At 66.9% G+C, this 48,355-nt stretch carries 52 protein-coding genes; 6 read left to right on the plus strand and 46 right to left on the minus strand.

Annotation, left to right across the window (positions count from 1 at the left end; translation table 11 throughout):
- Nucleotides 1–1,261: 1,261 nt before the first annotated feature.
- Entirely contained in the window at nucleotides 1,262–3,493 is a 2,232-nt protein-coding gene (locus ABD848_RS21610; RefSeq protein ID WP_344975796.1) for a PrsW family glutamic-type intramembrane protease, read from the minus strand.
- 231 nt (nucleotides 3,494–3,724) lie between these two features.
- A complete protein-coding gene (locus ABD848_RS21615) occupies nucleotides 3,725–4,708 on the minus strand; it encodes an endonuclease/exonuclease/phosphatase family protein (protein WP_344975799.1) in 984 nt (327 codons plus the stop codon).
- 232 nt (nucleotides 4,709–4,940) lie between these two features.
- Between ABD848_RS21615 and ABD848_RS21620 the strand changes: the two genes are divergently transcribed.
- The gene (locus ABD848_RS21620; RefSeq protein WP_344975802.1) at nucleotides 4,941–5,432 is read left to right on the plus strand and encodes an NUDIX hydrolase; all 492 of its coding nucleotides are present in this window, start codon (nucleotides 4,941–4,943) and stop codon (nucleotides 5,430–5,432) included.
- On the opposite strand, the gene ABD848_RS21625 is transcribed toward ABD848_RS21620, so the two are convergent.
- Entirely contained in the window at nucleotides 5,404–6,888 is a 1,485-nt protein-coding gene (locus tag ABD848_RS21625) for an NAD(P)H-hydrate dehydratase (protein WP_344975805.1), read from the minus strand. The genes ABD848_RS21620 and ABD848_RS21625 overlap by 29 nt on opposite strands.
- 840 nt (nucleotides 6,889–7,728) lie before the next feature.
- On the opposite strand from ABD848_RS21625, the gene ABD848_RS21630 reads away from it, so the two are divergent.
- Nucleotides 7,729–8,241, plus strand: a complete 513-nt coding sequence (locus ABD848_RS21630) for a DUF4913 domain-containing protein (protein ID WP_344975808.1) — start codon at nucleotides 7,729–7,731, stop codon at nucleotides 8,239–8,241.
- A gap of 15 nt (nucleotides 8,242–8,256) precedes the next feature.
- On the opposite strand, the gene ABD848_RS21635 is transcribed toward ABD848_RS21630, so the two are convergent.
- The 3 genes from ABD848_RS21635 to coaA all read right to left on the minus strand — a co-directional run bounded on the left by ABD848_RS21635 (nucleotide 8,257) and on the right by coaA (nucleotide 10,840).
- Nucleotides 8,257–9,399 carry a glutathionylspermidine synthase family protein gene (locus tag ABD848_RS21635; protein WP_344975811.1) on the minus strand — a complete coding sequence of 381 codons (1,143 nt, stop codon included), beginning with the start codon at nucleotides 9,397–9,399 and terminating at the stop codon, nucleotides 8,257–8,259.
- 31 nt (nucleotides 9,400–9,430) lie between these two features.
- Nucleotides 9,431–9,802 carry a hypothetical protein gene (locus ABD848_RS21640; RefSeq protein ID WP_344975814.1) on the minus strand — a complete coding sequence of 124 codons (372 nt, stop codon included), beginning with the start codon at nucleotides 9,800–9,802 and terminating at the stop codon, nucleotides 9,431–9,433.
- Between the two features lie 132 nt (nucleotides 9,803–9,934).
- Nucleotides 9,935–10,840, minus strand: a complete 906-nt coding sequence (gene coaA / locus ABD848_RS21645; RefSeq protein ID WP_344975817.1) for a type I pantothenate kinase — start codon at nucleotides 10,838–10,840, stop codon at nucleotides 9,935–9,937.
- Nucleotides 10,841–11,180: 340 nt separating this feature from the next.
- Here coaA and glmS point away from each other — a divergent pair, with 340 nt between their 5' ends.
- The gene (gene glmS, locus ABD848_RS21650; protein ID WP_344975819.1) at nucleotides 11,181–13,034 is read left to right on the plus strand and encodes a glutamine--fructose-6-phosphate transaminase (isomerizing); all 1,854 of its coding nucleotides are present in this window, start codon (nucleotides 11,181–11,183) and stop codon (nucleotides 13,032–13,034) included.
- 79 nt (nucleotides 13,035–13,113) lie between these two features.
- Here glmS and glmM read toward each other — a convergent pair whose 3' ends face one another.
- The 3 genes from glmM to rplM all read right to left on the minus strand — a co-directional run bounded on the left by glmM (nucleotide 13,114) and on the right by rplM (nucleotide 15,739).
- Nucleotides 13,114–14,454 (minus strand): phosphoglucosamine mutase, encoded by a 1,341-nt coding sequence (glmM, locus tag ABD848_RS21655; RefSeq protein ID WP_344975822.1) that lies wholly within the window; start codon nucleotides 14,452–14,454, stop codon nucleotides 13,114–13,116.
- Nucleotides 14,455–14,733: 279 nt separating this feature from the next.
- Nucleotides 14,734–15,252: a 30S ribosomal protein S9 gene (gene rpsI, locus ABD848_RS21660; protein ID WP_344975824.1), complete on the minus strand. Its 519-nt coding sequence runs from the start codon at nucleotides 15,250–15,252 to the stop codon at nucleotides 14,734–14,736.
- A 37-nt stretch (nucleotides 15,253–15,289) separates the two neighbouring features.
- Nucleotides 15,290–15,739 (minus strand): 50S ribosomal protein L13, encoded by a 450-nt coding sequence (rplM, locus tag ABD848_RS21665; protein WP_344975827.1) that lies wholly within the window; start codon nucleotides 15,737–15,739, stop codon nucleotides 15,290–15,292.
- A gap of 2,025 nt (nucleotides 15,740–17,764) precedes the next feature.
- Here rplM and ABD848_RS21670 point away from each other — a divergent pair.
- A complete protein-coding gene (locus ABD848_RS21670; RefSeq protein WP_344975830.1) occupies nucleotides 17,765–18,694 on the plus strand; it encodes a hypothetical protein in 930 nt (309 codons plus the stop codon).
- 403 nt (nucleotides 18,695–19,097) lie between these two features.
- On the opposite strand, the gene truA is transcribed toward ABD848_RS21670, so the two are convergent.
- From truA to ABD848_RS21855, 37 genes are all read right to left on the minus strand, one after another.
- A complete protein-coding gene (gene truA / locus ABD848_RS21675; protein ID WP_344975832.1) occupies nucleotides 19,098–19,952 on the minus strand; it encodes a tRNA pseudouridine(38-40) synthase TruA in 855 nt (284 codons plus the stop codon).
- 123 nt (nucleotides 19,953–20,075) lie between these two features.
- Complete coding sequence (gene rplQ, locus ABD848_RS21680) at nucleotides 20,076–20,558, minus strand: 50S ribosomal protein L17 (RefSeq protein WP_344975835.1); 483 nt, start codon at nucleotides 20,556–20,558, stop codon at nucleotides 20,076–20,078.
- 69 nt (nucleotides 20,559–20,627) lie between these two features.
- Nucleotides 20,628–21,647, minus strand: a complete 1,020-nt coding sequence (locus tag ABD848_RS21685; protein ID WP_344975838.1) for a DNA-directed RNA polymerase subunit alpha — start codon at nucleotides 21,645–21,647, stop codon at nucleotides 20,628–20,630.
- 142 nt (nucleotides 21,648–21,789) lie between these two features.
- Nucleotides 21,790–22,194 carry a 30S ribosomal protein S11 gene (gene rpsK / locus ABD848_RS21690; protein ID WP_344975841.1) on the minus strand — a complete coding sequence of 135 codons (405 nt, stop codon included), beginning with the start codon at nucleotides 22,192–22,194 and terminating at the stop codon, nucleotides 21,790–21,792.
- Between the two features lie 70 nt (nucleotides 22,195–22,264).
- Nucleotides 22,265–22,645 carry a 30S ribosomal protein S13 gene (rpsM, locus tag ABD848_RS21695; protein ID WP_344975844.1) on the minus strand — a complete coding sequence of 127 codons (381 nt, stop codon included), beginning with the start codon at nucleotides 22,643–22,645 and terminating at the stop codon, nucleotides 22,265–22,267.
- 209 nt (nucleotides 22,646–22,854) lie between these two features.
- On the minus strand, nucleotides 22,855–22,968 hold the full coding sequence (rpmJ, locus tag ABD848_RS21700; RefSeq protein ID WP_344975846.1) for a 50S ribosomal protein L36: 114 nt from the start codon (nucleotides 22,966–22,968) through the stop codon (nucleotides 22,855–22,857).
- Nucleotides 22,969–23,031: 63 nt separating this feature from the next.
- On the minus strand, nucleotides 23,032–23,253 hold the full coding sequence (gene infA, locus ABD848_RS21705) for a translation initiation factor IF-1 (protein ID WP_017593374.1): 222 nt from the start codon (nucleotides 23,251–23,253) through the stop codon (nucleotides 23,032–23,034).
- A gap of 291 nt (nucleotides 23,254–23,544) precedes the next feature.
- Nucleotides 23,545–24,009: a DUF1707 domain-containing protein gene (locus tag ABD848_RS21710; RefSeq protein ID WP_344975850.1), complete on the minus strand. Its 465-nt coding sequence runs from the start codon at nucleotides 24,007–24,009 to the stop codon at nucleotides 23,545–23,547.
- A gap of 128 nt (nucleotides 24,010–24,137) precedes the next feature.
- On the minus strand, nucleotides 24,138–24,965 hold the full coding sequence (gene map, locus ABD848_RS21715) for a type I methionyl aminopeptidase (RefSeq protein ID WP_344975853.1): 828 nt from the start codon (nucleotides 24,963–24,965) through the stop codon (nucleotides 24,138–24,140).
- Nucleotides 24,965–25,612 (minus strand): adenylate kinase, encoded by a 648-nt coding sequence (locus ABD848_RS21720; protein ID WP_344975855.1) that lies wholly within the window; start codon nucleotides 25,610–25,612, stop codon nucleotides 24,965–24,967. The genes map and ABD848_RS21720 overlap by 1 nt, the downstream gene beginning before the upstream one ends.
- On the minus strand, nucleotides 25,612–26,931 hold the full coding sequence (gene secY, locus ABD848_RS21725; protein WP_344975858.1) for a preprotein translocase subunit SecY: 1,320 nt from the start codon (nucleotides 26,929–26,931) through the stop codon (nucleotides 25,612–25,614). Before secY ends, ABD848_RS21720 begins: the two co-directional genes overlap by 1 nt.
- A gap of 328 nt (nucleotides 26,932–27,259) precedes the next feature.
- On the minus strand, nucleotides 27,260–27,724 hold the full coding sequence (gene rplO / locus ABD848_RS21730) for a 50S ribosomal protein L15 (protein WP_344975862.1): 465 nt from the start codon (nucleotides 27,722–27,724) through the stop codon (nucleotides 27,260–27,262).
- Nucleotides 27,721–27,906 (minus strand): 50S ribosomal protein L30, encoded by a 186-nt coding sequence (rpmD, locus tag ABD848_RS21735; RefSeq protein ID WP_344975865.1) that lies wholly within the window; start codon nucleotides 27,904–27,906, stop codon nucleotides 27,721–27,723. The genes rplO and rpmD overlap by 4 nt, the downstream gene beginning before the upstream one ends.
- A 3-nt stretch (nucleotides 27,907–27,909) precedes the next feature.
- A complete protein-coding gene (gene rpsE, locus ABD848_RS21740; RefSeq protein WP_344975868.1) occupies nucleotides 27,910–28,512 on the minus strand; it encodes a 30S ribosomal protein S5 in 603 nt (200 codons plus the stop codon).
- 51 nt (nucleotides 28,513–28,563) lie between these two features.
- Nucleotides 28,564–28,950 (minus strand): 50S ribosomal protein L18, encoded by a 387-nt coding sequence (gene rplR / locus ABD848_RS21745; protein ID WP_344975871.1) that lies wholly within the window; start codon nucleotides 28,948–28,950, stop codon nucleotides 28,564–28,566.
- A 2-nt stretch (nucleotides 28,951–28,952) separates the two neighbouring features.
- The gene (rplF, locus tag ABD848_RS21750; RefSeq protein ID WP_344975874.1) at nucleotides 28,953–29,489 is read right to left on the minus strand and encodes a 50S ribosomal protein L6; all 537 of its coding nucleotides are present in this window, start codon (nucleotides 29,487–29,489) and stop codon (nucleotides 28,953–28,955) included.
- Nucleotides 29,490–29,504: 15 nt separating this feature from the next.
- Nucleotides 29,505–29,903 (minus strand): 30S ribosomal protein S8, encoded by a 399-nt coding sequence (rpsH, locus tag ABD848_RS21755; protein ID WP_344975877.1) that lies wholly within the window; start codon nucleotides 29,901–29,903, stop codon nucleotides 29,505–29,507.
- Between the two features lie 263 nt (nucleotides 29,904–30,166).
- Entirely contained in the window at nucleotides 30,167–30,352 is a 186-nt protein-coding gene (locus ABD848_RS21760; protein ID WP_344975880.1) for a type Z 30S ribosomal protein S14, read from the minus strand.
- 49 nt (nucleotides 30,353–30,401) lie between these two features.
- On the minus strand, nucleotides 30,402–30,977 hold the full coding sequence (rplE, locus tag ABD848_RS21765) for a 50S ribosomal protein L5 (protein WP_344975883.1): 576 nt from the start codon (nucleotides 30,975–30,977) through the stop codon (nucleotides 30,402–30,404).
- Nucleotides 30,977–31,282 carry a 50S ribosomal protein L24 gene (gene rplX, locus ABD848_RS21770; protein WP_344975885.1) on the minus strand — a complete coding sequence of 102 codons (306 nt, stop codon included), beginning with the start codon at nucleotides 31,280–31,282 and terminating at the stop codon, nucleotides 30,977–30,979. The genes rplE and rplX overlap by 1 nt, the downstream gene beginning before the upstream one ends.
- Before the next feature lie 3 nt (nucleotides 31,283–31,285).
- On the minus strand, nucleotides 31,286–31,654 hold the full coding sequence (gene rplN, locus ABD848_RS21775; RefSeq protein ID WP_344975888.1) for a 50S ribosomal protein L14: 369 nt from the start codon (nucleotides 31,652–31,654) through the stop codon (nucleotides 31,286–31,288).
- A 158-nt stretch (nucleotides 31,655–31,812) separates the two neighbouring features.
- Complete coding sequence (rpsQ, locus tag ABD848_RS21780) at nucleotides 31,813–32,091, minus strand: 30S ribosomal protein S17 (protein ID WP_344975891.1); 279 nt, start codon at nucleotides 32,089–32,091, stop codon at nucleotides 31,813–31,815.
- On the minus strand, nucleotides 32,088–32,342 hold the full coding sequence (rpmC, locus tag ABD848_RS21785; RefSeq protein WP_344975894.1) for a 50S ribosomal protein L29: 255 nt from the start codon (nucleotides 32,340–32,342) through the stop codon (nucleotides 32,088–32,090). Before rpmC ends, rpsQ begins: the two co-directional genes overlap by 4 nt.
- Nucleotides 32,342–32,758: a 50S ribosomal protein L16 gene (gene rplP / locus ABD848_RS21790; protein WP_344975897.1), complete on the minus strand. Its 417-nt coding sequence runs from the start codon at nucleotides 32,756–32,758 to the stop codon at nucleotides 32,342–32,344. Before rplP ends, rpmC begins: the two co-directional genes overlap by 1 nt.
- 3 nt (nucleotides 32,759–32,761) lie before the next feature.
- Nucleotides 32,762–33,616 (minus strand): 30S ribosomal protein S3, encoded by an 855-nt coding sequence (gene rpsC, locus ABD848_RS21795; protein ID WP_344975900.1) that lies wholly within the window; start codon nucleotides 33,614–33,616, stop codon nucleotides 32,762–32,764.
- Nucleotides 33,616–33,999 (minus strand): 50S ribosomal protein L22, encoded by a 384-nt coding sequence (gene rplV, locus ABD848_RS21800; RefSeq protein ID WP_344975903.1) that lies wholly within the window; start codon nucleotides 33,997–33,999, stop codon nucleotides 33,616–33,618. Before rplV ends, rpsC begins: the two co-directional genes overlap by 1 nt.
- Before the next feature lie 70 nt (nucleotides 34,000–34,069).
- Nucleotides 34,070–34,348 carry a 30S ribosomal protein S19 gene (gene rpsS, locus ABD848_RS21805; protein WP_344975906.1) on the minus strand — a complete coding sequence of 93 codons (279 nt, stop codon included), beginning with the start codon at nucleotides 34,346–34,348 and terminating at the stop codon, nucleotides 34,070–34,072.
- Nucleotides 34,349–34,360: 12 nt separating this feature from the next.
- Entirely contained in the window at nucleotides 34,361–35,194 is an 834-nt protein-coding gene (gene rplB / locus ABD848_RS21810) for a 50S ribosomal protein L2 (RefSeq protein WP_344975908.1), read from the minus strand.
- A 53-nt stretch (nucleotides 35,195–35,247) separates the two neighbouring features.
- A complete protein-coding gene (rplW, locus tag ABD848_RS21815) occupies nucleotides 35,248–35,538 on the minus strand; it encodes a 50S ribosomal protein L23 (protein ID WP_344975911.1) in 291 nt (96 codons plus the stop codon).
- Nucleotides 35,535–36,197 (minus strand): 50S ribosomal protein L4, encoded by a 663-nt coding sequence (rplD, locus tag ABD848_RS21820; protein ID WP_344975913.1) that lies wholly within the window; start codon nucleotides 36,195–36,197, stop codon nucleotides 35,535–35,537. The genes rplW and rplD overlap by 4 nt, the downstream gene beginning before the upstream one ends.
- A 3-nt stretch (nucleotides 36,198–36,200) precedes the next feature.
- Complete coding sequence (gene rplC / locus ABD848_RS21825; RefSeq protein ID WP_344975916.1) at nucleotides 36,201–36,851, minus strand: 50S ribosomal protein L3; 651 nt, start codon at nucleotides 36,849–36,851, stop codon at nucleotides 36,201–36,203.
- A gap of 12 nt (nucleotides 36,852–36,863) precedes the next feature.
- The gene (gene rpsJ / locus ABD848_RS21830; RefSeq protein WP_344975919.1) at nucleotides 36,864–37,172 is read right to left on the minus strand and encodes a 30S ribosomal protein S10; all 309 of its coding nucleotides are present in this window, start codon (nucleotides 37,170–37,172) and stop codon (nucleotides 36,864–36,866) included.
- Between the two features lie 218 nt (nucleotides 37,173–37,390).
- The gene (gene tuf / locus ABD848_RS21835; RefSeq protein WP_344975922.1) at nucleotides 37,391–38,584 is read right to left on the minus strand and encodes an elongation factor Tu; all 1,194 of its coding nucleotides are present in this window, start codon (nucleotides 38,582–38,584) and stop codon (nucleotides 37,391–37,393) included.
- A 67-nt stretch (nucleotides 38,585–38,651) separates the two neighbouring features.
- Nucleotides 38,652–40,766, minus strand: coding sequence for an elongation factor G (gene fusA, locus ABD848_RS21840; RefSeq protein ID WP_344975925.1), 2,115 nt, complete (start codon nucleotides 40,764–40,766; stop codon nucleotides 38,652–38,654).
- Between the two features lie 47 nt (nucleotides 40,767–40,813).
- Nucleotides 40,814–41,284, minus strand: coding sequence for a 30S ribosomal protein S7 (gene rpsG, locus ABD848_RS21845; protein WP_344975928.1), 471 nt, complete (start codon nucleotides 41,282–41,284; stop codon nucleotides 40,814–40,816).
- 2 nt (nucleotides 41,285–41,286) lie between these two features.
- Entirely contained in the window at nucleotides 41,287–41,658 is a 372-nt protein-coding gene (gene rpsL / locus ABD848_RS21850; protein WP_344975931.1) for a 30S ribosomal protein S12, read from the minus strand.
- Between the two features lie 450 nt (nucleotides 41,659–42,108).
- Nucleotides 42,109–43,386, minus strand: coding sequence for an ROK family transcriptional regulator (locus ABD848_RS21855; RefSeq protein ID WP_344975934.1), 1,278 nt, complete (start codon nucleotides 43,384–43,386; stop codon nucleotides 42,109–42,111).
- A gap of 328 nt (nucleotides 43,387–43,714) precedes the next feature.
- Here ABD848_RS21855 and ABD848_RS21860 point away from each other — a divergent pair, with 328 nt between their 5' ends.
- Together ABD848_RS21860 and ABD848_RS21865 are read left to right on the plus strand one after the other, a co-directional pair.
- A complete protein-coding gene (locus tag ABD848_RS21860) occupies nucleotides 43,715–46,186 on the plus strand; it encodes a glycoside hydrolase family 2 protein (RefSeq protein WP_344975937.1) in 2,472 nt (823 codons plus the stop codon).
- Nucleotides 46,183–47,064, plus strand: coding sequence for a LacI family DNA-binding transcriptional regulator (locus ABD848_RS21865; RefSeq protein ID WP_344975940.1), 882 nt, complete (start codon nucleotides 46,183–46,185; stop codon nucleotides 47,062–47,064). The genes ABD848_RS21860 and ABD848_RS21865 overlap by 4 nt, the downstream gene beginning before the upstream one ends.
- The last annotated feature ends 1,291 nt before the right edge of the window (nucleotides 47,065–48,355 follow it).

Below are 48,355 nucleotides of genomic sequence, written 5' to 3' on the forward strand. Positions count from 1 at the left end.
GGACATGGTCGTCCAGATGGACATAGAGTGCGGTCAGAAGGGCGTCCAGGTTTTTGGTCACACATCGATCATGGGCGCCCTTCGCCATGTCCGCGACCGGCCACAAGATTCCCATCAACGATCTAGGCGTGGGCAACACCCTGACGCGGACCAGCCAAATCGCGATAGCCCGTATCTCGGGGCGGGGTGCCCTAGCGCCGCGCCCCACGGGAGTTCACCCCACTACTGAGGGCGGACTGTACTTGAGGCGGGCGCCCTAGGCGTGGGCAACACCCTGACGCGGACCAGCCAAATCGCGATAGCCCGTATCTCGGGGCGGGGTGCCCTAGCGCCGCGCCCCACGGGAGTTCACCCCACTACTGAGGGCGGACTGTACTTGAGGCGGGCGCCCTAGGCGTGGGCAACACCCTGACGCGGACCAGCCAAATCGCGATAGCCCGTATCCGGGGGCGGGGTGCCCTAGCCTGGCGCCGTGCTGCGAGAGGGCGCCCCTTTGCCACGGGGCGCTGCTACGTCGAGGCCGGTACCCATGTGGAGCACGGCGGCTGCCCCCTGCCGCGGCGTGGCGGGGCCTGTCGCGAGCCCCGAGGCGGGGGTGGCTCAGGAGCACGGCTTTCAACGCGGCGCAGCGGGCACGCCTGCCGCTAGACCCGAGGCGGGGGTGGCTCAGGAGCGCGGCTTTCAACGCGGCGCAGCGGGCACGCCTGCCGCTAGACCCGAGGTGGGGGATGTCACCCGCTGTTGCGTTTCGAGCTACAGCAGCGTTCCTTCACGCTGAGGGCTACTCGTAGCGCTTCACACACCCCGGAGCCACCGTGCCCCCACACTCTTCCCACCTCACCCCCGCCACCGCGCCCCCTTCAGGCTGCCGAGATCGCGCAGCGATCGAGGCACGAACGAACAGCACCCTCTCCACCCCCGGACAAGCAACAGCCCCCAACCCACCCGCCAAGACCGCCGGGACCACGCAACGATCAACGCACGAGCCAACGCCACCCACCCCGATTGATGCCCCCTAGAGACCCACACCGCCGGCCCTCGCTGCCCTCGTCACCCACCCCGCCCCAGCGGGGCAGTACCGATTCGGCACGCACCACCCACCCACCGCCCTCGCGGCCGGTCGACACCGGATAGCCCTGACCGGCCGCCCCCGACAAAGACCACCCCTTTCCCCACCGTCTCGGCCTCTACTGCCCCTCACAGCCCCCGTCATGAGCTACAGCCCTGCCGATGGTGCCGACTGGGCTGCGCAGGGTCCGAACTACGGGCCGGTGGGGGCGAAGGGAGCCCGGCGTTCCTCGGGCTTGAGCAGGCGGGTCGTGCTTGCCGGCAGCGCCATGCCGGCCACACCGACGATGGCGTAGGGCAACTGACCGGGCGCCAGCGCTCCCAAGAAGCCACTGATGTTGGCGCGCGGCTCGCGTAGGAAGTGGCGCATGCTGGGGTGGGCGTGCGGCACGTTCCACCCCACGGCCAGCAGTCCGACCAGTGCTGCCGTCCCTAGCCACAGCCACGTCCGCGTCCCCTCGCTAAGGCCGGTGAACCAACTCTCGGCCATGCGTAGGGACGCGAGCGCGTAAGCACCACCGTCCTCGGGAGGCGCCGTGACCGCCGTAGCCGTCACCGCGGCCCACGGCACCAGTACCACCGCCAGGGACGCCGCCGTCGTGACCGCGACGGCTCCCGTGGCCGCCCCCAACCGTGCCGACAACCACTCCTCGACGGCGCCCAACTCGGCGACGGGAGGCATCCTGCGCCATGGCCGGCCGTTGGCTCGGGCGGCTCCCATCGCGTACTCGCGGCGCTGGCGCAGGAAACGCCAGGTGCGGCAGAGCGTGGCCGGCCCTCGAGAGGCCGCGACGATCATGAGAGTGAACTCGTGCAGCATCGCTGACGCAGCCTCGGCGAGCGTCACTGGGAAACGCGCCCAGGCGAGACCGTAGCGGCGGAACAAGGGGACGATGTCGCCGGGAATCCGCACCCTGACTCGCACGGCCCGCGTGTGGGCGCGCCGCACCAGCCCTGCCAGCGGCGGGCGTCCAGGCAGGGGCGGAGTGACGTCGGCGGCGGTACGAGTCAGCCGGTAGTCCATGACCACCGCCACCACGAGCAGCACCAGCAGCAGCCCCACGGTGGCGGCGCCACGACCGTAGAGGCCGAAGACGACGGCGGTGAGAGTGGTGGGCTGCAAGCCTGCCAGCATCGCGTTGAAGGCCAGGTGCTCCAGTGCGGCGGCGCCCAGCGCCAGCGGGGGGAGGAGCCACAGCCACGCCCCGTAGACGCGGCTTCCCACAACGGCCAGCCCCAGCGCCGCGCCGACGAGTCCTGTGATGACGGCGTGCCCGGAAAAGTGAACCCCCGCTCCGGGCACGTCGATCCCGCCGGGCAAGAACGTGAACATCCCCTGGGCGGGGGTGAAGGCGAGCCCTTGGGCGCCGGCGGGCAGGATTTGCAGCGCCTGTTCGGCGAGTTGGAAGCCGGCACCTGAGGCGGCAGCCAGCAGGAGGAAGTCAACGGCGGCGAAACGCTGGAACCGGCGGCGCGCCACCAGCCACAGCAGCACCATGGGGGCGAGCTTGCCGATCTCTTCGACGGGAACGGCGATGTAGGCGTAAGCGAGGGGGGAATCGGCGGACAGGCCGACGGCGGCGGCGAGGGCGAGTTCGGCCGCGACGATGGGGACGGTGACGAGGGCTCCGGCGAGCAGGGCCCGCATTAGGGCCGCGAAGCCGACGGTGCGGGAGCGTGACAGCCATGCGAGCTGCACGAGTAGCCACAGCATGGTCACGGTTAGCGCTAGGACGGCCGGGGCTGCGGGGACGAGGACGGCAGCGGGGATGAGGAGGGCCACGGTGATCCACCCCCACATGCCGCGGGCTGTGCGCAGCGCCGACACTGTGCGTGGAGCGTTGCGCCGCAGCGAATCGATGCTGGTGGTGAACCGTTCGGCGAGGTCAGGACCGGGGCCGCGCTCCTTGCGGGAGTGGCGCCCTCCCAGTTCAAGACAGTCGTAGCGGTGGGCGGCGCGGATGAGGTCGCTGTCGTGTTCTTCGCGCGCCTCGCGGGCGAAGTCGGCCCGAGCCGCAGCGATGTCGCGTCCGACGAGTTCGCGCACGAAGACCTCCGGGCCGGCCGCCACGGTCAGGGTGGTGGCGGTGACCAGTACGGCGGCGGAGGTGTCTTCGACGGCGATGAGAAAATCGGTGGGCGTGTCCCCCCAGCCGCGGATGACATCGACCAGCGCGTCGGTGTCAGCGGCTACGTCGGTCACCGGCTCGTAGGCGTACTGGCCGCTGGTGCGGCACATGAGCAGCCGCTGAACGCCCAAGGCACGGCCGGCGGCGACGATGGCATCGACCAGGTCGGTGTCGCGTGGCGCTGTAAAGGGGACGACGATCTTGCGTTCGCTGCGAATCCACTGCTGGTCGAATTCGGTGGCGGTGGCGCAGAGGCGCAACACGAGATCGCGCGTGAGCATGGCCTGCTCGTCCATAGCCCTCGTTAACTCTCTTGGCTGCTGTCGGGGGAGGAGGGACATCGCCCGTTAGCCGCGCTGCCAACGGGACCGGGGGATGCCTACGCTATCGCGATCGGGGCTGGAGCAGCGGCTCAGTGACGTACTGTCGTCTGTTGGCGGTCGGTGCGCCGGCGGAGGCCACGGGGGCGAGTAGCGGGGCGTGGGCGGGCGCCGGGCGGGCCTTGCCAGGGACGCTGTTTCCGGCGCTCAGGTGCCCGGCAGGGTCAACTCGGCGTGTACGGCGCGGTGATCGGTGCCGGGAAGGGGATACACCCTGGTTTCGTCGACCTTTACCCGGGAGTCGACGAGAATGTGGTCGATGGTCACGCCGGGCAGACCGCCGTCTTGGGGCCAGGTGGGGCTCCAGCCGCGCCCGGCGGCGCCGGCTGCGTCGACGTAGCCGGAGGCGATCAGGTCACGCAGGTGGCCGTGGTCGAGTGTGGCATTGAAGTCGCCTGCGAGAATCCGCGCTGTGGCCTCGGGGGTGGCCTCGGGAAGCGCCGCCAGCGACTCTTCCCATTCGTCGACCGTGACCGGGCCGGTGGGCGGGACCGGATGGGCCGATACGACTTCCAGGGGAGCGGCTCCGGGCACCCGGAGGGCCGCGCGGGGCATGGCGAAGTGCTGCGCGGTGGAACCACCGACGCTCGTGAGGGGGTAGCGGGAGTAGATGCCGCCGCCGGCGGCGCCGGAACGCTCCTCAAGAAGCGCGTAGCCGAGCGTCTCGCCGAGTCCGGCCTGGTCAAGGTCGGCCACAGCCTCGGGAGTGAGTTCCTGCACGCTGAGGACATCGATGTGGGTCTGACGCACCAGCTCCACGACCGTGCCGGGGTCGGCTTCGCCGAAGTAGAGGTTGATCGTCATCACCCGTAGCTGGGGGCCAGTGGGGGCAGGGTCGGGCTGCGGAGCGGCGACGGCACGGGGCAGCACGGCGACGACGAGAGAGGCGGCCACCGCCACAGCTACGGCTGCGGCACCCCAGCGGCGGAGGAGCAGGGCGACCGCCACCGGCACGATAGCGGTGGCCGCCACGTAGGGGGTGAAGGCCAGGGCGGGCACGAGCGGGTAGCCCGTCTCCAAACCGAACCAGCGGATCACGGCCCACACCGCCCACGGGAGAACCACAACCGCGGCCAGCACGGATCGTCGGCGGCGGATGAGCCCCCCACCGCTAGGGCTGCTCTGACTCACGTACGCTCCTCTAGTTCTGACCTCTCGCCCCCAGATGCGCGCCACGATTCGGATACGCACTCTAGCCACGCTGATCGTTCCCACTCGTTCCCCCGCACCGGTGACCGGGTGGCGGGGGAACGAGTGGGAACGATCAGCTCGACAGGCTCGGCTGGGGCCGCGCCAGAGCCCAGGCAGCCACCGGTAGGGTCAAACCGCGGGTATGGGCCGAGGAGGAGAGTGAAGGGCACGGGTGCAGACTGACGTTCGCATCGCTTCGGGGATTGTCCTCCCCGAGGTCGACCATCGCCGGTGGGTTGTCGGCGCGGTGATCCTCGACGGCCACGGACGCGCGTTCGCGCAGCGACGCGCGCCGCACCGGCGGATCTTCCCTGACTCGTGGGACATCGTGGGCGGTCATGTCGAACCCGGCGAGACGATCGTCGCCGCGCTGCGGCGCGAGATCGCAGAGGAGACCGGCTGGCAGCTTACCGAGATCGTCGCCGATCTGGGCAGCCTCGACTGGACCCCCGACGACGGCGTGGTGCGCCACGAGGTCGACTATCTCGTGCGCGTGGCCGGTGACCTCGACGCGCCCGCCTTGGAGTGGGACAAGCACACCGAATTCGCTTGGGTCGAGGAGAGTGACCTGGGTCTGCTCGCCGACCCCAACGACCCCGACCACACCTTCGTAGCCGACATCGTGGCGTTGGGGCTCAGTCGCGCTCGCGAGCTATCCGGGTGACTTCGTCGATAGCCAGCGGGAGGGCAGCGTACAGCGCCGAAGCTGACACCGGGGCGCCGTCGTAGGCGATCCGAGCGGCCAGACCGTGGACGAACGCGCCGCACATCGCCGCCTCACGCACGCTGAGCCCGCCGGCGAGCAACGCTCCGATGCTGCCGGAGAGGACATCACCGGTGCCGGCTGTGGCCAGCAGCGGGGTTCCGGTGGGGTTGACCACCGCTGGAGCGTGCGGCTGCGCGATAACGGTCGTGGACCCCTTGAGTAGCACCGTGCAGTCGTACTCGGCCGCCGCCTGGGTCGCGTATTCCAGGCGGTGCTGCTCGATCTTGGCGCGTTCGGCGCCGGGAAGCAGCCGGGCAAGCTCGCCGGCGTGCGGCGTGAGCAGCGTGGGGGCGGTTCGTTCGCTCACCATGCCGGGATATGTGGCCAGCAGGTTGAGACCGTCGGCGTCGACGACCACCGGCAGGTCCGTGGCGAGGATGGTCTCCAGCTCGACGGTGGCCGCCGGGTGGAGTCCTCGCCCTGGCCCCACGACCCATGCTGCGACGCGCTGGGGAAGGCCGGCTACGGGATCGGTGGGCTCCAGCAGTGAGACGACACTTTCGGGCCAATGGCCCACGACCTCGGCGGCGACCCGTTCCTGGCCGACATAGCGCACCATCCCCACCCCGGTGCGCAGCGCTCCCCCCACGGTCAGCACCGCGGCGCCGCGGTAGCGGTCCCCGCCCGCGGCGACCGCCAGCAGGCCCCGACTGTACTTATTGGACTCGGCGCCCGGCCGCGGCAGCAACGCGGCGACGTCGGCGGCGTGCGGGCTCACCGCGCGCGGCTGCCCCAGATAGGGAGCGAGCCCGATGTCGACGAACTCCACTACCCCGGCGTGCTCGGCGCCGGGGTCGATGAACAGGCCGGGCTTGTGGGCGCCGAAGGTGACGGTGACGTCGGCGCGCACCGCTGTTCCGGTGACCGTGCCGGTGTCGGCGTCGATACCGCTGGGCAGGTCCACGGCGACAACAGGCGCGTCGGCCTCGGCGGCGCGGGCGGCCAGCGTGGCGTGCGGCTCGCGCAGACCCCCACGGCCCCCGATCCCGAGCAGACCGTCGACGACCAGATCAGCGGCGGCGAACTCGGCGGGGGCGGCGTCGGCGGCCACGGCCCGTCCACCGGCTGCGCGCAGGGCGGCCAGTCCGGCCTGGTGGGTGTGCGTGCCGACGAGGACCGCGCGCACGCCGGCTCCCCGGCGCGCGAGCCGAGCGCCGGCGAAGAGCGCGTCGCCGCCGTTATCGCCACTTCCCACGAGCAGCACCACGCGCGAGCCGTACACGCGCGGGAGTAGCCGCGCGCAGACGGCGGCCAGCCCCGCTGCCGCTCTGCCCATCAGCGTGCCCTCGGGCAGTTGCGCCATGAGCGTGTGCTCAGCCGAACGGACGCTCTCCACTTCGTGTGCGTACCGCACGCGGCACCTCCCGGTTGATGTGAGCTAGCCTGCCGAGGCTTAAGGGGCATCCTCGTGAGCATGCCCTAACCGATGGGCGAAGGCCACCCGAAAGCACCGGCGTGGCGGCGCTGCACAAGCATCGGCGTGGCCCGCCACCCCGGTCGTGGGACTGTACCGCAGCGGGCTGGGGGCGGCGCTCGGTGACGCGGGCGGCTGCTCCGAATGGCGGCTCATGGACAGGCGCCCTGCCCTCGCCCAGCCCCAGACTCCTTCGCCACGCCCCAGCCCGGGCACGCCCCGCCGCCTCGTAGCAGTCCTCTGCCGCCCTTGGTGTCGGGAGGAAGGCGGCGAGCCGCACCAGCCGCGCGGCCCCAGTTCGGCCGCGAGCGCTGGCGGGAGCGCGCCAGCTCCGGAATGGGCGACGACCACGGGAGCGACCGGGGGCTGGCCGGACTGGCGCGTGACTTGCTCCCCGGCGATGCGGGTGTGGGAGCGCGCGGTCAGGTCCGGCTGGTCGGTGGGCAGGTCGGGGACCGCGACCCGGTGGCCCTGTTCCCGCAACTGGCTAGCGAGCCGTTCCCAGCCCGATCGTGCCTGTGTGGTCCCATGCGTCAACACCACGCCCATATCGCCCCCTAACGGTGTTTATACGGCACAGCTCCGCCGGCCCACAGTGGATTATGGACACAACGGCAACCGGACACGGTCGTGAACGGAACTCGCGTACGGTCGAGAGAACACTTTTTCATCCGCAGTCGAACCGCGCGTGTCCTTCGCCCCGATTGCCGTGTCCCGCACGGAAACCCACGATTCCAGGTAGTAGATCCTCGAAAAACGACAGCAGCACAGGATTCCGCCATGACTTCCACCGACGACCGCATCGCCCCCACCGAGGCCGGTCTCACCGACCGTGTCACGCTCCTGCAAAACGCCATGCACCGACTCGGCGCGGACGTCATCAGGCTACAGACGCAACTGACCGAACTGGCGGGAGACAACCACCCCCAAGCCACCGAGTCCCAGGGGGCGCCCCCGTTCATCTTCAACATGACGCCCGATGCCTACCGGGCCGAACTCTCCGCACTCATCACCTGGGTCAATGAGTTTCTGCTGCCCGTCTACCTCGGAGCGTCGGCGGTGTGGTGCCCGGTGTGGTGGCAGCACCACGAGGCGGTGGGACGGCTGCACGCGCTGCGGCTGTCCTATACCGAGCTCACCGACACCGCTACCGCGGGACCTTCCGGTCCGGGAGTATGGCACCGCGACCACCTCGACCCGACGTTGGCGCGCCTGACCTCGCCCGACGGTCCCTTCGCCGAGTGCCATGCGCGCTCGGGCCATGTCGAGCGCAGCCGGGCGGCGCGCGGGTGAACGGCGACGGTCGGCTCAACCGGCGATGAGATGAGGGACGAACGACGAGGTCTCGTCGGTGATCGGCCCGGAGGTCTCCCGAATGCTCAAACCGGCGGCCTCGTCGCCGACCAGCCACACCCCCAGCACGGGATGCTGCCCCTCGAACTCGGGCAGCGGCTGGAATTGCTGGAAGACACAGCTTTCTGTGCCGTGCTCGCCCGGCGCCGAAGCGGATCGCCCAGGGGAAGTCACGATGGTGGCGCCCTCACCTTCCTTGCCGAGCAGCGGTTTGACGACATAGGACGTCAGCGAGCCGGGGCCGGTCAGGTAGGCGGGCAGCAAGTTGGGGTGATCCGGATACATCTCCCACAGGATCGCCAACAGGGCTTTGTTGGAGAGCAGCATCTTCCAGATCGGCTCCACCCACACCATGGTCGACAGGCTCCGGGTGACGAGCGGGCCGAAACGGTCGTGGACCAGCCATTCCCAGGGGTAGAGCTTGAAGATCGCGGTAATCGTCCGTTCCTCGAGGTCGACGAATTCGCGGGCCGTGTGATCCCAGCCCAGATCCTCAATAGCGACCTCGTGGGTCACCAGCCCCGCCTGACGCGCTGTCTCTTGCAGGTAGGCGGTGTTGAGCGCTTCCTCCCCGCTGTGGTCTTCGTTGCTCCAGGCGAAGTGCACCGGCCCCTCGGGAAGCCGGGGACGCAGTCGCGACCAGCGTGCGATGAGCCGTTCATGGAGGCTGTTCCACTGGTCCGCCGTTGGGAAACGGTCGCGCATCCAGTGCCATTGGATGATGGCCGACTCCACCAGTGAGGTGGGGGTGTCGGCGTTGTACTCCAACAGCTTGGGCGGGTGCACCCCGTCATAGCACAGGTCGAACCGGCCGTAGACGTGGGGATCACCGCGCCGCCAGGAGTCGCGGACGACCGGTGCCACCCACTCGGGGATGCCGAAGTCGGCGTAACGGTCGTGGGTGAGCACGTAGTCGACGGCCTCCAGGCACATCGTGTGCAGGTTGCCGACATCGATCTCCAGCCGCCGGATTTCGTCGGCGCCAAAGGTGTAGTGGACGGACTCGTCCCAGTAAGGGCGAGGCAGGTGGGCCGACTGGACGGCGCGGTGAAACCCGAGCCCCTGTTGCTCCACCAGTTCCGCCCAGTTCGGGCGCACCGGACTGTTGCTGCTGCGGAGCACGGTACCGCTAACCGCCGATACCGCCGCCCCGGCCTCCCGCGCCGCCGCGCGAGATGACCGTGCCGCGCTGGGTGACGATCTTGATGCCGTCAGGACGCGCCGTAGAGCCGCCCTTCACCCGCGAACCGTTGAGGTTGCCGCCGTAGTAGAAGAAGTAGGCGCCCCCGCCGGTGCCGGAGACGCGGTCGTCGTCGCAACGGTCCTCATCGACAGTGCGGTAGGAACCGTCGGGATCGAGGCTGTCACTGTCGACACAGTAGGCGGTGACCGTCTCGTTGGAGCAACCGGCGATGGCTAACGACAAGGCGCTCACCGCGCCGATAACGACAGCCGGGGAACTGCGACGGCGCTCGGGGGGAGTCGTGTCTGGCGACAGCATGACGGTGCCCGGCCTCCTCATCTGATCGGATCGCGCAAGGCGAGCTCTTGGGGGCATTCCTACTGTGACGGATATCGCCGGTTCGGGGTTCCGCTCGCCCCGTGCCTCTGCCTCTAGCGCGACCGCATCCGGTCAGGTCTTGCGCAACCGGACCCTCCGCACCTGGTGGTCGCCCCCCTTGTGGAGGACAAGGGTGGCACGACCGCGGGTGGGAGCGATGTTTTCCACCAGATTGACCTCATTGATGGTCTGCCAGGTGCGCAGCGCGAACCCGCGTGCATCGGCCTCGTCAACGGTGGTGGCCATGTGGTGGAAGTAGGAGCGCGGGTCGGAGAACGCGGTGCGGCGCAACTCCAGGAACCGGTCAAGGTACCAGGATCGGATGTGCTCGACCTTAGCGTCGACATAGATGGAGAAGTCGAAGAAGTCGGCGACGGCAAGGCGTCCCGCCGAAGGCGGCTGGAGCACATTGATGCCCTCGACCACCAGGATGTCGGGCCGGCACACCACCTGGCGCTCATTGGGGAGGATGTCGTAGGCGAGGTGGGAGTAGACGGGGATCTCCTGCTCGGCGGCGCCGGCCTTCATCGCCGAGACGAACCGCACCAGCGCCCGCCGGTCGTAGCTTTCGGGGAACCCCTTGCGGTTCATGATCCCGCGCTCGGCCAGCACCGCGTTGGAATAGAGGAAGTTGTCGGTGCTGACCAACTCGACATGGGGGTGGTCGGGCCACTGCTCGAGCAACGCCTTGAGCAACCGAGCCGTGGTGGACTTGCCCACGGCCACACTCCCGGCCACACCGATGACGAAGGGACTGGGGCGGTCGTCATCGCCCAAGAAGGCCCGCACGGCGTTGTGCCGCTCCCGGGTGGCCTTCACATAGAGGTTGAGCAGCCGCGACAACGGTAGGTAGATGTCGCGCACCTCCGTGAGGGAGGTGGGGTCAGCCCGTCCGCGAAGCCGCTCAAGCTCCTGCTCGGTCAGTGACAGCGGCGTGGCGGCGCGCAGCGCCGCCCACGAGGGGCGATCAAGCTCCACATACGGCGTCGCTACGCCGTTTTTCGTCGGGTGAGACACGTTTGCCCACACTAGACGGTGGCCCTCGGCGGGAACTGAACCGGCCCGGGCCAGGCGCACGGTGTCGTCGGCCGCGGTATCGTACGGGAGGCGGCTCAGACATTTTCCGCATCCGCAACAGCGATGATGGGGCTGTCCTCGAAGGACGCCGTAGCCGGTATGGGCGGCGGCACGTCACTGTCACCTGGCCCTACCCAGCTACGGGAACCAATTGGTCTATACCTCGACCTGGAATGATGTGGATTGGGCCGGCGCCGTGTGAGGTTCGGTAAACCCGTCTCCAGCAGTTACGCTGACGCCCATGTGCGGAATAATCGGCTACGTCGGGCCGCAACCGGCGCTAGAGGTCGTGGTCGACGGCCTCGCGAGACTGGAGTACCGAGGGTACGATTCCGCGGGCGTCGCTGTTCTCAACGACAACAGGCTCGAAACCGAGAAACGCGCCGGGAAACTCGCCAACCTGCGCGGTGCACTTGAGCAGGGGCCCCGAACAGCCGACGGCATCGGCATCGGACACACTCGGTGGGCCACCCACGGTGCCCCCACCAACACCAACGCCCACCCCCACCTCGACAACGACGAGCGGGTGGCGGTCATCCACAACGGCATCATCGAGAATTTCGCCGCTCTCCGTCCCGAACTAGAAGAGCGCGGCTGCAAGTTCGTATCCGAAACCGACACCGAGGTGACGGCTCACCTGCTCAGCCAGGAGCTCAAAGACCGCGGCGACAACGACCTCGCTGCGGCGATGCGGGCGGTGTGCAAGCGGCTGGAGGGCGCCTTCACCCTCGTGGCGATGAGCGTCGACAACCCCGACCTCGTGGTGGCGGCTCGCCGTAACTCACCACTGGTCGTGGGCCGCGGCGAGGGAGAGAACTTCCTCGCCAGCGATGTCGCCGCCTTTATCGCCCACACCCGCAACGCCGTCGAACTGGGCCAGGACCAGGTGGTGGAGCTGCGCCGCGACTCGGTGACCATCACCGACTACGAGGGACTCCCCGCCCCGGTGCGCGAGTACCACGTCGACTGGGACGTCTCTGCCGCCGAGAAGGGCGGCCACGACTACTTCATGCTCAAGGAGATCGTCGAACAGCCGCGCGCGGTGGCCGACACCCTTCTGGGGCGAGTCGGCATCGACGGCACGCTCACCCTTGACGAGATGCGGCTCAGCCCCAGCGACCTGCGAGACATCGAAAAGATCGTCATCATCGCCTGTGGCACCTCCTACCACGCCGGCCTGATCGCCAAATACGCCATCGAGCACTGGTGCCGCATCCCCTGCGAAGTGGAGGTCGCCAGCGAGTTCCGCTACCGCGACCCCATCCTCAACCGCCAGACCCTCGTCATCGGCATCTCACAGTCCGGCGAGAGCATGGACACGCTGATGGCCACCCGCTACGCGCGCGAGCAGCGCGCTCGGGTTCTGGCCATCTGCAACGTCAACGGCTCCACGATCCCGCGCGAATCCGACGGTGTGCTCTACACGCACGCCGGCCCGGAAGTCGGAGTCGCCGCCACCAAAACCTTCCTGACCCAGCTCGCCGCGTGCTACCTCATCGGGCTCTACCTCGCCCAGGTACGCAACCTGAAGTTCGGCGACGAGATCAACGCGATCATCGCCCAACTCGCGCGCATGCCAGAACAGGTCGAGAAGGTTCTCGACACGGTCGAACCGGTGCGCCGTCTCGCGCGCTCCCTGTCCAACAGCACCACGGTGTTGTTCCTCGGCCGCCACGTGGGCTACCCCGTGGCCATGGAGGGCGCGCTCAAGCTCAAAGAGCTGGCCTACATGCACGCCGAGGCGTTCGCGGCCGGAGAGCTCAAACACGGCCCGATCGCGCTGATCGAGAACGGACTGCCCGTCGTGGTCGTGGTGCCCTCTCGAGAAGGGCGCGGCGTGCTCCACGACAAGATCGTGTCCAACATCCAAGAGATCCGCGCCCGAGGCGCTCGCACTATCGTCATCGCCGAAGAGGGGGACGAAGCCGTCCTCCCGTTCTCCGACGAACTGATCGAGGTGCCCGCGGTTCCCACTCTGTTGCAGCCGATCGTGGCGACCGTGCCGTTGCAGGTCTTCGCCTGCGAACTGGCATTGGCCAAAGGCAACGACGTGGACCAACCCCGCAACCTCGCCAAGAGCGTCACCGTGGAGTGAGACCTGCCCGGGGCCCTCGGGCGCCGGGCAGGCACCAACAATCACCGCCACACAGGCGAAGCCACCCCTGTGGGCGCACTCAGCCCAACGCCCGCCGCACGACGTCGGCCAGGTGGTCGGCGACCTCCTGGGCGTGAGACTCAGCCGTGGCCTCAACCATGACGCGAACCATCGGCTCGGTGCCACTGGGCCGGATCAGCACCCGGCCGGCCTCGCCCAAGTCGGCCTCCGCAGCCGCCACAGCCTCGGTCACCTCGGCCGACGTCGTGACCCTGCTCTTGTCGACGCCGCGCACGTTGACGAGAACCTGCGGCAGCCGGGTCATCACCTTCGCCAGCTCCGCCAATGACAAGCCGCGCCGGTTGACCGCACCGAGTAGCCGCAGGGCGGTGAGCAACCCGTCGCCGGTGGTGGCGTGCCCCAACAGGATCACGTGCCCCGACTGCTCGCCCCCCAACGAGTAGGAGCCCTCCCGCAGCGCCTCCAGCACGTAGCGGTCCCCCACGGGGGTCTCCACCACAGAGATTCCCGCGTCCTTCATAGCCAGCTTCAGCCCAAGGTTGGACATCACCGTGGTGACGAGCGTGTCCTGGGCCAACTCGCCGGCCTCGTGCAACTCAAGGGCGAGAATGGCCATGATCTGGTCGCCGTCCACGACAGTGCCGTCGGCAGCCACGGCAAGACACCGGTCAGCGTCGCCGTCGTGGGCGATCCCCGCGTCGGCGCCGTGCTCCAGGACCGCCTCTTGCAACCGGGACAGGTAGGTAGAACCGCAGTCCTCGTTGATGTTGAGGCCGTTGGGCTGGTCGGCGACGGGGACGACCTGAGCGCCCGCGCGACGCAGCGCCTCGGGAGCCACCCGCGCGGCTGCCCCATTGGCGCAGTCCACCACGATCCGCAGGCCGTCCAACTGGCACGGCAGCGAGGCGAGCAGGTGGCGCACGTAGCGCTCCGCCCCATCGGAGGTGTCGCTCACGCGCCCCACGTCGGCGCCGATGGCGTAGGCGTGTGCGCCTCCCAACCGCAGCTCGATCTCGTCCTCTACGGCGTCGGGCAGCTTCTGTCCACCGCGGCCGAAGAACTTGATCCCGTTGTCAGGAGCGGGATTATGGCTGGCGGAGAGCATGACGCCAAAGTCGGCGCCGAGCTCGTCCGTCAGATGAGCCACAGCCGGAGTCGGCAACACCCCCAGCCGGATCACGTCCACCCCTGCGCCGGCCAGCCCCGCGACCACAGCCGATTCCAAGAACTCTCCAGACGCCCTGGGGTCGCGCCCCACCACCGCCAGTGGGCGCGGACCAACGCACTCGCCGTCAGTGAACACCTGCGCGGCGGCGATGGAGAGATCCAGCGCGAGCGACGCCGTGAGGTCACGACCGGCGACCCCTCGGACCCCGTCAGTACCAAACAGTCGAGCCACGAACCATTCGCCCCTTCAATCGATACCAAGACAGCCGCCGCGCCCGCAGTGATAGGCGAGCCAAGGCGGCCGGCACCAAACAGCGGATATCCAACTCACAGACAGCATGCCTGCTGATTCACGCGAATACCGCACACGCGGGGGATGGCACCAACGTGCCGCGCGGACGGCGCCCGAAAACAGCTATGGCCCGCTCTGGCCACCAGTTTTGACGAAAACAGGCGGCCGGCGGGCCGTAGCCGGAACGGCCGGTACACACCGGCCGAGATAGCGGCGAGATTACCGCTTGGAGTACTGCGGGGCCTTGCGGGCCTTCTTGAGACCGGCCTTCTTCCGCTCGACCTTACGGTCATCGCGGGTAAGGTAACCGGCCTTCTTCAGGATGGGACGGTTGTTCTCGACGTCCAGACCGGCGAGGGCACGGGCGAGGCCGTGACGCAGCGCACCGGCCTGACCGCTGGTGCCGCCACCGTTGAGGCGGGCGAAAACATCGTAGGCGTCGGCGATTCCAAGGGCGACCAACGGCTCCCTGATGAGCTGCTGGTGGACCTTGTCAGGGAAGCATTCCTCCAGCGACTTGCCGTTGACCTTCCACTCGCCGGAGCCCGGAGTGATACGGACACGAGCGATGGCCTTCTTACGGCGACCAGTGCCCGCTCCAGGGCCGGACGCGGTAGGAACGTACCCCGGGCTTACCGGCTCGGGACTCTCACTGGTGTACTCAGCGGGAAAGTCCTCGGGGTTGTCCTCAACCGACACGTCCTCGTTGACGGCTTCGATGCCGTTGGGCTCGACCACGGTTCTCCTCGTACTTCCTTCTACGTCTCGCTAACGCCTAGGCGGGCTGTCCGGGCTTGGCGATCTCGAACGGCACCGGCTGCTGCGCCTGGTGCGGGTGCTCCGGGCCCGCGTAGACCTTGAGCTTCTTGACCATCTTGCGGCCGAGTGAGTTCTTCGGCAGCATGCCCTTGACGGCCTTCTCGATGGCCCGCTCGGGGTTCTTGGCGATCAGCTCGCCATAGGCGACAGAGCGCAGACCGCCGGGGTAACCGGAGTGTCGGTAGGCCCGCTTCTGCTCCAGCTTGCGGCCGGTGAGCGCCACCTTCCCAGCATTGATGACGATGACGAAGTCACCGGTGTCGATGTGGGGCGCGTAGTACGGCTTGTGTTTGCCGCGGAGCAGGGTAGCGACGTGGCTGGCCAGCCGCCCGAGCACGACATCGCTGGCGTCGATGACGTGCCACTGACGCTGGACATCGTTGGGCTTGGGGCTGTATGTGCGCACGATCGTAAGCCTTCGTCTCGGTCGGCGGAATCCATCTCCACGGAACAGGAGATGGAGAACTCGTAATTGCTGGGCCGGACCGCCTCTCGGCGGATACACCCGGTGGTTGAGTGCGCAGAACGGTCATACCTCATCGGCACCCGACAAGAAGCACGTGGGAACCCACGAAAGCTCAACGCACAACGACGGAGCATTTTACCGACCGAACAGAGCCCAGGTCAAAATGGCCCGCGATCATACCGTTTGGCATCATGGCTTGACCAGTGGTCACAGCACGGCCGTCGATAGCTCCACTCCTAATTATGCCTTCTCGCCAGAGTGCTCACGCCACCACGCCGCCCCCACCCAAGATCAACTGGGCACATACCGTAGAAGACAGCGGTGGAGCAGCAGTCGAAAGAGCGGAAGGCCACGAGCGAACACAGGTTGGGTACGCCAGTGGTCACGAGTGACCGGAGCCACGAACGTCCCGCACCTGGCTCGGCGGAGGCGTCGGCAGGGCGGGCGAGACCGTGGACCCCGCAATCGCCCGTACCGCCCCTGGCTGACGCACCCGCTCCCTCCCACACAGGCCATGATGACGCTAGAGTCACCGAGAAGCACAGCGTTCAATCACGAACCGTCTGGGGCACGGTAGCGGAAAAGACCCCTCACCCTGGGCGCGCTCCCCAACGTCACCCTCCGAACCTGCTGCGACCCTCCCCTTGCCGCCCAGGGCGCCCCGCATACTCGCGCGATGACGTCGAGGAACAACCCGTGACACGTAACGATGACAGTTCGGGGTTTGTCCCCGCCTCCGACGATTCCGAGCCCGAACAGCTATCCTCACCCCACACGGCCTCCTTCGGCGATGACGCCGCGGCCAACGACTCCGAACAGTTGCCGTTCGCCGTACCGCCACCGCCGTATGCCATCGCCGATCCCGCCGATGACTGGCGAGACAGTGGAGAGCGATCGCGGGAGCATTGGGCGGCCCCCAGCGAGTCGCCTCTCTCACCACCGCCAGCAGGATCATCGCAGCCACACGGCCGGCACGCCGCCGCGCCCACCGACGCCTCCGGAGGCGAACACACCTCCGCCGGGGCCGGGGGCGCGAACCGGGAAGATGAAGTTGTCGTTTCGCCGCCCACGGATAACCTCCGGAGTTCTCCCATCGCACCGAATACCAACGACCCCCACGATGGTCGGGCCGAGCCCGGTCAGTCCGCTTCCTATCCCCCATACCCAGACCCTCCGTACCAAGACGGAGCAGAGCAGGGTATGGGCGGACCTGCCCAGGGGCCATGGAGCGGCCCACCTCCCCTAGGCTCGGAGGCACCCGGCCAGGCCGGGGCGCCGCCTAGCGGACCGTGGCAGTCTCCCCAACCGCCGCAGGGCCAGCAGCCGCCCCAGGGACCGGCGCCCGGCACCCCGTCCCCACCACCCGCCGAGGGGCAACGTCCCCCGCTGGCAGGGCCGCCTCCGGCCCAGGGGCCCGGGCAGCCACCGGCTGATTGGCACGGAGTGGGCACACAGGGACCCAGCGGGCAGCAGCCACCGCAGCCCCCGCCGCAGGAGAGCCCCAGCGGCCCGCACGGCGCCCCTCCCCCGCCACCTCCGCCGCCCCACCAGCCCTATCCACCGCAGGCCCCTCACAGCGGCGGCGAGCAGCCGTGGCAAGGAGCGGGCCCCCAAGGGCCGGCTACACCTCCGTCAGGACCGCAATACCCCCCGCACGGGCCTGCCGCCGGACCGAACTCGCCCTCCGGGGCTCAGCCGCCTTCCGGCGCCCCCGCCTACGGACCCCAGCAGGGCGGATACGGTCCGCAGCAGCCGCAGCACGCCCCGCCGCCAGGGCCAGGAGGGACACAAGCCGGGCCGCCGCACGGGCATGCGCCCGCCCCACCTCCCGGCCAGCACTCCCCCCACCCCTATCCGGGACCGCCGCAGGGACAGCCACCAGCCGGCTCGGGACAGCCGTCCCAGCCGCTCCCGGGTTACGGCGCTCCCCCGCCGGGCGGCCCCTCCGCTCTCCAAGGACGGGTCGTGCCTCCCGGAGGGAACGAGAATGCCGCAGCCCATGGACTGTTCCCGGGTGCACCTGGCGAGGCGGCGGCTCAGCCCCCCTACGGCGGCGATGCCGGCGCCACCCAGTCGATGCGCCCCGTCGACGACGGATCGGTGAACCCGCCCGGTAATGCTCCCGCGAACGACGCTTTCGACGGGCGGCCCATGTTCCGGGACGAAACCGTTGCGCCCGGCAAGAGCAACACCACTGCCGAGATCGACGTCTCCTCGTTCAAGAGCGCTTCCGGCTCGCCGCGCAGGCTCGACCGCAACCGGGCCGCCCTTATCGGCGCCGGTTTCCTCGCCCTGCTGGTTGCGGCCGGCGGCGCGGCATTCCTGTTCGCGATCCAGCCCGGCGGCTCTTCGGGCGAGTACGACGTCGCCCGGGTGTCCAACGAGTCGAACGACTCCGAGGCCCTGTCGATCAACGAACTCTTCGCCGCCGAGACCATCGAGGTCGGCGACGAGACGTTTACGCTGGCACAAACCGACGACACCGAAGAGTGCGCCACCACGACACACGGCGGCTACGGCGAGGTGCTCAACAACAACGATTGCCGCCAGGTCGTCAGGGCCTCCTACGTCAACGAGGACCAGACGCACGCGGTCACGGTCGGTGTGGCGGCTATGGCCAATGCCGAAGGCGCTCAGGCCGCCCAAGAAGGCCAAGACCTGGCCTCGGCCACCTGGTTCGCGGGACTGTCCGGCGAGGAGGGCAGCGGGGCGGAGAACCTCGACTACGCCGGAGGCCACGCCAGCGGCGCCGTCTGGGGGCGTTACCTGATCTTCTCCCTCGCTGCCAACAGCGACGGCCAGGCTCCCGCAAGCGAGGACACCGAACTGGCCGATATCAGTAAGGCGTTCGTCAACATTCCCTTGACCTCGCTGGGCGAGCGGGCCAAGGGCTGACGTCGCTGGGCACCGCGCGCGGTAACGCGCGGAAGAAAACGAAAAACGGGCGGGTGTCGTGGCGCCTTCCGCACGTGCAGTGCCACGACGCCCGCCCGTTTTGTCTCTCATCGCCCGGCCAGCGAGCCAAGAAGCAGGGCGGGAGGAGGATCGGCCCGCCTCGGAGCGGCCCGCACGGCGATACGAAGGACGGAAGAACCGCCGCGACCGATATGGAGCGCAGCCGGCCCCGCCGAGCGGACCAGGTTCTGATTTTCGAACGGCTGAGGTGGGGGCTGTGGGGTTCGTCGTGGGCTCGTGCCTCGATCGCTGCGCGATCTCGTCGGCCCATGGGGCGCCGGCGGACGCGCTCACCCGCTTTTCGCCCACCGCCCGCTCTCGCCGCCCTTTCCGAAAACAGAACCTAACCGCACTCCAGAGTGCGGACGCGGCGGGTGGCCTGGGCGCGGCTCGCTAGGTCGGCGTCCTCGGGATAGCGGATCTCCTCAAGACTGAGGCCATGGGGCGGAACCACGTACACAGCGGAGTCGCGCACGCCCCCCGCCAAAACCCGGCCCGGCCAGGCGATGTCGCGACGACCGTCGCCAACGGCGAGCAAGGCTCCGACGAGCGCGCGGACCATGTTGTGGCAGAAAGCGTCGGCCTGCACCGTGGCGGCGTAGAAATGGGGCTGCTCCATGCGCTCCCACGACAGCCGCTGGAGTTCGCGGATCGTCGTCGCCCCCTCGCGCTTGCGGCAGTAGGCGGCGAAATCGTGCTCTCCCAGGAGAGCGCCGGCGGCGGTGTTCATCCGCTCCACGTCAAGCGGTCGACGGTGCCACAGCACATCGTGACGGCGCAACGGATCGACCCCCCACGGGGCGTCACTGACCCGGTAGACATAGCGGCGAAACAGCGGTGAGAAGCGCGCGTCAAAGCCCTCGGGCGCCGGCGCCACCCCGTGGACCCGCAGGTCGCCCGGGAGCACGGCCGCCAAGCGGCGCGGCAGCCGCTCTCCCTCCACCTGCCACACCCGCTCAGGTAGGTCAAGGTGGGCGACCTGGCCCCGAGCGTGCACGCCGGCGTCTGTGCGGCCGGCCACCGTCAGCTTGGGTTCCTCGGGCAACCGCAGCACCCGCGCCAGGGCGGCCTGCAACTCACCTTGGACGGTGCGCCGCTGCGGCTGCTGGGCCCAGCCGGAGAATTCGGTGCCGTCATAGGCGATGTCCAGCCGTAGCCGCAGCGGTCGTTCCTCGCTCGTCGGCTCCCTTAACTCCACTCGCGCCAACGCCTCCTCACACCCCAAGAACGCAAAGCCCGAAAAAGCACGGGTGCCAGGTTCCCGCGGGAACCTGGCACCCGACGCCACAAGGCGGACTGCAAAGGTAGGGACTGAAGAGCCCTACGTCTCGTCCTTCTCCTCGGTCTCCTCAGTCTCGGCCTGCGCACCGGCCGCCTGCCCGCCGGCCTCCGCAGCCGCGGCCTCCTGCGCGGCTTGGGCGCCGCGCGTGGTGGCGGCGTTGGCCGGCAGGGCCTCCACCAGCTCGATCATGGCCATGGGGGCGTTGTCGCCCTTGCGCGGACCGATCTTGGTGATACGGGTGTAGCCGCCGTTGCGGTTCTCGTAGCGCGGGCCGATCTCGGTGAAGAGCTCGTGCACGACCCCCTTGTCGGAGATCTTGCGCAGCACGAGGCGACGAGCGTGCAGGTCACCGCGCTTGCCCAGGGTGATGAGCTTCTCGGCGTAGGGACGCAGCCGCTTGGCCTTCGCCTCGGTGGTCTTGATTCGACCGTGCTGGAACAGCGAGGCCGCCAGGTTCGCCAGCATGAGCTGCTCATGTGATGGGCCGGAACCTAGGCGAGGCCCCTTGGTCGGCGTGGGCATGGTTGTGGTTCTCCTCGTCGGTGGGACCCGCGTCCGTCACTCGGCCGTGGGTCTAAAACGTGCTACCGGCTAGAACTGCTCCGTCTCGACGTAGGACTCGTCGTCGTCCTCGGAGCCGTAAGAGTCGGCCGCGCTGGTGGGGTCGAACCCGGGCGGGGAGTCCTTGAGGGAGAGCCCCATGTCGACCAGCTTCTGCTTGACCTCTTCGATGGACTTCGCGCCGAAGTTCCTTATATCCAGCAGGTCCTGCTCGGAGCGGGCGACAAGCTCACCCACGGAGTGGATGCCCTCGCGCTTGAGGCAGTTGTAGGAGCGGACGGTGAGGTTGAGATCCTCGATGGGCAAAGCAAGGTCCGCGGCGAGGGCGGCGTCCGAGGGGGACGGCCCCATGTCGATGCCCTCGGCGTCGACGTTGAGCTCACGGGCCAGGCTGAACAGCTCCACGAGAGTCTTGCCGGCGCTGGCCACGGCGTCGCGGGCCCGGATCGCCGGCTTGGTCTCCACGTCCAGGATCAGCCGGTCGAAGTCGGTGCGCTGCTCCACACGGGTGGCTTCGACCTTGTAGGTGACACGCAGGACCGGCGAGTAGATCGAGTCGATCGGAATCCGGCCGATGTCTTGCCCTTGCTGCTTGTTTTGCGACGCGGAGACGTAACCGCGGCCACGCTCGACCGTCAGCTCCATCTCAAGTTTGCCCTTGCCGTTGAGAGTCGCGATGTGCAGCTCGGGGTTGTGGACCTCAACCCCGGCCGGCGGAGCGATGTCGGCAGCCGTGACCGTTCCCGGCCCCTGCTTGCGCAGGTACATCAGCACCGGCTCATCGTGTTCGGAGCTGACGACCAGCCCCTTGAGGTTGAGGATGATCTCGGTGACGTCTTCCTTGACGCCGGGCACGGTGGTGAACTCGTGCTCGACGCCCTCGATGCGGATGTTGGTCACAGCCGCACCCGGAATGGACGACAGCAGGGTACGACGCAGCGAGTTGCCGATCGTGTACCCGAATCCCGGCTCCAGCGGCTCGATCACGAACTTGGAGCGAAGGTCCGAGGTCGACTCTTCGGTGAGGGTTGGACGCTGAGCGATCAGCATGGCCATTCTTCCTTTCCCACGGCCGCCCGCTATTTGACGGCCACTGGTGGGGCTCCGCGGGCGCGAAGCCTCGTAATTACCCAATTCCCCGTGTGCCCAAAGGCATAGCGGGAACAGCGCGGCGAACGCCGCTTCGGGAGGGTTAGACCCGGCGGCGCTTAGGCGGACGGCAGCCGTTGTGCGGCACCGGCGTGACGTCCTGGATGGAACCGACTTCCAGGCCCGTGGCCTGGAGCGAACGGATGGCGGTCTCGCGGCCGGAGCCGGGCCCCTTGACGAACACGTCGACCTTGCGCACACCGTGTTCCTGGGCGCGGCGGGCAGCCGCCTCGGCTGCCATCTGCGCGGCGAACGGGGTGGACTTACGCGACCCCTTGAAGCCGACCTGTCCGGAACTCGCCCACGAGATCACGGCCCCAGCGGGGTCGGTGATGCTCACGATCGTGTTGTTGAACGTGCTCTTGATGTGAGCATGCCCGTGGGAAATATTCTTCTTTTCCTTGCGACGCACCTTACGCGCGGTGCTCTGGCGGCCCTTAGGCGGCATTGGCGAAAACTCCTGAGATCATCGGTCCGTTGGTGTTCCGGACGCGAACGAGAACGTCAGTCCGGACGGACTACTTCCTACCGGCCTTCTTCTTACCGGCCACGGTCTTCTTCTTCCCCTTGCGCGTGCGCGCGTTGGTCTGCGTGCGCTGGCCGTGCACAGGAAGGTTGCGGCGGTGCCGGATGCCTTGGTAGCTACCGATCTCCATCTTGCGCCGGATGTCGGCCTGAACCTCGCGACGGAGGTCACCTTCGACCTGATAGTTGGCGTCGATCCAGTCGCGCAGCTTGATCAACTGATCCTCGGTGAGCTGGTGCACGCGGGTCGAGGGGTCGACACCCGTATTTTGCAGGGTTTCGACGGCGCGCGTGTGGCCAACCCCGTAGAGATAGGTGAGAGCGATCTCCACCCGCTTGTCGCGGGGGAGATCGACGCCGGCAATACGTGCCATGTGGGCGATCTCCTTCGTGCTATGCGGAGGTCTTTCCCGCTCTCTTTCCTCTCATCGCCCAATCGACGAGGCCCCGGCCTCCGACCGGGGGTTATTCCCGAGGCGCCGCGTGGGAATCGAGAACGGGACTTAGCGTGACTTACAGGTCACAAGCGCTCGCTGCCCCTGTACAGGGGTACGCGCCGGATCGTACGGTCAAGAAGATGGGATCAGCCTTGGCGCTGCTTGTGCCGCGGATCAGAGCAGATGACCATGATCCGGCCGTTGCGGCGGATCACCCTGCACTTGGAACAGATCTTCTTGACGCTGGGCTTGACCTTCATGGTGGCTCCGGACTTCGTAGACACCGCACCCACGCCCGTGACCGGGCGGCCAACGCAGTGCGGCTACTTGTAGCGGTAAACGATGCGCCCGCGCGTGAGGTCGTACGGGCTCAGCTCAACGACGACCCGGTCGTCGGGAAGAATGCGGATGTAGTGCATTCGCATCTTGCCGCTGATGTGGGCAAGGACCTTGTGCCCGTTGTCGAGCTCCACTCGGAACATAGCGTTGGGTAGGGACTCGATAACGGAGCCCTCGATCTCGATGGCGCCGTCTTTCTTTGCCATGTCCTCCACGCTTCGTTCATCGACTAAGTTGACTCAAACCAACCCAACACGTCTCCAGCCGCCCCCCAGAGGTAACGCGGCCACTATTGGCGACAACACCTGGGAACGCGCCGTAAGAGATGGGCACGCTGGAAGATCAGGTCAACTGCAATAGCATACGCCAACGCGATGAACGGGCGCGAATGAAGGCAGACTGACCCAACAGCCCGCGTATGGGCTCTTCTATCTTAGCGTGTGTTGAGAGGCATCGAGGACAGTGCCCACACCCGGGCCGCCAAAGACGTTTCCGGATCAGCCTCCCCCGTCGAGACCTTCCCCAGAGCGGCGGACGAGCACCGTGCCGAGCGTGATGAAGGCCATGACGATTCCCCAGGGTACGGCAACCCACAAGAACCACGGATAGGTCGTGCCGCCGCTGCCCACCATAGCCAGCAGCCAGATCGCGAAACACAGCGCGTTGACCCCGCCCCACGTCATCCACGGGATCAGCAGCACCGGGTTCTGCGACAAGACGGCGAGTCCGCGAGGCTTACGGCTCTTAGCCGGGACACGGGGCAGCTCTGCGAGGTCCCACGCCGGCAGGTCGGACGTGAGTTGGTCGAGTTCACGGATACTGCGGGCTGTGTGGGCGCGCGCTATCCGACTGCTGAGTTCCTCGCTGTCGAGGCGGCCCTGCGCAAAGTGCTCCTGTAGTTGTTGGGCGACTCGGTCGCGATCGGCATCAGCGGCGCGGATCTCAGCCGAAGGCTCCGACATTGGCCTCACCATCCGCCCAGGAGTGTGCGCACCTACCGTGAACTGCTGCCGACCACCATCCTAGCCGAGCTAACCGGCGCGTCTTTGTCCGTGGAACCGGGCAAGCGGCACGGGAGGCTCACCCGTCATCACCCGTCAGGGTGGGGCCATCCCCGTTCCGCGATGGTGGCGAGGTTCTCGTCCCGGGCGGTGAGCACCCTCGGTCCGTCATCGGTGATGGCTACCGAATGCTCGAAGTGCGTCGACTTGCGGCCGTCTTGGGTCACCACGGTCCAGCCGTCGTCGAGCTGGGCCACGTGGCGCTGGCCCAGGTTCACCATGGGCTCGATCGCCAGGCACATGCCCCGTACGAGCCGGATGCCCTTGCGCTGGGTGGCGTAGTTGAGCACGTGCGGCTCCATGTGCATCTCGGTACCGATGCCGTGACCGCCGTACTCGTGCACGTTGCCGTAGCTGCCGCGAGAGTCGATGTAGCTCTCGATGGCGTGGCCGATGTCGGCGAGCCGGTTGCCGGGGAGCATGGCGGCGATGCCCTGCCACATCGCCTGCTCGCACACCTGCATAGCGGTGCGTTCCTCCTCGGTCACCTCGCCCACGGCCACGGTGATCGCGGAATCGCCGTGCCAGCCGTCGAGGATGGCGCCGCAGTCGATGGAGATGAGGTCGCCCTCACGCAGCACCTTGTCGCTACGCGGGATACCGTGGACCACTTCCTCGTTGACCGAGGCGCAGATGGAGCCGGGAAAGCCGTAGTAGCCCTTGAAGGACGGGACCGCTCCGGCTTCCCGGATGGAGTGCTCAGCAATAGCGTCGAGGTCGAGGGTGGTTATCCCCGGCCGTACCGCCGAACGGAGGGTGTCGAGCGTGCGGGCCACAATCTGGCCCGCCGCCCGCATCTTCGCGATCTCCGGCTCGGTTTTGACCTGAACCGAAGTTCTTGTTTTCGAGAAAACCATCACGTGGCGCGCAGCGCTGTCAGCGCCCGCTCGGTCACATCTTCGACGGCACCCGTGGCGTCGATCGTGGCGAGCAGACCTGCCTCGCTGTAGAAAGCCACCAAAGGCGCGGTCTGCTCGTGGTAGACGTCGAGACGGTGCCGAATGGTCTCCTCTCGATCGTCCTCACGCTGGAACAGCTCACCGCCGCACGTGTCGCACACGCCCGCCACCTTCGGGGGGTCGTAGTCAACGTGCTGCGCACGGCCACAGTCGCGGCAGATCCGCCGCCCCGACAGCCGTTTGACGACCTCTTCCTCGTCCACCTTGAGCTCAAGCACCACGTCGAGGCGCTTGCCCATGTCCCCGAGCATCTTGTCGAGGGTCTCGGCTTGGGCCACGTTGCGGGGGAAGCCGTCGAGCAGGAAGCCCGACAGCGCATCGGACTCAGCGAGGCGGTCGCGAACCATGGCGTTGGTGACCTCGTCGGGAACGAGATCCCCCCGATCCATGTAGCTCTTGGCCTGCTTGCCCAACTCCGTGCCCCCGCTGACGTTGGCACGGAAGATGTCGCCTGTAGACACCTTGGGAATCGACATCTCTGACGCCAGGATCTGAGCCTGGGTCCCCTTACCGGCACCCGGAGGGCCCACCAATACGGCACGCACTATCGCAGAAAACCTTCGTAGTTTCGCTGCTGGAGGTGACTCTCGATCTGCTTCACCGTGTCCAGCCCGACACCGACCATAATTAGGATGCTCGTGCCGCCGAAGGGGAAGTTCCCCCCAGCCCCGGAAGCTCCCAAGGCCAGCATCGGCAGCAGAGCGATCAGCCCCAGATACAGCGACCCGGGAGTCGTCAGCCGAGTGAGGACGTAGTCCAAGTACTCGGCGGTCGGACGCCCAGGACGGATACTGGGGATGAATCCACCGTACTTCTTCATGTTGTCGGCGACTTCAGTGGGGTTGAAGGTAATCGCGACGTAGAAGAACGCGAAGCCCACGATCAGGAGGAAGAAGGTGGCCATGTAGACCGCGTGACCGCCGTCGGCGGGGAAGTACGTTGCCAGGAAGTTGACCACGGGGTTGTCGGAGTCGCGACCGATGAGGCCGATAGCCAACTGTGGCAGGTACAGCAGCGAGGAGGCGAAAATCACGGGGATAATGCCCGCTTGGTTGACCTTCAAGGGGATATAAGTGGAACTGCCGCCGTACATCCGCCGGCCGACCATACGCTTGGCGTACTGAACCGGGATACGGCGCTGTGCCTGCTCCATGAAGACCACACCGGTGATAAGCACCAGGCCGGCGGCGCAGATGAGCGCGAAGACCCAACTGCTCTGCTCCTGCCAGATCCGCCCAATCGACGAGGGGAAGACCGCGATGACCTGCGTGAAGATCAGCAGCGACATGCCGTTGCCGACACCACGCTCGGTGATGAGCTCCCCGAGCCACATGATGACGCAGGTACCGGCCGTCATCACGAAGACCATCGTGACGAGGGTGACGACCCCTTGGTTGGGCAGGTAGTCCGAAGGCTGGCAGGTGGCGGTCTGGAAGAGCTGACCGGTTTGCGCCAGAGCGATGATACTGGTGGATTGCAGGACCGCCAGTGCCACGGTCAAGTACCGCGTGTATTGCGTGATCTTGGCCTGTCCCGCCTGGCCCTCCTTCTTCAGAGCCTCCAGCCGCGGGATCACCACCGTCATCAGGTTCAGGATGATGCTTGCGGTGATGTAGGGCATGATGCCCAACGCGAATACTGCAAGCTGGAGCAGGGCACCACCACTGAAGAGGTTGACCAGCGAGTAGATACCGGAGGAATCAGCGGCCTGTGCGTCTTGCACACACTGCTTGATCGCTGCGGTATTGACGCCCGGTGCGGGTATCACCGCTCCCAGGCGGAAGATGGTCAAAATGAAGATGGTGAACAGCAGCTTATTGCGCAGGTCGGGCGTGCGGAACGCCCGGATGAACGCACCTAGCACGTCTCCTCCTGCACGGTTTCGGCGGCGGAACCGATTCGTGACATCGCGGCCGGTCCTGGATCGTTGTCGATTGGTGGCTCACGAGGCGACGTGAGCCCGGAAGCTTACAGCAGATGGCACCCTAGCAGCCATACGCCAGATGTACCGGAACGGCGATGCAACGATCACGTTATGACGCTGAACCGCTGGCAAAGCGTCCCGATACGCCCGAGCCATCCCGATACGTCCCTTTGCGAACGCACAAAGGCGCCCGCAGGTTCCCGAATTCGGGAATCGGCCTGACGGGCGCCCTGTGACCTCACGGGAAGCAGGAATTTTTCGAAAATCCCTACAGCTCGGTGACCGTACCGCCGGCGGCGGTGATCTTCTCGCGGGCCGAAGCGGAAAACGCATGCGCGCTTACCTGAACGGGCACCGAAATTTCGCCGGTGCCCAGGATCTTCACTGGCCTGTTCTTGTGAACAACCCGCCGGGCGATCAGCGCCTCGACAGTGACCTCGCCACCCTCCGGGTACAACTCACTCAGCTTGTCGAGGTTCACGATTTCATAAACAGTCTTGAACCGTGCGTTGCTGAAGCCCCTGAGCTTGGGGACCCGCTGGACCAAGGGGAGTTGGCCACCCTCGAAACCGGCGGGAACGGTGGAGCGTGCCTTCGTTCCCTTGGTACCGCGGCCGGCGGTCTTGCCCTTGGAGGCCTCGCCGCGACCCTTGCGGGTCTTGGCCTTGTTAGCGCCCTTGGCGGGACGCAGGTGGTGGAGCTTAAGGGGCTCGTCGGGGGTGTACTCGCTCATTCGCTGACCTCCTCGACGGAGACGAGGTGCGCGACCACGTTGATCTGCCCGCGGACCTCGGGGCGGTTGTCTCGCAGGACGGACTTGCCGATCCGTCCCAGCCCGAGCGAACGCAGCGTGTCACGCTGCTTCTGCTTACCGCCGATCTTGGATCGGACTTGAGTGATCTTCAGCTTCGCCATGGTCTACGTTCCCGCCTTCGCTTCCGCGCGGGCCCGGAGCATGGCGGGCGGTGCGACATCCTCGATCGGCAGGCCGCGGCGAGCCGCGATCTCCTCAGGACGCTTCAGCTCCTTGAGCCCGGCCACCGTCGCGTGGACGATGTTAATCGGGTTGGCCGAACCGAGCGACTTGGTCAGCACGTCGTGGACGCCCGCGCACTCCAGCACGGCCCGAACCGGGCCACCCGCGATAACACCGGTACCCGGAGCGGCCGGACGCAGCATGACGATGCCAGCGGCGTCCTGCCCCTCGACCTTGTGCGTGATGGTCCCCTGAATCCGAGGCACCTTGAAGAAGTTCTTCTTGGCCTCTTCGACGCCCTTGGCGATAGCGGCGGGAACTTCCTTGGCCTTGCCGTAGCCGACGCCGACCATCCCGTTGCCGTCGCCCACGACGACCAGAGCGGTGAAGCTGAAGCGCCGACCGCCCTTAACAACCTTGGCGACCCGGTTGATGGTCACCACACGTTCGATGTAGGAGACACCCTTGTCTGCGGCGCCGCCGCGGCGATCGTCACGGCGATCACGCCGCTCGCCACCGGCGCCGCGCCGCGGAGATGCAGCCATCAGTGGTCCCTCTTCTCGTCGTTAGTCTTGCCATTGGCCGGAGTCATCACGTCAGAACTCCAGCCCGCCGGAACGCGCACCGTCAGCCAGCGCGGCGATACGCCCGTGGTACTTGTAGCCGCCCCGGTCAAAGACGACCGACGTGATGCCGCGTTCCGTTGCACGCTGAGCGATCAACTCGCCCACCCGCTGCGACTTCTCGGTCTTTTGAGCATCTTGGGCGCGGACGGGTGCCTCCATGGTGCTGGCCGAGACCAGGGTAAACCCCTTGGTGTCGTCCACCACCTGGGCAAACATGTGCTTGGAAGACCGGGTGACGACCAGACGCGGACGTGAAGGGGTCCCCGAAATCTTCTTGCGGATGCGCGCATGCCGCCGCAGCCGGGAAGCCGCGCGTGAGCCGGAACGCGTGCGAACAGGCGTCGTGCTCTTCGCCATGCTTACTTACCAGCCTTTCCGGCCTTGCGGCGGATGCGTTCGCCTTGGTACCGCACGCCCTTGGCCTTGTACGGATCGGGCCGGCGCAGGTTGCGAATATTGGCTGCCACCTGGCCCACAAGTTGCTTGTCGATCCCCTCGACCACCAACTGAGTCGGGCGCTCCACGCGGAACGTGATGCCCTCTGGCGGCTCCACCGTGATGGGGTGGCTGTAGCCCAGCGAGAACTCCAGGTTGTCTCCCCGGGCCTGGACGCGGTACCCGACGCCGTGGATCTCCAGCGTCTTGGAGTACCCCTGGGAGACGCCCTGAATGATGTTGGCGAGCAGCGCGCGGGTGAGGCCGTGCAGCGACCGCACATCGGGCTGGTCATTCGGGCGGATCACCCGGAGCTCGCCGTCCTCATATGAAATGGTGATCGGCTCGTCGATGGTGTGACTGAGTTCGCCTTTCGGCCCCTTGACCTTGACGTCTTGCCCGTCAATGGTGACTTCGACGCCTTTGGGGACCGAGATCGGCAGTCGACCGATTCGCGACATGCTGAAATCTCTCCCTTACCAGACGTAGGCGAGGACTTCGCCGCCCACGCCACGCTTCTTGGCCTGTTTGTCGGTCATCAGACCGGCGGACGTCGAAATGATGGCCACGCCAAGGCCACCCAGGACGCGCGGAAGGTTGTCCTTCTTTGCGTAGACGCGCAGGCCTGGCTTGGAGACACGGCGGACACCGGCGATCGAACGCTCACGAGTGGGCCCGTACTTCAGGTCCACCACAAGGCTCTTGCCGACCTGCGCATCCTCGGAGCGCCAGCTCTGGACGTAGCCCTCCTGTTGCAGGATCTCGGCGATGTGCGCCTTGATCTTGGAATACGGCATCGTCACGGTATCGTGATGCGCCGAATTCGCGTTACGCAGACGGGTGAGCATGTCTGCGATCGGGTCGGTCATCGTCATGGCCGATCGGCCCTTCCTCACCGCGGTTTCCCCAAGGCCAGGACTCTCCCTGGGAGCCTGTTCCCCTGCGCTTCGGACACAGAGGACCTTTAGGACCTACGGCGTGGTCATGGGCACAGGCGGCGCGCGTGTCGCGCCGGCACGGTGCCCGGTCGGTTCATTCGTCTATCCGCTGGACGCGATGGTGGTCATCCGTCCGCTGTCGCTTGGCTACAGCCGCTGCTTGACCCCGCGGGCGGCCGGGAAAAGGCCGCCGCTCGGGTCTACCAGCTCGACTTGGCGATGCCCGGGAGCTCTCCCCGGTGCGCCATGTCGCGGAAGCAGATGCGGCAGAGGCCGAACTTCCGGAACACGGCGCGCGAACGGCCGCACCGCGAGCATCGAGTATACGCGCGAACCGCGAACTTCTGTTTCCGGTTCGCCTTCGCGATCAGTGATTTCTTCGCCATCTCTGTCGTCTCCCTGGCTCCTGCTGGACGTGACGTGCCGAGTTCCCGCCTAGGCGCTCTTGAACGGGAAGCCGAGCTGCCTGAGCAGGAACCGGCCCTCCTCGTCGGTGGCGGCCGTGGTGACGACGGTGATGTCCATACCGCGCTGCCGATCGATCTGGTCAGGGTTGATCTCGTGGAACATAACCTGCTCGTTCAGACCGAACGTGTAGTTGCCGTTGCCGTCGAACTGGTTCGGGGAGAGCCCGCGGAAATCGCGAATCCGAGGCAGCGCCAACGAGAGCAGCCGGTCGAGGAACTCCCACATCCGGTTACCACGCAGCGTGCAACTGGCGCCGATCGGCTGTCCTTCACGCAGCTTGAACTGCGCAACGGACTTCTTGGCGCGGTTCACTCGGGGCTTTTGGCCGGTGATGGCCGACAGGTCCGAGATGGCGCCCTGGATCAGCTTGGCATCGCGCGTAGCCTCACCAACACCCATGTTGACCGCGATCTTGGTCAGACCGGGGACCTGCATGATGTTGGCGTAGCGGAACTCCTCGCGCAGCGCCGGAATGATCTCCGAGCGGTACTTTTCCTTCAACCGCGGAATCGGCGGAGCGGTGGTCTCAGTTGTGGCCGTCATCAGATGTCCTTACCGGTACGGCGGGAGATCCGGACCTTGGTCCCGTCTTCTTCAAAGCGGTAACCGATCCGGGTGGGCTTGCCGTCCTCCAGGAACGCCACGTTGCTGACGTGGATGGGCGCTTCCCTAGTGATGACCTCGCCCTGCTGCCCGCTCGCCTGGTTGGCTTTCTTGTGCTTCTTGATGAGGTTGACGCCCTCGACGACGACACGCTGCTCCTTGGGAAGGGCTCGCAGGACCTTCCCAGTGGCACCCTTGTCTTTGCCGGCGATGACGACGACCTCGTCGTCCTTCTTGATCTTCATCGCCTAAAGCACCTCCGGCGCTAGCGAGATGATGCGCATGAACCTCTTGTCCCGCAGCTCGCGGCCGACCGGCCCGAAGATACGGGTGCCTCGCGGGTCTCCAGTGTCCCTGATGAGCACGGCTGCGTTCTCATCGAAGCGAATGTAGGAGCCGTCGGGCCGGCGGCGCTCCTTCCTGGTGCGCACGACAACGGCCTTGACGATATCGCCTTTCTTCACGCCCGCGCCGGGAAGGGCCGTCTTCACCGTCGCCACGATGGTGTCACCGATGCCCGCGTAGCGCCGACCCGAGCCACCGAGGACACGGACGGTCAAGATTTCCTTGGCCCCCGTGTTGTCGGCGACCTTGAGTCGCGACTCCTGCTGAATCACGTCTGCTCCTGATATATGCGCGCGGGTTCACTGCCCGCGCTCGCTAGGTGGTCGCGCCCCTATGCCCCCTAAATGGCGGCCGACGGGGGATCGGGCGTCGCCTGCGGGCTCCTCCCGCGGGCTTGGCCGCTCTCCCCCGGCCGCCGGAAGGCAGGGGCTTACTTAGCCTTCTCCAGGATCTCCACGACGCGCCAGCGCTTGGTCGCCGACAGCGGCCGGGTCTCCATGAGCTGGACCCGGTCACCGACACCGCAGGTGTTCGCTTCGTCGTGGGCCTTGTACTTCGTTGTGCGGCGGATGACCTTGCCGTACAGCGAGTGCTTGACGCGGTCCTCCACCTCGACAACGACCGTCTTGTTCATCTTGTCGCTGACGACGTAGCCCTCGCGCACCTTGCGGTAGTTGCGCTCGGAGCTTTGTGTCCTGGTCTCGCTCATTCGGCCGCTTCCTTCGTTTTCTCAGCCGACTCGCCGGCCAGTGGCATGATGCCGAGCTCGTGCTCGCGCATGACCGTGTAAATCCGAGCGATGTCACGCTTGACCACACGGAGTCGACCGTGGTTGTCGAGTTGCCCGGTAGCGGCCTGGAAGCGGAGGTTGAACAGCTCCTCTTTCGCCTCCTTGAGCTTGGTGACCAGGCTGTCCATACTCTGGTCCCGAAGCTCTTGGGCGGTCAGGGACTTTGCCATCACGCCTCCACTTCGCGCTTCACGAACTTGCACCTCATGGGCAGCTTGTGCATCGCCCGCCGCATGGCCTCCTTGGCCACGGGCTCGGACACACCGGAAAGCTCGAACATCACACGTCCGGGCTTGACCGGAGCCACCCACCACTCGGGGGAGCCCTTACCGGACCCCATACGGGTCTCCGCGGGCTTCTTGGTCAGCGGACGGTCCGGGAAGATGTTGATCCAGACCTTTCCGCCACGGCGGATGTGGCGAGTGATGGCGATACGCGCCGCCTCGATCTGCCGGTTGGTGACGTAGGCGGCGTCCAGTGCCTGGATGCCGTACTCACCGAAGTTGACCCTCGTGCCGCCCTTGGCACGGCCGGAGAGGTCCGGGTGGTGCTGTTTGCGGTACTTGACCTTGCGGGGAATCAGCATCGGTCAGCTCCCCTCGTTACCTGAGTCGGAAGCGGACCCAGCCGTCTGTGTCGCCTCTGCCGAGGTGGACTTCGCCTGCTGGCCGCTCTGCTGCTGGCCGCCGCCACCGCCGCCGCCACGACGACGGCGCTGCGGACGCTCCCGGCGCTGGCCACCGCCACCGCCGCCGCCACCGCCGCCGGCGTTGCCGGCAGAGCGCTGCGCGGCTTGAGCGGCCTCGCGCTCGGCGCGGGTCTGCGGGGCGTCGCCCTTGTAGATCCACACCTTCACGCCGATACGGCCGAACGTGGTCCTGGCCTCGAAGAAGCCGTAGTCGATGTCGGCGCGGAGGGTGTGCAGCGGCACGCGGCCCTCACGGTAGAACTCCGACCGCGACATCTCGGCGCCACCAAGACGGCCGCCACACTGGATACGGATACCCTTGGCGCCGTTCTTGACCGCGGCCTGCATCGCCTTACGCATCGCCCGCCGGAACGCGACCCGGCTGGAAAGCTGCTCCGCGACCCCTTGGGCGACAAGCTGCGCGTCGACCTCGGGGTTCTTGACCTCAAGAATGTTGAGCTGCACCTGCTTGCGGGTCAGCTTCTCAAGGTCGGCGCGGATGCGGTCGGCCTCCGAACCGCGACGGCCGATGACGATGCCCGGCCGGGCGGTGTGGATGTCGACGCGAACGCGGTCGCGAGTGCGCTCGATCTCGACCTTGGAGATTCCGGCGCGCTCCATCCCGCGGTTGAGCATCCGGCGGATGGCCACGTCTTCTTTGACGTAGTCCTTGTACAGCTTGTCGGCGTACCACCGGCTCTTGAAATCGGTGGTAATGCCGAGCCGGAACCCGTGCGGGTTAATCTTCTGCCCCACTATCGGGTCCTTCCCTTCGTCTTGTTGGACGAGGTGCCCGCCGCGACGGTCTCCTGCGGCGCGACGACCACCGTGATGTGGCACGTCCGCTTGGTGACCCGGAAGGCGCGGCCAAAGCCCCGCGGCCGGATGCGCTTCAGGGTCGGACCCTCGTCCACCCAGATGCGGCTGACCACCAGCGTCTCGCGGTCCAGCTTGTTGTTGTGCTCGGCGTTGGCGATGGCGCTCGCGAGCACCTTGCCCACCGGTTCGCTGGCCGCTTGGGGCGCGAACCGCAGCACCGCCTGTGCCTCGTCAGCGGGCAGCCCGCGAATAAGGTCCACCACACGGCGGGCCTTTTGGGGCGTGACACGGATATACCGTGCTCGAGCCCTCGTTTCCATCGCTTTTCCCTCGCTCACGGAAATCACCCCCACACACCGTGGGGTATCGGCTGTTCACTGTTTGCAACCGCTAACGGCGGCTACGGCGGTCTTCCTTGACGTGGCTGCGGAAAGTGCGCGTGGGCGCGAACTCGCCGAGCTTGTGGCCGACCATCGTTTCGGAGATGAACACCGGGACGTGCTTGCGCCCGTCGTGGACGGCGATCGTGTGACCGATCATCTCCGGCACGATCATGGAGCGGCGCGACCACGTCTTGATGACGTTCTTGGTGCCCTTCTCGTTTTGCGCGTCCACCTTCTTCAACAGGTGGTCATCGACGAATGGGCCCTTTTTCAGACTACGTGGCATCGGACGTGCTCCTTACCGCTTCTTCTTGCTACGCCGACGCACGATGAGCCGGTCGCTGCTCTTGTTCGGCTTGCGGGTCCGCCCCTCGGGCTTACCCCAGGGGCTCACCGGGTGGCGGCCACCGGAGCTCTTACCTTCACCACCGCCGAGCGGGTGGTCCACCGGGTTCATGACCACACCGCGGACGGTCGGGCGCCTGCCCTTCCACCGCATCCGGCCGGCCTTGCCCCAGTTGATGTTGGACTGCTCGGCGTTGCCCACCTGACCGACGGTGGCGCGGCAGACGACCTCGACCTGGCGCATCTCACCGGAGGGCATGCGCAGCGTGGCGTAGGCTCCCTCCTTGGCCAGAAGCTGGATCTGTGAGCCGGCCGAACGCCCCAGCTTGCCGCCGCCGCCCGGCTTGAGCTCGACCGCGTGCACGAACGTACCCGTGGGGATGTTGCGCAGCGGGAGGCAGTTGCCGGGCTTGATGTCGGCCTGCGGGCCGTTCTCCACGTAGTCGCCCTGCTTCAGACCGGCGGGCGCGAGGATGTAGCGCTTTTCGCCGTCGATGTAGTGCAGCAGCGCGATACGTGCGGTGCGGTTGGGGTCGTACTCGATGTGGGCGACCTTGGCGGTGACCCCGTCCTTGTCGTGGCGCCGGAAATCGATCACACGGTAGGCACGCTTGTGACCGCCGCCCTGGTGGCGGGCGGTGATGCGGCCGTGCGTGTTGCGCCCGCCCTTGGAGTGCAGCGGACGCACAAGGGACTTCTCCGGCTTCGAGCGCGTGATCTCGACAAAAGTGCTCGCGCTGGAGCCGCGACGACCCGGTGTCGTCGGCTTGCGTTTACGAATGCCCATCTTTTTCGCGCATTCCTTACGTGCTCATGAGGTGAAACGGTCGATTGGGCGACTCAGGCACCGAAGATGTCGATCCGGTCGCCGTCGCGCAGGCTCACGATCGCTCGCTTGGTGTCGGGACGCTTCCCGTAACCAAACCGGGTACGCTTGCGCTTACCCTGCCGGTTGATCGTGTTGACACCCGTGACCTTCACTTCAAAGATCTCCTCGATCGCCTGCTTGATCTGCGTCTTGTTGGCAGTGGGGCGAACGAGGAAGGTGTACTTGTTCTGGTCCATCAGGCCGTAGCTCTTCTCAGAGATCACCGGCTCGATGATGATGTCGCGAGGGTCAGGAATCCTCACTGCTCGTCCTCCTTGCCCTTCGACGCGCCCGCGGCGTGGGCCAGGAACTCCTCGTAGCCGCTCTCAGTGAAGATGACGTCGTCGGAACGGAGGACGTCGTAGGTGTTCACCTGAGTCGCGTTGAGAATGTGGACCTCGGGCACGTTGCGCAGCGCGAGACGATTGTGCTGGTCGGCGTGGGCCAGAACCACCAGAACCCGGCGGGCCGTGGTGATCTGGTGCAGCGCCTTCAGCGCGGTCTGGGTGCGCTTGGTCGTCACGTCCTCAGGGAGGAACTCGCTGATCACGTGCACGCGACCGTGGTTGGCCCGGTCGGAGAGGGCCCCACGCAAGGCGGCGGCCTTCATCTTCTTCGGGGTGCGCTGGGTGTAGTCGCGCGGCTGAGGGCCGTGGACCGTGCCGCCGCCGGTGAACTGGGGGGCGCGGATCGAGCCCTGTCGAGCGCGACCAGTGCCCTTCTGGCGGTAGGGCTTCTTGCCACCGCCGCGCACCTGGCCCCGCGTCTTCGTGGCGTGGGTCCCCTGCCGGCCCGCGGCCTGCTGGGCGATGACGACCTGGTGCATCAGGGGGATGTTCACCTGCTGCGCGAAGATCTCGCCCGGGAGCTCAACGCTCCGGCCGGCCGTGCCGTCGGGGTTTTTGACCTCGATCGTCGACATGGGTTAGTTGTCCCCTTTCACGGCGGTGCGGACGAGCACCAGCCCGCCGTTGGGGCCGGGAACCGCACCCTTGACCAGGATGAGGCCCTTCTCGGCGTCCACCGAGTGCACGAGGAGGTTCTGGACGGTGGTGCGCTTGTTACCCATGCGCCCCGCCATCCGCACGCCCTTGAACACGCGGCCGGGCGTGGCGCAGCCGCCGATGGCGCCGGGCGAACGGTGCTTGCGGTGCGTACCGTGCGAGGCGCCCAGACCGTGGAAGCCGTGGCGCTTCATGGTGCCCGCGAAGCCCTTGCCCTTGCTCTTGCCCGTGACATCGACGAGCTGGCCGGCCTCGAAGGTGTCGGCGGTAAGTTCTTGGCCCAGCGTGTACTCGCTGGCGTCCTCGGTGCGGACCTCGACGTAGTGCCGCTGGAGGGGAAGCTCGTGCCGGCGGAGGTAGTCCCCCAGCGGCTTGTTCACCTTGCGCGGGTTGATGTTTCCGTACCCGATCTGGACGGCGGAGTAGCCGTCGGTCTCCGGAGTCCGGACGCGCGAAACGACGCACGGGCCGGCCTTCAGGACCGTCACGGGCACGATCCTGCCCTCGTCGTTGAAGACCTGGGTCATGCCGAGCTTCTCGCCCAGAACTCCCTTGATCTGTTTGGTGGCCATGTCAGTGCGTCCTTAAAGCTTGATCTCGATGTCGACGCCGGCCGGAAGATCGAGTCGCATGAGCGAGTCGACGGTTTTCGGCGTCGGGTCGATGATGTCGATCAGCCGCTTGTGCGTACGCATCTCGAAATGCTCGCGCGAGTCCTTGTACTTGTGCGGCGATCGGATAACGCAGTACGTGTTCTTCTCCGTCGGCAACGGCACCGGGCCGGCGACCTGCGCGCCAGTCCGCGTCACGGTCTCGACGATCTTGCGCGCCGAGCTGTCGATGACCTCGTGGTCATAGGCCTTGAGCCGAATGCGGATCTTCTGTCCCGCCATGGTGGCCTTTTCGTCCTTCGCTTAAGTGTCCGTAGAGGCGCGGTGCCGGAGACCGGCCCTGTGCCCAAAGGGGGTCGCCCTTTATCGCTTGAGGCTCTATTCATCTAAGAAACCGCTGCGGGTGTCCCCTGAGGTGGCATCGCCGCTACAGAGCCAGATGACGTCGTTCATGGAGTGGGCGGCCGAGCTATGGGCTCGACCGCCCGGAGTAGCGCGTGCTACTTGATGATCTTCGTGACCTGGCCCGCGCCGACGGTCCGGCCGCCCTCGCGAACGGCGAACTTCAGGCCCTCTTCCATCGCGACCGGCTGGATCAGCTCAACCGTCATCGACGTGTTGTCACCGGGCATGACCATCTCGGTGCCCTCGGGCAGCGTGACGACACCGGTGACGTCGGTGGTGCGGAAGTAGAACTGCGGCCGGTAGTTGTTGAAGAAGGGCGTGTGGCGGCCACCCTCGTCCTTGGACAGGATGACGACCTGACCCTCGAACTGGGTGTGCGGCGTGGTGGTGCCAGGCTTGATGACAACCTGGCCACGCTCGACGTCCTCGCGCTTGATGCCGCGCAGCAGCAGACCGACGTTGTCGCCGGCCTGCCCCTGGTCGAGCAGCTTGCGGAACATCTCAACACCGGTGACCGTGGTGGTCTGCTTGGTGTCCTTGATGCCGACGATGTCGACCGTCTCGTTGACGTTGATGACACCACGCTCGACCCGACCGGTGACGACCGTGCCGCGACCGGTGATGGAGAAGACATCCTCGATGGGCATCAGGAACGGCTTGTCAACGTCCCGCTGCGGCTCGGGGATGTTGTCGTCGCAGGCGTTCATCAGCTCGAGGATGGCGTTGGTCCAGGTCTCCTCGCCTTCAAGGGCCTTGAGAGCGGAGACGCGGATGACGGGCACCTCGTCGCCGGGGAACTCGTACTCGCTGAGCAGCTCGCGGACCTCCAGCTCGACGAGCTCGAAGATCTCGTCGTCGTCGACCATGTCGGCCTTGTTCAGAGCGACGACGATGTAGGGCACGGCAACCTGGCGGGCCAGGATGACGTGCTCCTTGGTCTGCGGCATGGGGCCGTCGGTGGCGGCGACCACCAGGATCGCGCCGTCCATCTGGGCGGCACCGGTGATCATGTTCTTGACGTAGTCGGCGTGACCGGGGCAGTCGACGTGCGCGTAGTGGCGGTGCTCGGTCTGGTACTCCACGTGCGCGATGGAAATCGTGATACCGCGCTCGCGCTCCTCCGGCGCCTTGTCGATGTCCTCGAAGGGCGTGAAGGGGTTGAGCTCCGGGTGGGCCTCGTGGAGCACCTTCGTGATCGCCGCCGTCAGCGTGGTCTTGCCATGGTCAATGTGACCGATGGTGCCGATGTTTACGTGCGGCTTGTTCCGGTCGAACTTGGCCTTCGCCACTGGATTTCTCCTACTGGTCTAACGCCGTGTGGCGTACGGGTTGCTAGCTTTCTGGTGAGTATCGCGGTTACTCGCCGCGCGCCTTCGCCACGATCTCTTGGGCGACGTTGGACGGCACCTCCGCGTAGGAGTCGAACTGCATGCTGAACTGAGCCCGACCCTGCGTACGGCTGCGCAGGTCTCCCACGTAGCCGAACATCTCGGAGAGCGGGACGAGCGCCTTGATGACGCGCGTACCGGCCCGCTCATCCATCGACTGGACGTGTCCGCGCCGGCTGTTGAGGTCACCGATCACATCCCCCATGTAGTCCTCAGGGGTGGTGACCGTGACGTCCATTACCGGCTCCAGGAGGGCCGGGCTGGCCCTGCGGGCAGCGTCCTTGAAGGCCATCGAACCGGCCACCTTGAAAGCCAGCTCGGAGGAGTCGACGTCATGGTAAGCGCCGTCCTGTAGCGTCACCTTGATGCCGACGAGCGGATAGCCGGCGAGAATGCCGAATTCCGCGGCCTCTTGGCAACCGGCGTCGACCGACGGGATGTACTCCCGCGGGATACGGCCACCGGTGATGTTGTTGACGAACTCGTAGCCCGCGCTGTCGTCCGCGCCATCGCCCCCGAGCGGTTCGAGATCGATGACGACACGGCCAAACTGACCGGAGCCACCCGTCTGCTTCTTGTGGGTGTACTCGACCTTCTCGACCTTCTTGCGGATCGTCTCGCGGTAGGCGACCTGGGGTCGACCGATGTTGGCCTCGACCTTGAACTCGTCACGCATCCGGTTGACGAGGACCTCCAGGTGCAGCTCCCCCATACCGGCGATGACGGTCTGACCGGTTTCCTCGTCGGAGGAGACCTTAAACGAGGGGTCCTCGTCGGCGAGCCGCTGAATAGCGATGGAGAGCTTCTCCTGGTCGCTCTTGGTTTTGGGCTCGATGGCCACCTCGATCACCGTGGCGGGGAAGCTCATGGACTCCAAAACGATGGGCGAGGAGGAGTCACACAGCGTCTCCCCAGTGGTGGTGTCCTTCAGCCCCATGACGGCGACGATGTCGCCGGCCCCTACTCGCTGGATCTCCTCACGCTTGTTGGCGTGCATCCGGTAGATCTTGCCGATGCGCTCCTTGCGCCCCTTGACGCTGTTGAGCACCTGTGTACCGGTCTCCAGCACACCGGAGTAGACGCGCAGGTAGGTGAGCTTGCCCAGGTGGGGGTCGCTCATGATCTTGAAGACCAGCGCGGAGAGCGGTTCCTCCTCGCTGGGCCGGCGCGAGAGGGCGGTCTCCTCGGACTCGTCCTTGGGGTCGTGACCCTGGATCGACTCGACGTCGAGAGGCGAGGGCAGGTAGGAGACGATCGCGTCAAGCAGCGGCTGCACGCCCTTGTTCTTGAACGCGGTTCCGCACAGCACGGGCACGGCGGTGCCGGCGATGGTGGCGCGGCGGATAGCCGGAACGATCTGCTCGACGGTGGGCTCCTGGCCCTCCAGGTAGAGCTCCATGATCTCGTCGTCGGCCTCGGCCAGCGTCTCGATCAACTGATCGTGACCCTCGCGGGCGGCGTCGAGATGGGTGTCGGGGATCTCGATGGTGTCGTACATCTCGCCCTTGGCGGCCTCGTAGTTCCAGACGTAGGCCTTCATGTAGACGAGGTCGATAACACCCTTGAAGTCGGACTCGGCGCCGATGGGCAACTGGACCGGCATGGGGGTGGTGTCGAGGCGGTCGCGCATCATGTCGACGCAGCGCTGGAACTCCGCGCCGACCTTGTCCATCTTGTTGACGAAGCAGATCCGCGGCACGTTGTAGCGGTCGGCCTGGCGCCACACCTGCTCGGACTGGGGCTCCACGCCCTCCTTGCCGTCGAACACGGCGACCGCGCCGTCAAGGACGCGCAGCGAACGCTCGACCTCGACCGTGAAGTCCACGTGGCCGGGCGTGTCGATGATGTTGATGGTGTGGTCGGTCCAGTGCGTGGTGGTAGCAGCAGAGGTGATGGTGATGCCCCGCTGCTGCTCCTCCTGCATCCAGTCCATGGTGGCCGCGCCGTCATGGACCTCACCGAGCTTGTAGTTCACACCGGTGTAGAACAGGATGCGCTCAGTCGTCGTGGTCTTGCCCGCATCGATGTGCGCCATGATCCCGATATTGCGGACTTTGGCAAGGTCAAGAGCAGTGGTGGCCATGGTGGCTCGTCTTCTCTCGGTCTCTCGTGTCGAAAAAGCCGCAGGGATTACCAGCGGTAGTGAGCGAAGGCCCGGTTGGACTCCGCCATCTTGTGGGTGTCCTCGCGACGCTTGACGCTGGCACCCAAGCCGTTGCTGGCGTCGACCAGCTCGTTGAGCAGACGCTCGGTCATGGTCTTCTCGCGACGCTGACGGGAGTACTGCACCAGCCAGCGAAGAGCCAATGTGGTGCTGCGCGACGAACGGACCTCGACCGGTACCTGGTAGGTGGCGCCACCAACCCGGCGGCTGCGCACCTCAAGGGAGGGCTTCACGTTGTCGAGCGCACGCTTGAGAACAACGAGGGGCTCCTGGCCGGTCTTCTCCTGGGCGCCTTCAAGAGCGTTGTAGACAATGCTCTGGGCGAGGGAACGCTTGCCGTCGAGCAGCACCTTGTTGATCAGCGAGGTGACCAGCGGCGAACCGTAGACAGGGTCGTTGATGAGTTGACGCTTCGGCGCGGGACCCTTGCGGGGCATGGTTACTTCTCCTTCTTCGTGCCGTAGCGGCTGCGGGCCTGTTTGCGATTGCGCACGCCCTGGGTGTCCAAAGCGCCGCGGATCACCTTGTAACGGACGCCCGGCAAGTCCTTCACACGGCCGCCACGCACGAGCACGATGGAGTGCTCCTGCAAGTTGTGGCCAACACCGGGGATATAGGCAGTGACCTCGATGCCGCTGCTGAGCCTCACACGGGCGACCTTGCGCAGCGCGGAGTTCGGCTTCTTGGGCGTGGTCGTGTAGACACGTGTGCACACGCCACGACGCTGCGGACTCCCCTTCAGCGCCGGGGTCTTGTTTTTTGTGACCTTGTCCTGGCGGCCCTTGCGGACCAGTTGCTGAATGGTGGGCACCGCGTCTCCGTACTTCCTCGTGACCTACGCCGGTTCTCTTCGCCGTTATCGGTATCGACCTGGTGTGTTACCTTCCTACTCGCGCCCCCGGGGTCGGGCGTGTCGCAGCCTGCCTCAAGCAGGGCGAGAACACATTCATCCGACCCAACTAGCTGGTCGCCGTGAGAGAAGGTGTCACGTGCGGCTCACGCTCATCGCGGCGTCGAAGCGCACACGTTCTGACCCGCTGACGCGCGGGCACGAAGTTTAAGGCTACCGAAGGTCACCAACCCGGTCAAAATCCCGGTGACGTTCGGAAGCCGAAACTCCGCAGCCTCGTGCTGCCGTAGGTCTACTAACAGTGTAGGCCCTGCGAAGAAGTGCTCGCGCGCATTTGTCGGCACCAGCGGCAGCACGGCGACGGCGTGCAGGGTTCGTGCCGTGCCTAGGTGTGTCCCCGGCCACAGCCGCTCAACCTGAGACGCGGCTACTGCTCTCCTCGGCCGCAGCCGCGAGATTGTCCGGCAGCCGCAGCCCTTGGTGCAGCGGCACCAGCTCGCTTTGCAGCACCATGGTCGCCGCACCGATGGCGGGAGCGGTGGCCGCCAGGCTGGAAAGACGGACGGTGACCGGGTGGGCGGCGCGGGCGAAGAAGGTACGGTCGAGTTCTTCCTGGATCGCGGGCAGGTAGATGGAGTCGGCCATCGCCAGGCTGGGACCGGTGAGCACGAGCAGTTCCAGATCCATGAGGTTGGCCAGCGTGCGCGCGGCCACCGCCAGGTAGCGTGCCGAGCGCTCCAGGAGGGCGTGGGCGGCCGGTTCGCCACGACGTGCGGCGCGGGCGATCGCCGCGAACTCCGCCGCGAGCGAGGGTGGACGGTGGGCGTCGCTCAGCCCGGCGGCGCGGACAAGCTGGGCGTCCTCGCGCGCGGCAGCCACCACGGCGGCCGGCCCGGCGAGGCTCTCAGTACATCCCCGCGCCCCACACCAGCAGTGGGGGCCGGCCGTGTCGAGACAGACGTGTCCGATCTCGCCGGCGTTTCCGCTGGAGCCAGCGTAGGTGATCCCGTTGATCAGCAGGCCGGTGCCGATACCGGTGTACATGTAGACGGCGGCGAAGCTGGAGGTGCCGGTGACCGCCCCGGACCAGTACTCGCCGAGAGCGGCGGCGGTGGCGTCGTTGTCGAGCACGACGGGCAGCCCCGTGGCCTGCTGTAGCGCGTGATCGAGGGGAAAGTCCTCCCAGTGGCGCATGGAGGGCGGGGTGAGCCGCATGCCGCCCACCGCACTGAGCGGGCCGGGAGCCACTAGCCCCAGCCCCAGCAGGCGGTCGGTGTCGATGCCGGCTCCCTCGATGAGGGAGCGCACCTCTTCGGCGATACGGGTCACGACGGCGGGGGGTTCGTCTTCGCCCACGCCGGCGCGGGTCATGCGGGCCACGACCGAGCCGGCGAGGTCGGTGAGGACGTAGGCGATGCCGGCGTGGTCGAGGTGGACGCCGACCGCGTAGCAGGCGGACTGGTTGAGCTGGAGCAGCACGCGGGGTTTTCCGCCGGTGGACTCGGCGCGCCCGGTCTCCCTGACGAGTCCGTCCTCGATGAGGCGGCGGACGACAGTGGAGATGGTTGCGCCGGTGAAGCCGGTGGCCTCGATGAGTCCGGCCCTGCTGATGGTGCCCGCGGCGCGGATCACGTCGAGCACGGCCGATCTGCTGCTCGCATGCGGGATGGCTCGTACCGGCCCACTCACTGTGGAACCTCCGCCCAGGATCGTTGGCTCTGGCGCCCGTGATGGTAATGCACGCTTGCCCGCCGGCAGCCGGTCCGGGTGGCCGTGACCAGTCGGGCCGATCTGGACGCCGAACAGCGCCCGGCGGGGATTCTCGTGGCGATCACGGCCCTTCCACGGCCTTTCCCCGTCGTTCCCACCTTCGTCGTTGGACGCGAACACTGGTTGACTTACTTTATTCGGCTACGTAAGAATCTAAAACGCTGTTTGACGTGGAAAAAGATTTTCCTGCCCGGCTTCTTCTGGGCGCCTCCACCGGCGCGCGGCCCGATCCTTGGAGTGATTGCGGATGATCCGTCAGACCCTGCACGACGGCTGGCACGTGGCGGCGACCGCGGGGCCGGTGCCCGAGCATGTGGCCGGTCGCCATGTGCCCGCCACGGTCCCGGGCAGCGCCCACCTGGACCTGCTGGCGGCCGGTCTGATCCCCGATCCCTACCTCGACCAAGCCGAGGCCGAACTCGCCTGGACCCACCGCACTGACTGGCGCTACACCCTCACCTTCGAGGCCGAGGAAGCCATGGCCGACGAGCGTATCGATCTGGCCTTTGACGGCCTGGACACCGTGGCCACCGTCGAACTCAACGGCCAGCCGGTGGGCACGACCGCCAACATGCACCGCGGGTACCGCTTCAACGTAGGCGACCTGCTGCGCGGTGGCACCAACGAGTTGACCGTGTCGTTTCGCTCGGCGCTGGCCTACGCCGAAGAGGTCGAAGAACAACTGGGAGCGCGGCCCCACTCCTACCCGCACCCGTTCAACATGATCCGCAAGATGGCCTGTAGCTTCGGCTGGGACTGGGGGCCGGACCTACAGACGGCGGGCATCTGGAAGCCGGTGCGTCTGGAGCGCTGGCGCACTGCCCGGCTGGGGCAGGTGCGACCGCTGGTCACGGTCAACGACGACGGTTCCGGCCGGGTCGAGGTACGCGCCGAGATCGAGCGCGCCGGCACCACCGCCGACACCGAACTGGTGATCAGCGCGACGGTGGCCGGGCGCGAGGCGCGCGTGACCGTGCCGCAGGACCACAGTACGGCCGTCCTCGTCCTTGACGTGTCCGACGTGCGGCTGTGGTGGCCGGCGGGCTACGGGGAGCAGCCGCTGTACGACCTGGAGGTCATGCTTGCCCGCCCCGACGGCCGGCCCCTCGACTCCGCCTCGCGCCGGGTGGGGTTCCGTACCATCACCGTGGATACCACCCCTGACGAGATCGGAACCCCTTTCACGGTGATGGTCAACGGCACCCCCATCTTCGTTAAGGGCGCCAACTGGATTCCCGACGACCATTTCCTCACCCGCATCACGCGGGAACGCCTGGCCCGCCGCGTCGACCAAGCCCTGGGCGCCCACATGAACATGTTGCGGGTCTGGGGCGGCGGGATCTACGAGACCGACGACTTCTACGACGTCTGCGACGAGCGCGGCATGCTCGTGTGGCAGGACTTCCCCTTCGCCTGCGCCGCCTACCCCGAGGAGGAGCCGCTACGCAGCGAGATCGAGGCCGAAGCCCGGGAGAACGTCGCACGGCTGGTCTCGCGGGCATCGCTGGCGCTGTGGAACGGCAACAACGAGAACCTGTGGGGCTTCGCCGACTGGGGGTGGCGCGAGCCGCTGGCGGGCCGCACGTGGGGGCTGGGCTACTACACCGAACTGCTGCCGCGGGTCGTGGCTGAACTCGACCCGACCCGCTTCTACGCCACCGGTAGCCCCTACAGCCCCGACGAGCAGAGCCACCCCAACGACGCCGACCACGGCACCCGCCACGAGTGGCAGGTGTGGAACCAACGCGACTACACCACCTACCGCGAGCACGTGCCGCGATTCTGCTCGGAGTTCGGCTTCCAGGGGCCGCCCACGTGGGCGACCCTGACCCGCTGGATTCACGACGAGCCGCTGACGCCCACCTCGCCGGCGTTCCTGCTGCACCAGAAGGCCAACGACGGCAACGGTAAACTCCACCGCGGCCTGGCGCCCCACCTGCCGGTGCCTGAGGCGTTCGGGGATTGGCACTGGGCCACCCAGCTCAATCAGGCCCGCGCCGTCATCTTCGGGGTCGAACACTTCCGCTCCTGGTGGCCGCGCACCGCCGGAGCGATCGTGTGGCAGCTCAACGACTGCTGGCCGGTCACCTCCTGGGCCGCCGTCGACGGCGACGAGCGTCCCAAACCGCTGTGGTACGGGCTACGCCACGCCTACGCGCCTCGGCTGTTGACCGTGCAGCCGAGGGAGAACGGGCCGGCCCTGGTGGCCGTCAACGACACCGACACGGCCTGGAGCGAGCAGGTGACGCTGCACCGCCAAAGGTTCGACGGCACCCTTGTCCACGCCGGTAGGATCGACGTCGACGTGGCCCCCCGCAGCGTGGTCTGGGTCGAGCTGGCCGACCCGGGGCTGCTCTCGGGCGAGGCGAAAGAGGAGGTGCTGGTGGCGACGTCGCGCGAGACGCGGGCCATGCACCTCTTCAGCGAGGACATCGATCTGGCCTACGACCCGGACCCGCTTACCGCCGAGGCCGTCGCCGTCGACGAAGGCTACCGGGTCGACGTGCGAGCCACCTCGTTCGCGCGTGATGTGGCCGTCTTGGCCGACCGGGTGGCACCCGACGCCGAGGTCGACGAGATGCTGGTGTCGCTGCTGGCCGGCGAGACGTACTCGTTCACCGTCCGCACCGGTGCACAACTGGACCCGGCCGAGCTGACCGGCCCGGAAGTGCTGCGCTGCGCCAACGATCTGCACCAGGGAGGGGGCGGCACCGGATGAGCGCGTCTGGGTCCACCACAGGGGGAGTGGTTGGGCTGGTGCTGGCCCGGCCGGTGCGGCTGCTGGGCGCCGAACCGTTCTTCATGGAGTTCATCGGCGGGATCGAGGAACGCCTGGCTGAACGTGGGATGTCCCTGCTGCTGCACGTCGTCACGGACCACGAGGCCGAGATCGACACCTACCGTAGGTGGACCCAGCGGCAACTGGTGGACGCGGTCGCAGTGGTGAACCTGACCGTCGGTGATCGGCGTCCGGCCGTGCTGGCGGAATTGGGGCTGCCGGCCGTGCTGGTGGGCGCGTGGGATGACGAGCCCACCCTGCCGGCGGTGCCCACCGATAACGACACGCCTGTGCGCGAGGCGCTGGCCCAGCTCATCAGTCTCGGACACCGGCGCGTGGCGCGCGTGAGCGGCCCCATGACCCTGCTGCACACGCGGGCGCGCACCACTGCGCTGGTCGAGGCGTGCCGCCAAGTGGGCCTGGAGTCACCGATCGTTCTGGAGGGCGACTATTCCCACGAGGCGGGCACAGACCGCACGGTGGAGCTGCTGCGACGCGCGGAACCGCCCACGGCGATCCTCTACGACAACGACGTGATGGCGGTGGCCGGGTTGGCCGCCGCCACAGGGCGCGGGGTCGCTGTTCCGCAACAGCTCAGCTTGGTCGCCTGGGACGACTCCACGTTGTGCCGGCTGTCTTCCCCACCGCTGACCACCATGAGCGTCGACGTGTACCAGTACGGCGTCTCGGTGGCCGCGTCCCTGTTGGAGCACATCGACGGCGTCCCTGTCACCGACCGCACCTCCCCCGCCGCCCGTTTCGTTCCCAGAGGCAGTACCGCGACCGCCCCTTCTCCCCACTCCTCAGCCAGCGAATAGCGGCGGCCACGCGGCTCCGTCCCTGCCACGGTCTCCTCAGCCGTAGCCCCGGAGAGCAACGCCCCTGAAGAGCCCCGACCACGCCAACGTTTTCCTTTGGCGCGGAAAAGCCGGCTCCTAAGGTAACGCCGGGCACGAGGTTGTTGTTTTTGAACGGCTGGGGTCGGGCCGTGGGACGTGTTCTCCCGTTCGCTCGTGCCTCGATCGCTGCGCGATCTCGGCAGCCTGCGGGGGCACCCACCGCCTGCTCTCGCCGCCCTTTTCAAAAAACAACAACCGAGGAGAGGCCAAGGGCTTCCTTCCCGCAGCGCCCCTCGGGCTCTTGTTGACACCACCTTGCTGTGTGTCCGGCTGACTGCGCCACGTAGCGGACTGGCCGCATGTCGGTTTCTTCCGGCTATCCCGGCCGCGCCGGATCGCACGACCTCCCGCCACGGAAGCCCCCCTGACTGCTCGCGCGGCCGGCCGCACCCGCCGCAGTGCCTCCCGCATCAAGCAACACAAGCGCCCGCCACCATCCGTCACGAGTGCTGCTCTCCACTGGTATCCCCACACAGCCCACCCTGAAAAACTCTCGAAACTTTCTAATCTACTCGTAACCTTCCGGAATTCATTGACAACCCGACAGAGCCAGACAGACACTGTTCGGCATCGACAGACACAACCACCGTCGATCCAGGTCACCGACCGTGACCTGGTCCTCCGACCGTCGACCACATGACAACCGGCCACCCCACCCGCGTTGCCCAAGGCCGACACACAGCGGCCTCCGCTTTAGCCGCCCCAGCGCCCACCCCCATATCACACTGCCCGAGCAACGTCGCCGGAGGGACCGATGCCCGCCTACCCTCCGCCAATACGCCCGGACAGCATGCGCCGGAACATCCCTGAAACTTTCGTAGTTTACGAAATATTCCGGAATTCATTGACAACCCGACAGAGCCAGACAGACACTGTTCGGCATCGACAGACACAACCACCGTCGATCCAGGTCACCGACCGTGACCTGGTCCTCCGACCGTCGACCACATGACAACCGGCCACCCCAATCGCGTTGTCCGAGGTCGACGTGCGGCGGCCGTATCCCCCTCGGCCGCCGTTGGCCTTCACGAGGAGGAAACACCTATGAACGACGCCCCCGCACTTCCCAAAAGCCACCGACGCAGCCGTGCCAGGTCGATCCTGGGGCGGGTCTGTGCCGTGGCGGTCTCGGTGGCCACGGCCACCGCGCTGCTGCCCGGCACCGCCAACGCGGCCGTGACCTCCAACCAAACCGGCAACCACGACGGCT

Origin of the sequence: Salinactinospora qingdaonensis (assembly GCF_039539445.1) — a bacterium.
GTDB lineage: Bacteria > Actinomycetota > Actinomycetes > Streptosporangiales > Streptosporangiaceae > Salinactinospora > Salinactinospora qingdaonensis.

Bases quoted from the DNA above. Each gene is read 5' to 3' on its own strand.
- ABD848_RS21610 (WP_344975796.1), bottom strand. From the start codon at position 3,493: ATGGACGAGCAGGCCATGCTCACGCGCGATCTCGTGTTGCGCCTCTGC.
- ABD848_RS21630 (WP_344975808.1), top strand. From the start codon at position 7,729: ATGACTTCCACCGACGACCGCATCGCCCCCACCGAGGCCGGTCTCACC.
- ABD848_RS21640 (WP_344975814.1), bottom strand. From the start codon at position 9,802: ATGCTGTCGCCAGACACGACTCCCCCCGAGCGCCGTCGCAGTTCCCCG.
- glmS (WP_344975819.1), top strand. From the start codon at position 11,181: ATGTGCGGAATAATCGGCTACGTCGGGCCGCAACCGGCGCTAGAGGTC.
- rplQ (WP_344975835.1), bottom strand. From the start codon at position 20,558: ATGCCCACGCCGACCAAGGGGCCTCGCCTAGGTTCCGGCCCATCACAT.
- ABD848_RS21685 (WP_344975838.1), bottom strand. From the start codon at position 21,647: ATGCTGATCGCTCAGCGTCCAACCCTCACCGAAGAGTCGACCTCGGAC.
- rpsK (WP_344975841.1), bottom strand. From the start codon at position 22,194: ATGCCGCCTAAGGGCCGCCAGAGCACCGCGCGTAAGGTGCGTCGCAAG.
- rpsM (WP_344975844.1), bottom strand. From the start codon at position 22,645: ATGGCACGTATTGCCGGCGTCGATCTCCCCCGCGACAAGCGGGTGGAG.
- rpmJ (WP_344975846.1), bottom strand. From the start codon at position 22,968: ATGAAGGTCAAGCCCAGCGTCAAGAAGATCTGTTCCAAGTGCAGGGTG.
- infA (WP_017593374.1), bottom strand. From the start codon at position 23,253: ATGGCAAAGAAAGACGGCGCCATCGAGATCGAGGGCTCCGTTATCGAG.
- ABD848_RS21710 (WP_344975850.1), bottom strand. From the start codon at position 24,009: ATGTCGGAGCCTTCGGCTGAGATCCGCGCCGCTGATGCCGATCGCGAC.
- map (WP_344975853.1), bottom strand. From the start codon at position 24,965: ATGGTTTTCTCGAAAACAAGAACTTCGGTTCAGGTCAAAACCGAGCCG.
- rplO (WP_344975862.1), bottom strand. From the start codon at position 27,724: ATGAGCGAGTACACCCCCGACGAGCCCCTTAAGCTCCACCACCTGCGT.
- rpmD (WP_344975865.1), bottom strand. From the start codon at position 27,906: ATGGCGAAGCTGAAGATCACTCAAGTCCGATCCAAGATCGGCGGTAAG.
- rpsE (WP_344975868.1), bottom strand. From the start codon at position 28,512: ATGGCTGCATCTCCGCGGCGCGGCGCCGGTGGCGAGCGGCGTGATCGC.
- rplR (WP_344975871.1), bottom strand. From the start codon at position 28,950: ATGGCGAAGAGCACGACGCCTGTTCGCACGCGTTCCGGCTCACGCGCG.
- rplF (WP_344975874.1), bottom strand. From the start codon at position 29,489: ATGTCGCGAATCGGTCGACTGCCGATCTCGGTCCCCAAAGGCGTCGAA.
- rpsH (WP_344975877.1), bottom strand. From the start codon at position 29,903: ATGACGATGACCGACCCGATCGCAGACATGCTCACCCGTCTGCGTAAC.
- ABD848_RS21760 (WP_344975880.1), bottom strand. From the start codon at position 30,352: ATGGCGAAGAAATCACTGATCGCGAAGGCGAACCGGAAACAGAAGTTC.
- rplE (WP_344975883.1), bottom strand. From the start codon at position 30,977: ATGACGGCCACAACTGAGACCACCGCTCCGCCGATTCCGCGGTTGAAG.
- rplX (WP_344975885.1), bottom strand. From the start codon at position 31,282: ATGAAGATCAAGAAGGACGACGAGGTCGTCGTCATCGCCGGCAAAGAC.
- rpsQ (WP_344975891.1), bottom strand. From the start codon at position 32,091: ATGAGCGAGACCAGGACACAAAGCTCCGAGCGCAACTACCGCAAGGTG.
- rpmC (WP_344975894.1), bottom strand. From the start codon at position 32,342: ATGGCAAAGTCCCTGACCGCCCAAGAGCTTCGGGACCAGAGTATGGAC.
- rplP (WP_344975897.1), bottom strand. From the start codon at position 32,758: ATGCTGATTCCCCGCAAGGTCAAGTACCGCAAACAGCACCACCCGGAC.
- rplV (WP_344975903.1), bottom strand. From the start codon at position 33,999: ATGGAAACGAGGGCTCGAGCACGGTATATCCGTGTCACGCCCCAAAAG.
- rpsS (WP_344975906.1), bottom strand. From the start codon at position 34,348: ATGCCACGTAGTCTGAAAAAGGGCCCATTCGTCGATGACCACCTGTTG.
- rplB (WP_344975908.1), bottom strand. From the start codon at position 35,194: ATGGGCATTCGTAAACGCAAGCCGACGACACCGGGTCGTCGCGGCTCC.
- rplD (WP_344975913.1), bottom strand. From the start codon at position 36,197: ATGTCGACGATCGAGGTCAAAAACCCCGACGGCACGGCCGGCCGGAGC.
- rplC (WP_344975916.1), bottom strand. From the start codon at position 36,851: ATGGCCACCAAACAGATCAAGGGAGTTCTGGGCGAGAAGCTCGGCATG.
- rpsJ (WP_344975919.1), bottom strand. From the start codon at position 37,172: ATGGCGGGACAGAAGATCCGCATTCGGCTCAAGGCCTATGACCACGAG.
- fusA (WP_344975925.1), bottom strand. From the start codon at position 40,766: ATGGCCACCACTGCTCTTGACCTTGCCAAAGTCCGCAATATCGGGATC.
- rpsG (WP_344975928.1), bottom strand. From the start codon at position 41,284: ATGCCCCGCAAGGGTCCCGCGCCGAAGCGTCAACTCATCAACGACCCT.
- ABD848_RS21860 (WP_344975937.1), top strand. From the start codon at position 43,715: ATGATCCGTCAGACCCTGCACGACGGCTGGCACGTGGCGGCGACCGCG.
- ABD848_RS21865 (WP_344975940.1), top strand. From the start codon at position 46,183: ATGAGCGCGTCTGGGTCCACCACAGGGGGAGTGGTTGGGCTGGTGCTG.